This is a genomic window from Nocardioides sp. Z21_20 (assembly GCF_059766585.1).
The window spans coordinates 54,951-100,096 of record NZ_JCBAJX010000012.1 but is presented as its reverse complement, the minus strand read 5'-3'; the positions used below and the strand labels follow the sequence as shown (position 1 = coordinate 100,096).

Here is a 45,146-nt window from a genome sequence, read left to right as displayed (position 1 = left end):
CACCCGGCGCGCGCACCCGCACCGCCCGCGTCCGGCTCCACCCCGCACCCGCACGCCAGGTCACCGTGCGCGCCAGGCTCGCCGCCCGGCAGGTCGCCGCCGCGCGGGACGCGTAGGGACCGTAGAGGCGGGCCGTGGCCGGCACCGTCGTCCCCCGCGCGAGCCCGGTGAGGCGGACCCGGTCGTAGAACGGCTGCCCGGGCCGGACCCGCTTGGCGGAGGTGCGGCTCTGGGCGCTCGGCTGCGCCTCGTAGGCGTTGGTGACCGTCACCGGGGTGACCGCGTTCTCGGCGATCGTCACACTCCCCGGCGCGATGGAGGTCGCGGTGAGGTTGACCCGAGGGTTGTCACCGTTCTGCGGCTCGGTGATCGTGCAGGTGGCCCCGGCAGGCAACCCGGTGACCGCGACGGTCTGGGAACCTGCCCCCGTGCCGGCCGGGATCCGGACCCGGCGCTCGACCGGCGTGCCCCCGTCGGCCGGGGTGCACACGACGCGGATGACCACCGGGTCCTGCAGCCCGGCGCCCGCACCGCTGATCGTCTTGATGACGTCGATGCCTCCGGCGGCGTACGGCGTGATCCGCACCCCAGCGACGACCTCGAGCGTGGTCGTCCGCGCGAGGATCAGCTTCTGGGCGCTCTCCCGATCGGGATCGCTGCCGTCGTAGAGGTAGACGGTGCTCTCCGGGACCGACAGCTCGCGTTCCAGGGCGAAGCCCTGTGGAGTCGCCGAGCTGACCGTGCGGACCCAGAGCCGGGCGCCGGCCGGGACCGTGTCCCCCGCCACCAGCTGCTGGGTGCCCGCGGCGTCGCTGAAGACCTCCACCCCTTCGAGGCGCAACGTCGAGGGCCCATCGGCGGTGACCGTGAACGGGCCCACCAGCTCACCGGTCGCGGGCGCCGACGCGGACTCCGGCGTGATGCTCAGCGCCGGCGGCGTCGGCTCCGTCGCCGGCCCGTTCGCAAGGGCGTCGGCCACGATCGCCGAGGTGAGCCCGAACAGCTGCGACTCCTCGGCGGGGTCGAGCACCAGGTTGTCGCTGAAGAACCAGATCGCGGCCTGCACCGCCGCGGACTTGACGTTGTCGGGGACCCCCGCGGGCAGCGGCTGGGTCGGGTGGTAGTTCTCCAGGATGTAGCTGACGTAGCCGAGGTTGGGCACGTTGGCCTCGGTCCAGTCGCCGCGCTCGTAGTTGACGCCGCTCTGAGTGGAGGTGAACAGGTCGATGCAGTAGGTCTGGGCGATGCCCCCCGCGTCGTCCTGCGCCTCGATGAGCCCCATGTAGGAGATCTCGTTGGGCGTCGATCCGGCGGGCACCGTCTCGGGGTATCCGTTGAGCGGGTTGAAGCCGGCCGGGGCATCGAAGGCGCTGACGCCGCTCTGGCCCAGCGCCCCGGTGATGGGGAGGACCTGCAGCTCGGTGAAGGCGGAGCGGGCCTCGGTCCCCCCACCGAGGATGGGCTCGGCCTGCGCCGGCAGGCCCACGGCGAGAAGCACGCTGGTCAGGGTCAACACGACGGCCACGCGAAGCGCCCTGGCCGGCCAGATCTTCAGGATCGAGTTCACGGACGTGCACCTCCCGAAAGCAGTGGTGTGGGACCTGCTCCCACACCGCTCTGCACCTCCCGCTCAAGAAGCGTCGCACCAGTTTCCATCCCCGGCAAGGGTCGCGCGCTCGGCCGGTGCGCGGTCCACGCGGGAGCGACCCGCTCTCAGGCGGACCTGTCTTCGGGGTGCGCGAACGGCGGCGGTGCTCGAGTCGTCCCTGGACACGAGGCGCCCCGGGCGCCTGGGACTCGAGACCTGCGGCGACGGCCGGCCCGGTGATCCGGGCCGGCCGTCGTCTGGTGCAGACGAGCTCAGAGGTTGATCGGACGCAGCACGCGGTTGATGCCGTGGGCGATCTGCTTGTTGCCCTTGTTGATGTCGAGGGCGAAGACCCGCGGGTTGCGGTCGTCGCGGTCCCGGTCGGCCAGGAACACCTGCGATCCGTAGACCCTCACCTCGACCTTCGAGCCGAGCGCGGTGGTCACCGACTTGTCGTCCAGGGCCACGACCCGGCGCGAGTCCAGGGTCTTGCCCGGCACCACGTGGTAGAGCAGCACGGCCTCGAGGGTGTCGACGTCCGCGGCCTGGGCGATCGCCCGGAAGGTGGCCCGCTCGGTGTTCGGCGCCTCTCCGGTCAGGTCGTGGGCCAGGCGCCGGAAGGCACGGTCGCTCGGGATGAACGCCGTCACCCGGGTCCGGCCCTGGGTGAGCACCTTGACCGCGCTGTCGGGCTTGGCCTCGAGGACGGTGAGCACCGCCTTCTCGACGATGTCGAAGTCCTGCCAGTTGCGGTCGAACCCACTGTCGGCCGCGAGCACCGTGGCCAGGCTGCGGTTGCCGGCCTTGCGTGCCGGCTCGTCCGCGGCCTGCGCGGGGGCGGTGGCCATCGTGGTTCCGGCCAGGGCGGCGGTGACGATGCCGACGAGGCCGAGCTTGACGCTGTGACGCTGGTTCATGGTGCTTTCCCTCCGGTGATGTACCCGACGCGGGCGGGCCGGTGCGCGGCTGCCTGCGTTTCCCTTGTCGAGGAGAGTTCGACACCGGGCCGAGATCGGATGGGGGAATCGGCGAAGTCGTCGTGGACGCGTTCGCGACCACGACTGCCTCACCGGCTCACACCGGCTCTCAGTGAACGGCCTTGAGCCCGATCACGCAGCCGACCAGCCCGAGCATGAGGAGGATCTTCACGCCGCTGACCGCTTCCTCGCCGACCGCCATGCCGTAGGCCACGGTGAGGCTCGCGCCCACGCCCACCCAGACGGCGTACGACGTGCCCACCGGCAGCGTGCGCATCGCGAACGCCAACCCACCCATGCTCAGCGTCAGGGCGACGGCGAACACCACCGAGGGCACCAGCCGCGAGAAGCCTTCGGACTTGCCCAGGGCGACCGCCCAGACCGCTTCCAGGACACCAGAGAGAACCAGGACGAGCCAGGCCATGACGAACTCCTCGAGGCCGTCTTGTCGCGTTCCGGGTACGGCTCCCTCGTCCGGTGAGCCGCTTCGGGGCTCGATTCCCAGCCTCTCACACCGCCCGCGCGGCCGCCCCGCTCACGCCTCGGTCGCCGCAGCCTCCTCCAGGGTGCGCACCACCCGTGCCGGGTTGCCCACGGCCACCACGTTGGCCGGCAGGTCCCGGGTCACGACCGCCCCGGCGCCGACCACGGTGTTCTCCCCGATGCTCACGCCGGGCAGCACGATCGCGCCCCCACCCAGCCAGACGTTGTCGCCGATCACGATCGGCTTCGCGGCCTCCCACTTGTCCCGGCGAGGCCCGGCCTCGACCGGATGGGTCGGCGTCAGCAGCTGGACGTTGGGGCCGATCTGGACGTCCTCGCCGATGGTGATGGGGGCGACGTCGAGGGCCACCAGCCCGAAGTTCGCGAACGTGCGGGCCCCGATGCTGATCCGCGATCCGTAGTCGACGTAGAACGGCGGGCGCACCTCGACGTCCTCTCCCACCGAGCCCAGCAGCTCGGTGAGCAGCGCGCGGCGCAGCGGCGCCTGGCGGGCGGTGGTCGCGTTGTACGCCGCGATCAGGTCGAGTGCCGTGGCGCTCTCCTCGGCGATCTCCGGGTCGTCGGCGAGGTACAGGTCGCCGGCGAGCATCCGCTCGCGCATGGTGCGGGCGTCGGGTTGCGTCGATGCGCTCATGGGCACGAACGTACACACCGTGGCGGGCCTGCGTCAGACGGTGAGCAGCACCTTGGTGGCGGTGCGCTGATCCATCGCCCGGTAGCCCTCGGCCGCCCGGTCGAGGGGAAGCGTGAGGTCGAAGACCCGGCCGGGGTCGATCTCGCGGTCCCAGATCAGCTCGACCAGCTCGGGCAGGAACCGGCGCACCGGCGCCGGCCCACCGTGCAGGTGCACGCCGGCCATGAAGAGCGTGTCGCCGGGCAGCGCCACGCCGTGGGACACGCCGACGAAGCCGACGTGCCCGCCGGGACGCGTGGAGGCGATGGCCTGCATCATCGACTCCTGGGTGCCGACCGCCTCGACGACCGAGTGCGCGCCCAGCCCGCCGGTGAGCTCCTTGATCATCGCGGCGCCGTCGTCGCCGCGCTCCTCGACGATGTCGGTGGCCCCGAACTCGCGCGCCAGCGCCTGACGCTGCGGATGCCGGCTGAACGCGATGACCCGCTCGGCCCCGAGCCGGCTGGCGGCCAGCACGGCGAGCAGTCCGACCGCGCCGTCGCCGACCACCGCCACCGTCTTGCCGGGGCCGGCCTCGGCGGCCGTGGCGGCGAACCAGCCGGTGCCGAGCACGTCGGAGGCCGCCATCAGCGAGGGGATGAGGTCCGGGTCGGGCCGCCCCGGGGTGGCCACCAGGGTCCCGTCCGCAAGCGGGATCCGGGCCAGCTCGGACTGGGTGCCGATCGTGCCCATCAGCACCCGGTTCACGCAGTAGGCCTGGTAGCCGGCGCGGCAGATCTCGCAGGTGTTGTCGCTGGCCCAGAAGGAGCCGACGACGAAGTCGCCGACCTTCACCTCGTCCACCAGGGAGCCGACCTCCTCGACCACGCCGACGTACTCGTGGCCCATCGGCTGGTGGTCCACGGGCTCGGCGCCGCGATAGGGCCACAGGTCGCTGCCGCAGATGCAGCTCGCGGCCAGCCGGATGATCGCGTCGGTCGGCTCGACGATCCGGGGGTCCTCGCGCTGCTCGACCCGCACGTCGCCGGGTCCGTGCATGACGACTTGGCGCATGGCGTGCTCCTCTTCGCTGGCTCTCGGACGCTGAGCGGCCGGCCAGGCGCCGGCCTCGGAGCATCGAGTCAACCCCACAATCGGCCTGCGCGGGAGTCAGGCGTCGACCGTGGCCCCCGGCTTGCCCGCCTCGGCGTAGGAGCGCACGGTCGAGATGTTGAGCGGGAAGTCGATGGGCAGGTCGCGGAACAGCAGCTCCGCCGCGGTCGCAGCCGCCTCGCGCGCCTGCGCCGCGACCTGCTCGGCCAGCGCCTGCGGGGTGTGCACGACGACCTCGTCGTGAAGGAAGAGGACCAGGTGCGGGCGGGTCACGAACGGGCCGGCCCCGCCGAGGCGCCACAGCCGGTTGCGCAGGTCGGCGATCCAGCACAGCGCCCACTCCGCACCGGTGCCCTGCACGACGAAGTTGCGGGTGAACCGGCCGTGCGCGCGCCGGATCCGGGCCTCGCGGTCCGGGTCGCGGCCGGAGCCCTGGTCCCACGCGTCGCCCAGGCGCGGCGACCCGCGGCCCAGCAGCGTGCGCACCTCCTGGCCGCGCTCCCCGGCCCGGGCCGCCTCCTCGACCAGGCCGAAGGCGTCGGGGTAGCGCCGGGTGAGCCCGGCGACCATCCGGCCGCTCTCGCCGCTGGTGGCGCCGTACATCGCGCCGAGCAGCCCGAGCTTGGCGTGCTTGCGGCTGGCGACCGCGCCGTCGTCGACCATCGCCTGGTAGAGGTCGGCGCCGCGGGCGGCGCCCGCGAGCGCGTGGTCGCCGCTCATCCCCGCGAGCACCCGCGGCTCGAGCTGGGCGACGTCGGCGACCACGAACGTCCAGCCGTCGTCGGCCACCGCGGCCGGGCGGACCTGCACCGGGAACGACAGCGCCCCTCCCCCGTTGGAGGACCACCGGCCGGTGGCGGAGCCGGCCGGCTGGTACGACGGCCGGAACCGGCCGCCGCTGACCCACTGGTCGATCCACGCCCAGCCGTTGGTCTGGAACAGGTGCGCCAGCTGCTTGTAGCGCAGCAGCGGCGCGATGGCCGGGTGCTCGAGCGCACGCAGCGAGGAGGCGCGGGTGTCGGTGACCTCCAGGCCGGCCCGGCGCAGCGCCGCCAGCAACTCGGGCCGCGAGTCCGGGTTGAGCCCCGGCGCCTCGAGCGCGCGTCGTACCTGCTCGGCCAGCGCCTCCAACCCGGCCGGCCGGGCACCGCGCGGTGGGCGCGGCCCGAGCAGGTCGGCGAGCAGTCGCTCGTGCACGTCGACGCGCCAGGGCACGCCGGCGTACGACATCTCGGCGGCGACCAGGGCGCCCGCCGACTCCGCGGCGAGCAGCAGAGCGAGCCGGCCGGGCTCGCGCGACGCCGCCACGGCCGCCCGCTGGCGGGCGTCCTCGAGGTCGGCGCGCAGGTGCTCGGCGGTGTCGTCGATCGAGAACAGCGCCGGGTCGGACGGCGCGCTCGGGCCGAGCCGGTCCCAACGCTCGGACTGCTCCCCGTCCAGCAGCCGCGCGTCCACCGCCGGGGCCTGGCGCAGCAGGTGGTGGGCCAGCCGCAGGTCGTGGCAGCGCTGGACCCGCACCCCGGCGGCCAGCAGCGGCGGGTACCACCGGGCGGTGTCGTCCCACACCCAGCGCGGCGCGTCGGCCTCGCGCTCGCGCACGTACGCCGCCAGGTCGGCCACGGCGACCCGGTGCTGCTGGTCGCCGTCGACCACCAGCACCTGCTCCCCAGACAGGCGCGAGAGACAGACCCGGGTCATGGGAGCAGCCTGACACGCGACGCCGACACCGACGCGCGGGCGGGTGTCGCCACGCCCGGGTCTCAGCCTGGCGCAAGATCGAGTAGGTGCTCGCGGCACGCTGCCCCGGTGAGGCGGACGTCGCGCGTAGGCTCCACGCGGCTGCGCTGACGACGTGCAGGCTGACGACGTGCAGGTGATCCGGCGAGGTGATCGATCGATGGCGGTAGTGGACAACGCGGTCTACGTGGACGGCTGCCGCCGTCTGGAGCCGCCCTCGCTGGAGGAGACCTACGAGCTGCTGCGCACCCAGAAGGGCGTGGGTTGGATCGGCCTCTACCGCCCGGACGCCGACGAGATGCGATCGGTCGCGGCCGAGTTCGAGATCCACGACCTCGCGGTCGAGGACACCATCACCGCACACCAGCGGCCCAAGCTCGAGCGCTACGGCGACGTGCTATTCACGGTGCTGCGCCCGGCCCGCTACATCGAGGCCGACGAGCGGGTCGAGTTCGGCGAGCTGCACGTCTTCACCGGCGCCGACTTCGTCGTCACCGTCCGGCACGCCGAGGCGCCGAACCTGGGACGTGTCCGTCGCCGGATGGAGGCCTCGCCCCAGCTGCTCCGGCTCGGCCCGGAGGCAGTGCTCTACGCCATCCTCGACGAGGTGGTGGACGAGTATGTGCCGGTCGTGGAGGGCCTCGAGAACGACATCGACGAGATCGAGGATCAGGTCTTCGAGGGGCACCCGGAGGTCTCGCGGCGCATCTACGAGCTGTTCCGCGAGGTCATCGAGTTCCAGCGGGCCACCAAGCCCCTGCTCACGATCCTCTCCGGCCTGAGCGCCGGCTTCGAGAAGTACCACGTCGATGACGAGCTGCAGCGCTATCTGCGCGACGTACAGGACCACACGATCCGCATCGTGGAGCGCGCGGACGGGTTCCGGGCGCTGCTGCAGAACATCCTCACGGTCAACTCCACGCTCGTGGCCCAGCGCCAGAACGAGGAGACCCAGCGGCTCACGCAGACGAGTCTGCAGCAGAACGAGGAGGTCAAGAAGATCTCCTCGTGGGCTGCCATCCTGTTCGCACCGACCCTGGTCGGCACCGTCTACGGGATGAACTTCGCCACGATGCCGGAGCTGGGGTGGCAGTACGGCTATCCGATGGCCCTGGGCCTGATGCTGCTGATGGGGCTCGGCCTCTACCAGGTGTTCAAGCGGCGCGGGTGGCTGTGAGGCCGGCGCCTGCCCGTGCGGTGGCTCGAACTCATGACCGGCTGCCCTGGCGCGTCAGCGGCGGCTGGAGCTGCTGGGCGGGACCCCGGCGATACAGCAGCGCCGGGCGTCCCCCGTCCCGGGTGGTGCTCTCCCCCGTGGGCTCCAGGAACCCGGGCGCCTTGGTCGCCTTGCGGTGGAAGTTGCGAGGGTCGAGCTCGGCTCCCCAGACGATCTCGTAGACGCGGCGCAGCTCGGCCACCGTGAACTCGGCCGGGCAGAAGGCGGTGGCGAGCGCGGAGTACTCGAGCTTGGCGCGGGCCCGCTCGATCCCGTCGCGCAGGATCTCGGCGTGGTCGAAGGCCAGGTCGTCGGAGAGCTCCTCGACGGGCCGCCAGCGGGCGGCGGCCGCATCGGAGCCTGCGCGGGGCGTGGGCAGGTCCGGCGCGAGCGCCAGATGGGCGACGCTGACCACCCGCATCCGCGGGTCGCGCCCCGGTGCGCCGTAGCTGCGCAGCTGCTCGACGTGGACCACGTCGGGCGCCAGGCCGGTCTCCTCGCTGAGCTCGCGCGCGGCCGCGGTGTCGAGGTCCTCGTCGGGCTTCACGAAACCGCCCGGCAGCGCCCAGCGCCCCCGGAACGGCTCCTCCCCGCGCCGTACGACGAGCGCGCAGAGGCGGTCCTGGCGGATGGTCAGCACCACCAGGTCGACGGTGACCGCGAGGGCCGGGTAGTCGGACGGGTCGTAGGCCATGGGCCGACCCTACCTCCTTCGCGTCAACTTGACGAGAACGAGCCGTGCTGCATATCGTCACCTTGACGATAACAATCCACGACCGAAGGTGACCCCCATGGCCGACATCGCCCGCTACCCGTTCCTTCGCCACCTGCGTGGCACGCCGACCACCTACGTCCAGCACGTGCGCAACGGCCGCACCGTGCACGCCGGAGTCGGCTCCGCGTTCTGGTTCCGCCCGCTCAGCGCGGTTCTCTCGGAGGTTCCGGTCGACGACCGCGAGCTGCCCCTGCTGTTCCACGCCCGGACCGCGGACTTCCAGGACGTCACCGTCCAGGCCACCGTGACCTTCCGGGTCGTCGACCCGACCGTCGTCGCCGGCCGGATCGACTTCTCGATCGACCCCGAGACCGGTCAGTGGCGCAGCACGCCCCTGGACCAGGTGGCGGGGCTGCTGGCGCAGACCGCCCAGCAGTACGCCCTCGACCTCATCGCCGGCGTCGACCTGACCACCGTGCTCAGCGGCGGCGTCACCCCGGTGCTCCAGGCGATCACCGGCGGACTGCACCAGGACGGCCGGCTCGCCGAGACCGGGATCGCGGTGATCGGGGTGCGCGTGGTCGCGATCCGGCCCGAGCCCGAGGTCGAGCGAGCACTGCAGACGCCGACCCGCGAGCAGGTCCAGCAGGACGCGGACAAGGCCACCTTCGAACGCCGCGCGGTCGCGGTCGAGAGGGAGCGCGCGATCGGCGAGAACGAGCTGCAGACGCAGATCGAGCTGGCCCGCCGCGAGGAGCAGCTCGTCGCCCAGCGCGGCACCAACGCCCGCCGCAAGGCGCAGGAGGCGGCTGCCGCCGGTGCGATCGCCACCGACGCCGAGGCCGAGCGCGCCGAGCGCCTGGCCGCGGCCAACGCCGCGGCGACCCGCGTCAACGGCGTGGCCGAGGGCGAGGCGGAGGCCGCCCGGCTCGCGGCGTACCGCGACCTGCCGGAAGGGGTGCTGCTGGCGCTGGCGGTCAAGGACCTGGCGGCCAACCTGCCGCACATCGAGTCGCTGGTGCTCACCCCCGACCTGCTGGCGCCGGTCCTGGCCCGCCTGGGCGCCGGCCCGAAGGAGGCGTGATGGCCGCCCTGGCGCCCCGCGTCGTCCTGGTCCACCGGCGCACCGAGCTCGACGAGCTCACCGCCCGGCACGGCACGCGCGGCCAGGTCGCGTTCTTCCTGAAGAGTCGGGGACGCGACCTCGACGAGCTCGAGCACCGTCAGCGCGCCGACCGGGCCGCGATCGAGACGGTGACCAAGGCGATCCCGGTGGACTGGCGGCGCGGCAGCGTCGAGCGCGCCGACCTCGACCGGTTCCTCTTCGCCCCCGACGACATCGTGGTCGTCGTCGGCCAGGACGGCCTGGTCGCCAACGTGGCCAAGTACCTCGAGGGGCAGCCGGTGATCGGGATCAACCCCGAGCCGGACCGCAACCCCGGCGTGCTGGTGGCGACGGCGCCCGGGGCCGTCGCTCCCCTGCTGCACGGCGAGGGCTGGACCGAGGAGCGCACGATGGTCGAGGCCCGCACCGACGACGGGCAGCGCCTGCTCGCACTCAACGAGATCTACCTGGGCCACCCCAGCCACCAGACGGCGCGCTACCGGCTCACTGCTCCCGACGCCCCGGCCGAGCGCCAGGCGTCCTCCGGACTGATCGTCGCGACCGGCACCGGGTCGACCGGCTGGTGCCGGTCGGCCTGGCTGGAGCGGCACAGCACCCTCGCGCTGCCGGGGCCCAGCTCACCGCGGCTGCTGTGGTTCGTCCGGGAGGCCTGGCCCTCGCCGAGCACCGGCACCGCCCACACCGAGGGCGAGCTGGACGCAGCCGACCCCCGCGGGCTCACCGTCGAGGTCGAGACCGACGGGCTGGTCGCGTTCGGCGACGGGATCGAGGCCGATCGGCTGACCCTCGGCTGGGGACAGAGCGTCCGGATCGGCGTGGCCGAGCGGCGGCTCACGCTAGTGTCCTGACGGCCGCCTCGCGCACCGCAGCGCTCAGCGCCTCCAGCGCCGGGCTCTCCAGGCGCCAGCGCTGCCAGTGCAGCACCACGGTCACCGGCTTCGCCCCGGGCAGCCGGACCAGCTCACCTGCCTCGACGGCGGGCCCGAACTGCGGGTCCGGCACCATGCCCCAGCCCAGGCCGCAGCGCACCGCCTCCAGGAAGTCGGCGCTGCTCGGCACCCGATGCACGACCCGGGGCCGGGTCGCCCGGTGCGCCGCGAGCACCTCGTCCTGCAACTGGTCCTTCTCGTTGAACACCACCATCGGGATCGACGACCAGTCCACGCCTCGCCCCCGGCGGTGACGCTCCAGCAGCTCGCGCGTCGCGCCGGCCCAGTAGCGCAGCCCACCCAGCCGCTCGACCCGGCAGCCCTGCACCGGATCCGGCTCGAGGGTCACCGCTGCCAGCGCCTCACCCCGGCGCAGCAGGTCCAGCGAGAACGACTCGTCCTCGACGTGCAACCTCAGCGCTGTTCCTTCCCGGGCCGACACCGCGGCGAGCACCGGGCGGAACCAGGTCGCCAATGAGTCCGCGTTGACCGCCACCGCCAGCTCGACCACCTCGTCGTCGCCCAGCGCCCCGGCCGCCTCGGCCGCGAGCAGGCGCATCTGGCGGGCCAACCGCACCAGCGGGGCACCGGCGCCGGTCACGTCCGCCGGCGAGGTCCGTCGCACGACCACTCGTCCCGCCGACCGCTCCAGCGCACGGATTCGCTGGCTGACCGCGCTCGGCGTCAGGTGCAGCCGGCGCGCGGCGCCCTCGAACGAGCCTTCCTCCGCGATCACCAACAGGGTCTCGAGCTGGAGCGGGTCGAAGCGCATGCTCCTAGTTAAGCATCGCTTCATCACGTGTAAAATGATTCGCTGGCCTTCAGTGCGGTGTCCGCCGTAGCGTCGACGGCGTGGTCCCCTCCCTGATCGCCGGCTTCCTCACCGGCGGCTCCCTCATCATCGCCATCGGCGCCCAGAACGCCTACGTCCTGCGCCAGGGCATCCTGCGCCACCACGTCGCCGCGGTGGTGGCGGTCTGCGCGCTCTCGGACGCCGTCCTGATCGTGGCCGGCGTCAGCGGCACCGGCGCGATCGTCGACCGGGCGGGCTGGATCATCGACGTCTTCCGCTGGCTCGGCGTCGCCTTCCTGCTCTGGTACGCCGCGGGCTCGATCCGTCGCGCCCTGGGCCCCGGCTCGCTGGACGCCGGCGGCACCAGCGCGGCCCGCGCCGAGCCCCGCCGTACCGTCGTCGGCCGCGCGGTCGCCCTCACCTGGCTCAACCCGCACGTCTACCTGGACACCGTGCTGCTCGTCGGGTCGATCGCCGCCACCCACAGCGGCGCCTCCGGCGGCGCGATCGACGGGCGCTGGTGGTTCGCGCTCGGGGCGGTGCTGGCCAGCCTCGCCTGGTTCACCGGGCTGGGCTTCGGCGCCCGCGGCCTCGCGCCGCTGCTCGCCCGACCGCGCGCGTGGCAGGTGCTCGAGCTGCTCATCGCCGCGACGATGCTCCTCGTCGCGGCGAACCTGGCACGAGGCTGAGGCAGGACAACGAGGCGCAGCCCGGAAGGTGATGGCCCCAGCACATGATCCTCGACACACCGTGCTGGCGGCATGCCCCCCAGGTCACAGGGCACCAAGGGCCAGCGCGCCGATCGGTGCGCCTTTCCGTTGCCTCGTGCTCTCACCGCTTCATTCCTCGAGGCGTCCGCGCCGCGGGCACGAACCCCAGTAAGGACGCGAGAATATGACCGACCAACAGCTCCACGAGCACACCAGCGGCCCGACGACGGACGCGTACCGTCCCCAGCGGAGCCGTCGGATCAGCACCGAGACCAAGTCGTCGTACAAGACGACCGAGCTGATCGCCTACGTCCTGGCCGTGCTGGGCGTGCTCATCGCCTCGGCCGTCGTCGACGCTTCGGACTTCGGCGCCCAGGAGGCCTGGTTCTACGTCACGCTGCTGACCATCGGCTACATGGTCAGCCGTGGACTGGCCAAGTCCGGCAGCCGCGAGCCGTTCGACGACACCGTGCGCTGATCCACACACCTGGCGCGCCGGCACCCTTCGGGCGCCGGCGCGTTCGTGCGCCGGCGGGGCTCATCGCCCATGGTCCGGCAACCTCACAAGCATGAGGGAAGTCATCGATTGCGGACCGCCGCTGTCCGCGACGGGTGCCACAGTCCAACCATGACCACCAGCCGCCAAGTCCAGATCACCTTCGACGCCCACGACCCGCGCGCGCTCTCCACCTTCTGGCGCGACACGCTGGGCTACGTCCACCCCGGGCCGCCCGGGGTCGACCTCCCCGAGGGCGCCGACCCGCTGGCCGCCTGGGAGGAGCTCCTGGCCAGGCTCGGCGTGCCCGAGGACCAGCGCAACACGCGCTCGGCCATCGAGGATCCGTCCGGGCACGGCCCCCGACTGTTCTTCCAGCAGGTGCCCGAGGACAAGGTCGCCAAGAACCGCGTCCACCTCGACGTGCGCGCCGCTCCCGGGCTCGAGGGCGAGGAGCGGATGGCCGCGCTGGAGGGCGAGTGCTCCCGGCTGGTGTCGCTGGGCGCGACCCGGGTGCGCCGTGAGGAGCCGGCACCGCCGATGGGCGCCGGCCATCTGGTGATGACCGATCCCGAGGGCAACGAGTTCTGTCTGGACTGACCGCACGCCTCAGCGGACGTCGCGCCTCGAGACCAGCACGCCGACCTTGTCGATGCGGTGCTCGGGATTGTCGAAGCGGTCCGACCAGTAGTTGCCGACCGCGTGGTCCTCGGCGGTCGCGCACGTGGACAGCGTGATCATCGCCCGGGTCGCCTCGGCGCCGGGTCGGCCCGGGACGGGCGCCGACTGCGCGGCGAGCGAGCGCGGCGAGCGGAACGACGTGGACCGGGTCTGGGTAATCCGGTAGACGAAGAGGTGCTCTCCGGAGCGGACCCGCACCCGGTCCCCCACGCCCACGTCGGGCAGGTCGCGGAACGGCGCCGTGTGCGAGGTGCGGTGTCCGGTGACGATGAAGTTGCCGACCTCGCCGGGCCCGACGCCGCCGCGCCGGCCGCGGGGGGACGCCATCGGCCCGCCGTTCTGGATCCGGGTGCCCGGTCCGTCGTCCGGGCTGCCGACATAGCGGACCACCGGTGTCCAGCCGAGCCCGATCGCCGGGATGCCGAGCAGAGAGCGCCGCGGCTCGGGTGTCGGCTCCGGCACCGGCTCCGGGGCTGAGGCAGGCGGTGTAGGCGCCGACGACGAAGGCGCTGCCGGCGCCGCCCGTGCCCCCTCCGGGGAGGGCCCGGCGCTCGAGCAGCCCGCCAGCAGCCCCGCGGCCGCGAACCCGGCGAGCCCGGCGAGAGCCGCCCCGGGCCTCACGACGCGCCCATCCGGCTGTCGAGGAACCGCACCGTCCGATCCATCGCCGCGAGGAACGCCGGGCCGAAGGCGTGTCCGTCGTCGTACCACTCCAGCTGCGAGCGCACCCCCGCGGCCGAGAGGGCCCGCTGGGTCGCGGTGGCCCAGCGCGGCGGGCAGGTGTCGTCGTAGCGCCCGTGCACCATCAGCACCGGCTCGGTGATCCGGTCGAAGTAGGGCCGCGAGGAGTTCTCCCGCCAGGCGCGTGGGTTCTGCGCCGGGGTTCCGTAGCGGCTGGTCAGCTGCGCGCGGCGCGCGGAGTCGCCGGGGTCCGGGGCGATGAACTGCTCGTAGTTCTCCCCCTCGAGCGAGGAGACCGAGGCCCACAGCGCGGCGGCCTGCACCAGCCCCGGCTCGGCGACCAGCGACTTCAGCACCACCCCGCCGCCCATCGAGCGTCCGAACAGCGCGACCCGCTCATCGTCGACCGGCACCTCGGGTGAGTCGCGCAGCGCCTTGACCGCGTTGATCACGTCGGCGCTGTAGCCCAGCCGCAGCCGTGCCAGCGAACGCCGGTCGTCGTCGGACTCGGCGTGCCCGCGGTAGTCCACGTGCAGGGCGATGTAACCGCGCGAGGCCAGGTAGCCACGCTCGCGGGTCATCCCCTGGCCGCGCTCGTAGACGGCCGGGTCGATGTAGCCGTGCGCCAACACCACCGCCGGGAACTCGCCGGGCCCGGTGGGCACGTTCAGCACCCCCGAGATCGTGTAGGACTCCTCGCCCTGCGGCGTGGTCGAGCGGCTGCGATAGCTCACGTCGTACGACGTGTAGTCGCCGGTGCGCTCACGCACCCGGCCCAGTCGCAGCCGATCTCCCTGGTGCCGCTGCTCGGCCAACCCCGGCACCGAGACGGGCCGGACCTCGGGCGTGGGAGCGGGCGCGCCGGTGCTCGCGCCGGGCTCCGCTGTCGGGTCCACCGCCGACGGGGACGTCTCGGCCTCTCGTGAGCTCGGCTCCGGCTCGTCGGCGGTGCAGCCCGCGAGCAGGACGACGACGGCGACCGCGGCGCCCCAGACCCCTGCACGTGCACGCATTCGAGCAACCTCCACAGGTGGGGCCGGGACGGATGTCCAGCGTAGAACCACGGTCCCCGGATCCGGCGGTTTGCGGCGGACTCAGCGGGGTACCTGCACAGTCCAACAACCGGCGGAGCCCACGGCCTGCTGCCTGAGACCGGGGGGTCGCCGTGGGTGCTGTCCAGGAGTCACTCTTCGTCGACGTCGACGGGCCGGTGCACATCGCCGACTTCGGCGGGCCGGCCGAGGCGCCGGTCGTGCTCTGCGTGCACGGTCTCGCCGGTTCGGCGGCCGGCTGGCGGGCCCTCGCCGACGCGCTGCCGGCGTACCGGGTCCTGGCGGTCGACCTGCCCGGGCACGGCCGCTCCCCCACCACCGGGCGACCGGTCTCGGTCCTCCACGCGGCGGCCGTGCTGGAGGAGGTGATCGCCCAGCTCGACCTGGGCCCGGTCACGCTGGTCGGCCACTCGATGGGCGCCGCGGTCTCGCTGCTCACCGCGGCAGCGGCACCCGAGTCCGTGGAGGGCCTGCTGCTGCTCGCCCCGCCGCTGCCGCGCCAGGGGGTGGGCTTCGTCAGCCCGGCGGTGCTGCCGCACGTGGCGCTGTGCCTGTGGCCCCGGCTCGGCCTGATCGCGCTGCAGCGGCGGAGGGCGCGCCAGACGTTGGAGGAGCACGTGTGGAGCCGGCTGCGGCTCACCTGTGCCTCGATCGAGAAGCTCCCGGAGGTCGCCGGAGCCCTCGCCGAGACGCTGGCCAGCGAGCTGCAGGAGGCCTACGACAACGGCGAGGAGCCGCTCGAGTCGTTCATCCACGCGGCTCGGTCGGTCGGGATCCTGGTCACCGAGGGCAGCCGCTACCGGGACGCGCTCACCCAGGTGCAGGCACCGGTCTGCGTGGTGCACGGGCTCCTGGATCGGGTCGTCAAGCCCTCGGGGCTGCGCCAGCTGCGCTCGCTCCAGCCGGGTTGGCGGGTCCGCCTGCTGTCGGGGGTCGGTCACTCACCCCACCTCGAGGCACCCGCCGAGGTCGCCCAGGCCCTCGAGCGGCTGGTCCCCGACGCGGCGTACACCCGGGTGCCCGCCTAGCCGCGGCGCAGGACCCTGATCGGTGCGGGCTACCCGATGCAGAGGCAGAACGGGTGGCCGGCCGGGTCGAGGAAGACCCGGAACGACTCCCCCGGCTGGTGCTCGTGCCTGGTCGCGCCCAGCTCCAGCACGGCGGCCTCACCGGCGTCCAGGTCATCGACGAGGACGTCGAGGTGCATCTGCTGTGGCGCCTCCTGCTCCGGCCAGCGCGGAGGGCTGTAGTCCTCCACCTTTCTGGAACGACCGGGACAGTCGATGACGATGCTGGGAAGTCGCGCGATGGCCATGCCCTCACACGCTACGCCCAGGAGACAGCGTTGTCCCCGCCCTCCGGGCGCTGGCGGATCGCGCCCGTCAGCCGGTCGACGGCAGCGTGCGCAGCAGGCGGCGCTCGGCGGCGCCGGTCTGCTCGACGAGGCCCCAGAGTGTGGAGGAGGTGGCGCCGTTCGTGGCCGGGAGCTGCGCCGGACCGGCGGCTGCCCCGTCGGCTGCCCCATCGGCTGCCTGGAGCAACGTGGCGGCCCCCGTCAGCGACGCGCGGTCCAGGGTGGCGGTGTTGACGAGAGTGCTGAGGTCACGCAACCCGGAGCGGAGACGATCGAGCTCGGCGAGCTGTCGATCATCGAGGTGGTCGCGATCCGGAACCAGCTCGTCCTGCTTCTGCGCGGCGTCGCGTTGCAGCGCGACGAACTCGGGAACCGATGACGTGGCCCCGTGCCCGGCGGCGCGCAGCACGGCCTCGGTCGCCTCGGTCGCCGACACGACCCGCTCACGCAACGGCGCCGGCCGGAACGCCGGTACGACGATGAAGCCGAGGACCACCCCGACCACCACGGCGCAGGCGGTCAGGACGACGTACTGGACGAGCAGGTCCCCGGCGTCGAGGTGACGGCTGGCGGCGTTGATGCCCACACTGACGACCACCATGAAGGCGCTGCCCAGCGCGGGCCGGGTGGTGATGTACCAGAGTCCGAGGGCAAGCGACACGGCGGCGATCGCGGTGAGGTACCGCTCTGGCACGACCAGCAGGATCACGGCAACGGCAGCCGCCCCGCACACCAGGCCGATGATCTTGGATCTCGCCTTGCCGAGGGTGTCGCGCCAGCTCGCCTGGAGGATCGTGAAGGTGGTCAGGAGCACCGTGGCGACCAGGGGGTCTCCCGGGCCGAGGCTTGCCGTGAGGACCAGCATGACCAGCAGCCCGAAGGCAGTCCGGAGCGCATGCCGCACCTGGATCGAGCGCAGCCGGGCGGACGGGTGCAGGACCGCGTCGCGGAGCTCGTGCCGGCTGCCACGGTCGAGCACGACGGCAGTCGTATCCCGCTTGCGGACCGCCTGCGCCACGGTGTCGAGCGCCGCCGCGGCCTGGCCCAGCGACTCGACGGTGGTGGGGCCCGTCGAGACACCGGCCGTGACGCCGGGGGCGGCGTCGGCGTCGGGGGCGTGCTTGTCGCGCAGCCGGTCGGCGAGGTCCGCCGCCCGGTGGCGGAGGGTTGCGGCCTCCTCCGGGCGAGCAGACCCGGTGACCTCGCCGGCGCGCAGCGCCAGGCGGTATCGCGAGGCTCCCTCGAGGGCGGTGGCCAACCAGCGCTGTCGGCCGTCGCTGAGCCAGGTGTCGATGGCGGTCGCAGTGGCCGCGGCCGCATCGTCGGCGACGAGGACGTCGGCGACCTGGTCGCGGGTCGGCTTGGAGGGATCGGAGATGCCGAGGACGACCCGCAGCAGGAGCGCCACGACGACGCCGGCCACCGCGGCCGCGATCACCTGCCGGTGGTCCGTCGCCCCGTGGGTCGCGTAGGCGTAGGCGTACAGCGTGGTCATCGCGAGGCCCAGGCCGGCATGCTCGAAGCGCGGCCCCAGCCTGGGGAGCAGGGCGGCCACGAAGCAGATCACCACGACGAGCGCGATCGCGGCTGGTCGCCAGACATCGGTCAGTAGCCGCGGGACGATGGCCCCGAGCAGCAGAAGCGGCACCATCAGCGCAGCCGTACGCAGGTCGGCGCGCAGGGGGCCGCCCATGAAGGCGATCAGGGAGAACAGAGCGACCAGGCCGCCGATGATGGCTGCGGGGCCGGCATCGAAGGTGTCGGCGAGCATGATCGCCGGTACGAGCACGATCGCCATCAACAGGATCACCACGGGGCTGCCCCCGGGCCTCCTCGGCCGGGTCGGCTCGTGCGCCGTCGACGTGGCGGCCCCCTTGACTTTGCTCACGTCTCTCCTCCCGAGACCGTGGCCGGGACGCGCCCTCACCACAGGCGAGGCGCGCCCCGGCCTCCCGGTCAGTTGTCGCGGGTCTTGTCGAGCACCTTGAAGCTGGCGTCCAGGTCCACGTCCCACTCGGTGTTGTCGCTGTCGAGGACCTCGACCTCGTAGGCCTGAACTCCGTCGTCGCTGGCCTCCACCCGGATCACCTTCCCGCCGCCGACCGCGCTGAGCGCGGCCCTCTCGGCCGAGGCGAACTCGCTGTCGGTGAGCACCCGGTCGTCGTCACGGCGGTCGCGGTCGTCATCGCGCTCGTCGATCCGGCCTCGGTCGTCGCGGTCGTCGCGGTCTCCACGGTCGTCGCGGTCTCCACGGTCGTCGCGGTCTCCGCGGTCGTCGCGGTCTCCGCGGTCTCCGCGGTCGTCGCGGTCGTCGCGGTCGTCGACGTCCTGGCTGACGACGTCGAGGTTCTCGTCGAGGGTGACGTCGGTCGTGGTGCCGTCGTCGAGGCGGACCTCGACCTCGTAGGCCTCACCGGCGTCGTCGCTCTTCTCGACGTCGATCACGGTGCCACCACCCACGGCCTCCACAGCCGCGGCGCTGACCCGGTCGCGCTCGCTGCCCTCGACCTTCTGGTCGGCGGTCGCGGTCCAGACCGTGGCGCCGACGCCGAGGACGGCGACGGTGGCGATGGTGGGGATGACGACCCGCTTGCGGCGGAGCTTGGCGGTGTCCATGGAGGGCCTCTCTTCGCGTTCTCAGGGGTTGCTGACTTGCTGTACCAAGCGTGCAACGGGGTCGCTGAAGCCCACCTGAACGCGCCTGAACGCGCTTTCAGGTTGCCGTGCCACCGCTGGCCGGCAGCCGTACGACGAAGCGCGCCCCGCCCAGCGGGGACGTCCCGACGCCGACCGACCCGCCGTGCGCGGTGACGATCGCGCGCACGATCGCGAGGCCGAGGCCGCTGCCCCCGGCGTCGCGGGCGCGCGCCTCGTCCAGACGCACGAAACGCTCGAAGACGCGCTCGCGCTGGTCGGGGGCGATGCCGGGCCCGTCGTCGTCGACGACCAGCAGCACCTCGCCGTCCTGCTCCGTGACCGAGAGCGCCAGTCTGGAGCGCGCATGCCGTACGGCGTTGTCGACGAGGTTGCGCACCACCTGCGCCAGCCCGGTGTCGTCACCGCGGACCCGGCCGGCGCCGACGCCGGAGGTGTCGACCGCCAGGTCCGCCCGGACCGCACGCCGGGCCTCGGCCAGGGCCAGGTCGTCGAGGTCGACGTCTTGGGGAGCGCGAGCGGCCGCACCCGAGCCGGTACGCGTGAGCACCAGCAGCTGCTCGATGAGGTGCTGCATGCGCTCGGACTCCTCGAGGACGGCTTCGGCGAGCTCTCCCTCGGGGAGGGCGCCGGGGTGGGCGTGGGCGACCTCGGCGGTCTGGCGGATGCTCGCCAGCGGCGAGCGCAGCTCGTGGGAGGCGTCGGCGACGAACTGCTGCTGGCGGTCATGGGAGTCCTCGAGGCGCCCGAGCATCTGGTTCATGGTCGCCGCCAGCCGGTGGATCTCGTCGCTGGAACGCGGCACGGGCACCCGCAGGTCCAGGCGGTCCCCGGTGATCTGCTCCACCTCGCGGCGGATCCGCTCGACCGGTGCCAGCGCCCGGGTGGCCACCACCCACGTCGTACCGCCCACCAGCAGCAGGACCAGCGGCAGCCCGACGAGCAGCGGCGTGATCAGCGCGTCGGTGGAGTCCTCGACGTCCTCCAACGACACCGCAACGGCTACGTCGTAGTCGCGCTCGCCGTTCGAGGCGTCGTCGGCGACCACGACGTAGCGGTGGTCGGCCCCCGGCAGCCGGATCCCGTCGGCGTCGTCGACCGGCAGCGGCTCCTCGAGGGGCTCGGAGCCGCGCACCACGCGCCCGGACTCGTCGATCACCTGCCAGATGAGCTCGTCCGGCTCGTCCGGCTCGTCCTGCTCATCGCGGTCGTCGCGGTCCTCGCGGTCGTTCGGCGCACCGTCGTCGCCGACCGGCGCGTCCGGCAGCCCGGCCCGCTCGATCTCCTCGACCAGCGCGGAGGCGCGCTGCTCGGCGCTCGACTCCAGCCCGTCGCGCAGCGACTCCCGAACCAGCACCACCAGGGTGAGGGCCGCGATGCCCAGGGCGATCGCCACCACCAGCACGGCCGCCGCGGTCGTGCGCAGCCGCACCGACGCGCGGCTGCCGCGGCGCTCAGCCACCGTCGGTGCCCAGCCGGTAGCCCGCCCCGCGCAGCGTCTGGATCGCCGCCCGGCCGAACGGACGGTCGATCTTGTTGCGCAGGTGGCGGATGTAGACCTCGACGATGTTGGGGTCGCCCTCGAAGTCGAGGTCCCAGACGGCCTCGAGGATCTGTCGCTTCGAGACCACGTCGCCCTTGTGCCGGGCCAGGAACGCGAGCATCGAGAACTCGCGTGCAGTCAGCTCCACCTCGACGTCGCCGCGCCAGACCCGCCGGGCCGCCGGGTCGATCCGGATGTCGCCGACCTCGAGCAGGGTGGGCCGCTCGCGCGCGCCACGGCGGGCCACCGCGCGCAGCCGCGCGACGAGCACCGGGAACGAGAACGGCTTGGTGAGGTAGTCGTCGGCCCCGGTGTCGAGCCCCTCCACCTGGTCCCACTCGCCGTCCTTCGCGGTGAGCATCAGGATCGGGGTCCAGTCCTTCTCCGCGCGCAGCGTCTCGCAGACCTTGTAGCCGTTGATCCCCGGCAGCATCAGGTCGAGCACGATCGCGTCGTAGGTGTTCTCCCGCGCCAGCCACAGACCGTCGGTGCCGTCGTGAGCGACGTCGACCGAGAAGCCCTCGGCCTCCAGGCCCACCTTCAGGGATCGGGCGAGCCGCTTCTCGTCGTCGACGACGAGTACGCGCATGTCTGCCTCCGGGGTCGGGAGCAGCCATTCTTGCGCAGACCGGCTGAACGGCGGCTGAACGCGGCGTACCTCAGCGAGTGTCCGCGGCCCCGCCGGTCGGCGCCGGGGAGGAGGGGGCGTAGGCCAGGTGCACCACCCCGGTCTGGAAGGGCTGGGCCGAGATCAGCCGCAGGTGGCGCTCCGGGCCGCCGTCCTCGAAGAGCCGCAGCCCGGAGCCGGCCGTCGCGGGGTGCAGGAACAGGTGCAGCTCGTCGAGGAGGCCGGCGTCGATCAGCTGGCGCACCACCGACACCGAGCCGCTCAGCACGACCCGGCCGATCTCCGGGTCGCTCTTCAACGCCGCCACCGTCTCGAGCAGGTCCCCCTGGAGCTGCTCGGAGTTGCGCCAGCTGAACTCCAGCGGGCTGCGCGACGCGACGATCTTGCGCACGTCGCCGAGCTGCTTGGCGAACGGCGCGTCCTCGTCCCCCGCCTCCTCGCGGACTGGCCAGGCGCCGGCGAAGCTGTCGTAGGTCACCCGCCCGAACAGCATCACGTCGGCTTCGTGGGTGCCGCCCACCGCCTCGCCCATCTCGTCGTTGAAGTAGGGGAAGTGCCAGTTGCCGATCCCCGGGTCCACGCCTCCGTCCAGGGCGGTGAACATGCTGGCCGTGACGCTCGTCATCGCCGCTCTCCTTCGCTCGGTGGTCCTCCCTGTCGGCTAACGACCCGAGCGACGCGGCGAACTCATCGGGCTACGGTGGGGCGATGACCACCGAGACTCCCAACGCACTGCTCCACGGCGGCCCCGGCGACGGTGAGCCGGCGTACGTCGCGAGGCCCGACGCCACGCTGTCCTACGAGGACGTCGGCGGCGGCTCGGTCACCTACGTCGCCACCGACCGCACCGAGGAGCGCGACGGCGTCACGCTGCGGGTCTACGAGCCCAAGTAGGCATCGGCCGGCGCGGCGCCGCCCTGGACGGCGCCGAAGGCCAGCACCCGGTCGCACACCTCCGCGAGCAGGGGTCCGTCGTGGGAGATCACCAGCACCCCGACCCCCCGGGTCCGCACCGTGTCGGCGACGCCCCGCCACAGGTCCGCCTGGGCCAGCGGGTCCAGGCTGCTCGAGATCTCGTCCAGGACCAGGTAGCGCGGATCCGTGCGCAGCGCCCGGGCCAGGTTGACGCGCTGCAGCTCGCCACCGCTGAGCTCGTGCGGATGCCGTTCGAGCCAGTCCTCCTCCACGAGCCCCTCGACCACCCCGGGCCCTCCCCCGGCCTCGGCGAGCACCTCACCGATCCGCCAGCGCGGGTTCATCGCCCGCTCCGGGTGCTGCTGCACCAGCTGCACCGGCTGCAGCCCGCGGGCCGGCAGCGGCTCCCCGTCCACGCTCACCGCGCCGCGGCCGGGCCGCGCAAGACCCGCCAGGACGCGGGCCAGCGTGGTCTTCCCGCAGCCGCTGGGGCCCTGGATGCCGACCACCTCGCCGGCCCCGACCGACACCTGCGCGTCGCGCAGGACCCACGGGCCGCGCAGGCGGTGCCGCAGCCACAGCCCCTCACCGTGTAGTCCCTCACCGTGCAGCACTGAGCGCTCCCTCGACCAGGAACCCGTTGCCGGGAAGGGCCCGCCACATCGCCCGGGTCCACGGATGCTCCAGCAGCTCTCCGCCGCCGACGAAGCGCTCCGGGTCGACCACGTCCACGGTGCGCCCGGCCACGCAGACCACCACCCGGTCGGCCACCGCGAGGCCGTTGCGCAGGTCGTGGGTGATCAGCACGACGCCCGCCCCGTCATCGGCCACCGCACGCAGCTCGGCGAGGGTCTCGCGCACCTGCGTCTGGGGCAGCCCGGGGGTCGGCTCGTCGGCCACCAGCAGCGCGGGGCGCCCCAGCAGCGCGATCGCGGTGAGCACCCGTCGGGCCATCCCGCCCGACAGCTCGTGCGGTCGGCGCCGCTCCACCTCCGCGCCCAGCCCGCGCGCGGCCAGGGCCGTCCGGGCGTCGCGGCGCGGGTCCGAGGACCCGGCCAGGCGCGCCGCACGCCGTACCTGCGCGCCCACGCTCGCGGTCGGGTCGAGGTGCGACAGGGACTGCGGCAACAGCCCCACCCCGCGTCCGGCCAGCCGGCGGCGGGCCTCGGGGTCGACGGCCTCGCCGCGGATGCGCACCACGCCCTGCTCGACCGCGTTCGCCGGCAGCAGGCCGAGCACGGCATGGGCGAGCAGGCTCTTGCCGGCCCCGCTGGCCCCGACCACGGCGACCAGCTCCCCGGCGCCCACGCGCAGGTCCATCCCGGTGAGCACCTCGACGGTACGGCGCCGCAGCCCGCGCTCGTACTGGACGAACCCGACGCGCAGGTCCTCCACCTCGAGCATCGGCGAGTCACTCCTCACGGACTTCCCCTCACTCATGGCGGCTGTACGGGTCGATGAGGGCGCGGACGGCGTCGCCGACGACGTCGATCCCGCGCACGAGCAGCAGCAGGCAGGCCCCCGGCAGCACCGCCAGCCACCAGTGCCCCGCGGACAGCGAGCGCATCGACTCCGCCAGCAGGACGCCGACCGCGGGCTCGCCGGGGTCGACGCCGAGGCCGAGGAACGACAGCGCCGCCTCGTGCAGGATCGCGTGCGGGAACATCAGCACCACGCCGACCAGCAGGTGCGGCAGCAGGTGCGGCAGGACGTGGCGGCGCGCCACGTGCAGCCGGCCGTGCCCCAGCGCGCGGGAGACCCCGACGTAGTCGGCGCGCACGATCTCGTGGCCCACCGACGCCAGCACCCGGGTCAGCCGCGGCCAGTGCGTCAGGCCGATCGCCAGCACGACCCCGGTGGTGCCCCCGCCGAGGGTGAAGGAGACCAGGATCAGCAGGACCAGGTGCGGCAGCGCCAGGAACAGGTCGACCAGCCAGTCCACGACCGCCCGGCCCCACGCGCCGCCCGCGGTGGCCACGCAGGCCAGCAGCAGCGCGATGGCCCCGGACATCAGGGCCGCCACCGTGCCGACGACCAGGCTCAGCCGCAGCCCGGACAGAACCCGGGCGAACAGGTCGCGGCCCAGCCGGTCGGTGCCGAACCAGTACTCCAGCGAGGGCCCCTGGTTGCGCGAGGCCAGGTGGGTGAGACCGGCCTGGTCGGCGGTGAGCGCGGCCCCGACCAGCACCACCGCCACCACCACGGCGCCGAAGGCGGCGCCGGCCACCAGACGGGTACGGCGAGCGCCGGGCGCCGCCTGCAGCGTCGCCGTGCTCATCGGAGCGCCTCGGCGCGCAGGCGCGGGTCCACGGCCCGGTGGGCGAGGTCGCCCAGCGCGTTGCCGGCGAAGACGAACAACGCGGTGAACAGCGCGATCCCCAGCAGCAGCGGCACGTCCTGGCGCAGCGCGGCCGCCGTGGTCGCCTCACCGAGCCCGGGATAGGTGAAGACCTGCTCGGCCAGCAGGGAGCCGCCGAACAGCTCGCCCACCGAGCTGAACTGCAGCATCAGCGCCGGGCCGGCGGCGTTGCGCAGCACCCGGTGGATGGTCAGCCCCCAGCCGCGCTCGCCCTGGGCGCGCGCGAACCGCACGTAGTCGCTGCGCAGCACCTCCAGGGTCGCCTCACGGGTGTGCAGCAGCACGGGCGAGATGCCGACCACGCTCAGCGTCAGCGCCGGGAGCAGCAGGTGGTGCAGCCGGTCCAGCAGCCCGGCCTCACCGGGCAGCATGCCGACCGGGGCCGCGCAGCACACCGGAGTCCACTGCAGCGACACCGAGAACACGTAGAGCAGCACCAGTGCCACCCAGAACGTCGGCGCCGACGCCAGCAGGTAGGCCACCCAGGTCAGGGCCCGGTCCAGCCGGCTCCCCGACCTCATCCCGGCCAGCAGCCCGAGCGAGAACCCGATCACCCCCGAGAACAGCCAGGCCAGGGCCATCAGGCTCAGGCTGGCCGCGAAGCGGTCGGCGATCACCGCGGTGACCGGCGCGTCGTAGATCTGGGAGTGGCCCAGGTCGCCCTGCAGCAGCCGGCCTCCCCAGTCCGCGAGCCGCTCGATCGGCGGCCGGTCCAGGCCCCAGCGCTCCTCGATCTGGGCGCGCTGCTCGGGTCCCACGGCGGCCACGTCGGCGCCTACGTAGGCGTCGACCGGGTCGACCGGGGAGCCGAGCAGCAGCAGGAAGGAGCCGACCGCCACCGCCGCCAGCAGCGAGAGCAGGCGGACGGCGCGCAGCAGCGCCCGACGGCGGCCTCGTCGTCGCGACGGCGCGCCGTCCTCGCTCAGCAGGTGCGGCGCCACTGCGCGATGCCTGCCGTGATCGGCCAGCCGTGTCCGTGCGGCTCGACCTGGAGCTCGCCCAGGTCCAGGCACTCGTCGACGTAGTAGGTGTGCTCGAGGTTGACCAGCCAGGCCCACGCGGCGTCGCCGGGCGCGGTGAAGCCGTCGCCGGCCTCGTCGAGCTGCGCGGCCCGCCAGTGCTCGGTGGCCGCCTCCTGGTCGGTGGCGCGCATCGCCGCGTCGAGGTGGCCGTCGACCGTCTCGCTGGCGTAGTAGCCGGGGTTGTAGAGCTCCACCCCGGCCCGGCTGGAGTGGTAGAGGTTGTACATCTCGGTCGGGTCGTGGCTGCCCCAGCCGAACATCACCGCGTCGGAGTGCAGCCGCTGGTAGATCTCCTCCCAGCTGGCGCCCTCGGCGCGCACCTCGATCCCCGCCTCGGCCACCATGTCGACGACGCTGAGCGCCAGGCCTTGGCGCAGCGAGTCCCCGGCCGGGTAGAGCAGCGTGAAGCTCGCCGGCACGCCCGCCTTCTCGCGCACCCCGTCGCCGTCGGCGTCGACCCAGCCCGCCTCCTGCAGGATCGCGGCGGCGCCCGCGGCGTCGGCGTCCTCGATGACGGCGTCGGGGTTGGCCCACGGCAGGTGGTCGGCCGGTCCGGCGGCCGGGGCGCCGTACCCCTCCAGGACGCCGTCGACCAGCGCCTCCCGGTCGACCGCGACGTTGACCGCGCGGCGTACCGCGACGTCGGCGGTGACGTCGTTGCCGATCGGCGCGCCGGCCGGCGAGCGGCGTCCGGTGTCGCGGACGGTGGGGAACGCGATCCCGCGGTTGTCCACCGACGGCACCGCCTCGACCCGCATCCCCGGCACCGGGCTCGTCGCCAGCGACGAGGCCACCGAGGCCAGCTCCAGCTCGCCGGAGCGCGCCATCGCCAGGGTCGCGTCCTCGTCGGTGAACACGAAGGTGATCCGTTCGAAGTGCGGCAGGTCGCCGTAGTAGTCGTCGTTGCGCTCGACGACGAGCTGCTGACCGCGCTGCCAGGAGACCAGCCGGAACGGCCCGGAGCCCACCGGGTCGGCGGCGTAGCCCGTGCCGTGGGCGTGCTCGGGCACGATCCCCAGCGACGCCAGCCGGTTCACGAACGCGCTGCGCGGCTCGTCGAGGTGTAGGGCGACCGTGTCGGCGTCGACGACCTCGGCGGTGCGCAGCGCCGTCACGTCGGTGAGGCCGCCCTGCTCGGCGGCGGTGTTGAACGTGTAGGCCACGTCGGCGGCGCTCACCGGCTCCCCGTCGGTGAACACGGCGTCGTCGCGCAGGTCCACGGTCCAGGTCAGCCCGTCCTCGCTGACCCGGTAGTCGGTGGCGAGCTCGGGCACGAGCCCGAGGTCCGCGTCGCGGCGCAGCAGCGTCGACTGGAACAGCGGGGAGCCGTAGCGCCCCCAGCCCAGGGTGGGGTCGAAGCCGTCATCGGGCTCGCCGCCCAGGGCCACCCGGAGCTCGGTGCCGGAGCCCCCCGAGTCGCCCGCCGAGCCCTGCTCGCTGAGCCCACCGCCGCAGGCCGCCAGCGCCGGCGCCGTCGCCACCACCGCGAGCAGGCCGGCCCAGCGTCGGCGCTGGGGGCGCGGGTGGTGACGACGGCGCATGCGTGGCTCCTGGATCAGAATGGGGTCGTAATGACCACATCCAACCAGTGAGCCCTACACGACGTGACGGCGGCCCGTCACAGCCGCCAGCAGGACGACGTGGCCGGGAGGCCGGCCAGGCGTGCCTCGAGGAACCCGTAGACCTCCGCGGCGTTGTTCAGCATCCCGCCCACGTGGCCCGGGCTGGCGTTGGTGCTGAGCCGGACGTTGGCGCCACCGGCGCACCAGTCCTTGGCCAGCTGCTTGCCGACCCGGTAGGGCACCACGTCGTCGAGGAGGCTGTGGGTGAGGAGCACCGGCGCCTTCGGTGCCCGGCGACCGATGCGCTGGTCGTCGATCATCGTGCGGAACGGCTCGCGCGTGATCAGCTCGGCCAGGCTGGAGCCGTCGGCGGTGTAGTCCTCGGAGCTCTTGAACGCCGAGCCGAACAGGTCGAAGACGCAGTCGTCGGCGATCTCGGCGAACATCTCCTTGCCGGCGGCGTTGAGGTAGGGGTCCATGTCGACGTCGTAGCTGGCGGTCTGGCCGGCGATCGCGAACCAGGTGAACAGCGAGAACAGGGTCCCGTCGATCGCCCCGGGCAGTGCGGTCAGGTCCGCGGGCACCGCGCCGGCGACCGCGCCCTTCACCTTGAGCTCCGGGGCGTACGTCGCAGCGAGCTCCGCGGCCGAGGCGCTGCCGGCGCCGCCCTGGGAGTAGCCGTAGAACGCGACCGGGCTGTCGGCTGCCAGTCCGCTGCCGGGCAGCCGCTGCGCCGCGCGGACCGCGTCGAGGACCGCGTGGCCCTGCGACTCCCGATCCATGTAGGTGTGCATGCCCGCGGTGCCGAGACCCTCGTAGTCGGTCATCGCGATCGCGTAGCCGCGCGCGAGCAGGCCGGCCATGAAGACGCCCTCGTACTCGATGCCCTCGCTGAACATCCGGGACGGCGCACAGCTGTCCCCGATGCCCTGGGTGCCGACGGCGTACCCGATGACCGGGCGCTTGCCGGGCCCGACCCAGCGCTTCTTCGGGACGAGCACCGAGCCGGACACCGCGATCGGGTCGCCGGTGCGGTCGGTGGAGCGATAGAGCACCCGGGTGGAGGAGAACGCGACGTCGCTCGCTCCGGCCGGATCGAGCAGGAAGCGCATCGGCTCGCTGCGGACCAGGTCGCCGTTGGCTGCGGGCAGCGTGGCGGGCGCCTGGTAGAAGGCCGGGAGCGGGTCCTCGGCGTGGACGGGTCCTGCTGACATCGGGATGACGACTGCGACCGCGATCGCGGCCACCATCCCCCTGAGATTGATGGTCGGCACTAGGCTCCCTCTCGTTACCTGCGGGTAGGTCGGGGGCAGCAGACCATGTGACGCCCGTCATAGGCAATGGTTGTTCTCAGCACCGATCTCCCACCCGACGCAGCGAGAGGCACCACCCGTGAGCCGTTCGAGGACCATCGCTGCCACCGTGCGCCCGCTCGCCGGGGGGGCCCTGCTGGTCAACGCCGTGCCGCACGGGGTGAAGGGGGTGAGCGGCCAGCGGTTCCCGACGCCGTTCGCGCAGCCGCCGGGGGTGGGGCTGTCCTCGCCGCTGGCGAACGTCGCCTGGAGCACGATGAACCTGGCCGCCGGGAGCCTGCTGCTGCGGGGGCGGACCACGACCACCCGTGACCGACTGACGGCCGCGGCGGCCGCGGGCGCGATGGCGTTCTACCTGGCCCACTACTTCGGATCGCTCGAGGCCGGGCGCTGACCGGTCACGAGCGCCGCCTCCTCCTCGCCGTCGACGCGCCCTCCCTGCTGCACCGCAACCACCACGCGCGCCGGGAGAGCGACCTGCGCGACCGCACCGGCCGCCCGGCCTGGGCGCTGCACGGGATGCTGCGCCAGATCCTCGAGGCGATCGACCAGTTCGCGCCCGACGCCGTCCTCTTCGGCCTCGACGACCGGCGCTCCTCGGTGCGCGAGACGGCCTACCCGGCGTACAAGGCCGGTCGCGCGGCCAAGGACCCCGAGCTGGTCGACCAGCTCGAGCGTGCCGGCGCGCTGCTCGACGCGCTGGGCTTCCACACCCTGACGCCGCCCGGACTGGAGGCCGACGACGTCAACGCCTCGGCCGCCACCTGGGCCGAGCGCGAGGGGTGGAACTGCGTGATCATCACCTCCGACCGCGACTCCTTCGCCCACATCAGCGCGCACACCCAGGTGCTGCGGCTGATCAACGGCGGCATCAACGCCTCGCCCCTGCTCAACCCGGCCCGCATCCAGGCGCTGTACGGCGTGGCGGCCGAGCGCTACCTGGAGTTCGCGGCCCTGCGCGGCGACGCCAGCGACAACCTCCCCGGCGTACCGGGGATCGGCGAGAAGACCGCGCCGCTGCTGCTCTCCCAGCTGGGCTCGATGCAGGCGGTGTGGGCCGACATCGACCACTGCGCGGGCGAGAACCTGGTGGCGGCGCTCGACTCCTACTGCGAGGAGATGGGGCTGCGCCGGATCGGCGCCGGGCTGCTCAAGCGGCTCACCGCCCCGGGCGCCCGGGAGCGCTACGAGTTCAACCTCTCGATGATGTCCGGGCGCACCGACCTGGACCTGGGGCTCACCCCGGACGTGCCCGGCTCCCCCGGACTGCTCCCGCTCCCGCCCGACCGGGTCTCGCGGGTCGTCGGCCACCTCGGCGTCGGTGCGACCACGCAGCTGGCGCTGCGGGTGCTCACCGAGCCGCCGGCGTCGACGCAGTAGCGCTCAGCCCTCCGCGCCCTGGATCGTGCGGTGGTTGCGGATCACCTCGTCGATGATCAGGCTCAGGAACTTCTCCGCGAACCGCGGGTCGAGGCCGGAGCTCTCGGCCAGCGCGCGCAGCCGCTCGATCTGGAACGCCTCGCGCTCCGGGTCGGCCGGCGGCATCTGGGCGCGGGCCTTGAGCTCGCCCACCTGCTGGGTGCACTTGAACCGCTCGGCGAGCAGGTGCACCAGGGCCGCATCGAGGTTGTCGATGCTCCCGCGCAGTCGTCCCAGCTCTTCGGCGGCGTCTTCGTTCGTCACGGCGCCCATGCAACCAGATCCCGCCGCGGCGCCTTACGCCCCCACCACGTCGCGGACGATACGGCGTACCAGCGGGAGCCGGCGACGCACCGGCAGCCGCCCGGCGGCCGCGTCCTCGAAGAGGGAGCCGACGGTCTCGGCGGCGCAGCCGCGGTTGGTGCCGATGCCCCCGACCGGGCCGCGCTTGATCCACCCGGTGACGTAGGTGCCGGGCAGCGGCTGGCCGGTGGCCGGGTCGACGACCCGCCCGGCCTGGTGCGGGATCGTGCCGGTGGCCTCGTCGAAGGGCAGCCCGGGCACGGCGACGCCGCGGTAGCCGATCGAGCGGAGCACCAGCCCGGCCGGGATCTCCGCCGCTCCCCCGGCGCCGGTCGTCTCCTGAAGCCGTACGGCGCTCACGGCGGCGTCGCCGAGCACCTCGACCGGCGTGGCGTGGAAGCGCAGCACCAGCCGGCGTCCGGCCGGCGGCGGGGCCGACCAGTCGACCGGCTCGATCGGCAGCCCCTGCAACCACGAGCCCTTGTCACGCTGGCCCGCAACACCGATCGCGGCGGCCAGGTCGGCGTCGCCGTCCACCACCACGTCGAGTCCGGGCGTCTCGCGCAGCGCGTGCAGCTCCGAGCGGCTGTACGACGCGTGCTCGGGGCCGCGGCGGCCCACCAGCACGACCTCGCGCACCCGGCTGCGGCGCAGCGCGGCCAGCGCGTCGGGCGCGATCGCGCTGCCCACCAGGGTGTCCGGCTCGGCGAGCAGGATCCGGGCGACGTCGAGGGCGACGTTGCCGTTGCCGATCACCACCGCACGCTCCGCGGAGAGGTCGATCGCGGCGTCGGGGACGTCGGGGTGGCCGTTGTACCAGGCCACGAACGTGCGCGCGGCCATCGACCCGGCGAGCTCCTCACCGGGGATGTCCAGCGCGCGGTCGGAGGCCGCACCCACGGCGTAGATCACCGCGTCGTGCTCGGCCAGCAGGTCGGCGTGGCTGACGTCGACGCCGACCTCGGTGCCCAGCCGCATCCGGACCCGCGGGTGGGCGTGGAACGCGGCGAAGCGCTCCCCCATCCGGCGAGTGTCGAGGTGGTCGGGGGCCACGCCGTAGCGCAGCAGACCGCCGGCGTCGGCGAGCCGGTCGACCATGGTGATCTTGCAGCTGGTGCTGAGCAGGGACTGCACGGCGTACCCGGCCGAGGGACCGGTGCCGACCACCGCGACCCGCAGCGGCGCCGAGCCGTTGGGCAGCGACGGCGGGAAGACCGGGCTACCCCACTCGGGGGTGGTGTTGCCCTCGGCGAACCAGGCCGCGTTGATGTCGGCGTAGACCTCCTCAGGCCCGCGCAGCAGGTCGACGGGCTTGATCGCGTCCACTGGGCAGGCGTCCGCGCAGGCGCCGCAGTCGATGCAGACCTTCGGGTCGATGTGCAGCATCTCGGTGCTGCCGAAGGCGCGCTCCTCGGGGGTGGGGCTGATGCAGTTGACCGGGCACACCGACACGCACGAGGCGTCGGCACAGCAGGCCTGCGTGATCGCGAACGCCACCGGCTCAGACCATTCCCACGCGCTTGTAGATGGCCATCGCGGGGCGGGTGAGCAGGCCGACCTCGGCGAGGAAGTGCATCAGGTGCGCGCAGCTCGCGCGCATCATCGTCTTGTGGTGCTCGTTGCTGCGGACCTGCTCCAGGGCGCGCTCGGTGTCGAGTCCGGCCGCGGCGTAGACGTCCTTGTTCACCATGTTCTTGACGATGAAGTAGGCGGCGGCCGCGATCACGGTGGCGCTGAAGTGCCGGCGCGCCGGGCTGACGCCTTCCATGTGCTCGCGGATCTCCTGGCGCGCGAACTTCATGTGCCGCGACTCCTCGACGACGTGGATCTCGCTGGTCTTGCGCACCAGCGGCAGCACGTTCTCGCCGCGCATCCAGTCGCGCTGCATGACGTCGAGGACCTCCTCGGCGACCAGGATGCCGCCGTAGGCGCCCTCACCGAAGGCGGTGGCCTTGAAGACCCGGCCGAGCTCGATGCTGGTGCGGGTCGGGAAGTAGGCGTCAATCCCCATCTTCTCGCAGGCGCGGGCGAACATGATCGAGTGGCGGCACTCGTCGGCGACCTCGGTGAGGGCGAAGCGGAACTCGGGGTTGGCGTAGTTCGTGACGTACTGGTCGCGCAGCACCATCTGCTGCAGGATCATCTCGAACCAGATGCCGGTGCTCATGATCGAGGCGACCTCGTGGCGGGTCAGCGTGACCCGCTGCTGCTCGGTCATCTCGTCCCACAGCTGCGTGCCGTAGAGCGTGCTCCACTCCGGGTTCAGGCCGTAGTGCGACGGGTCGAGGTCGGCGTCCCAGTCCACCTCGGTGGCCGGGTCGTAGGAGAGCTCCTCGGAGGACTCCAGGAGACGCCGGGAGATGTCGTTGACGGATCCGGTCGAGCTGGGGGCCGTGGGCTGCGCGAACGTGGTCATTGAGCCTCCATCGATCGATGCGTAGCGGGTACACGTCGTACCCACAAGTTGCACGGTACGCGACGTACCCCCTAATGACCAGACCCTGTCCACGTAGGATCGCCACATGTCTCGAGACCCTGGTCACTCCTCCGACGCGGTCGTCGACGGTCGCGCACGGCGGTGGTCGGGGCAGCACGAGCGGCGGCGCGCGGAGTTCGTCGAGGCGGCGCTGCTCGCGATCGCCGAGCACGGGCCGGACGTCTCCACTGAGCAGATTGCCCAGCGCGCCGGAGTGGCCCGGACCCGGCTGTACAAGCACTTCGCCGGCGCCCAGGAGCTGAACCAGGCGATCGCGGCCCGCGCCGTCGAGCTGGTCACCGCCGAGCTCGAGCCGGTGTGGAACCCCCAGGGCACGCCCGCGGACATGATCGCCACCGCGGTGGCCACCCACCTGCGCTGGCTCACCGAGCACAGCAACCTCTACCGCTACCTGACCCGGCGCTCGGTGACCGGCGCGGACGGCTCCGACGTGGTCACCGACATCAAGGGCAGCATCGCCCAGCACCTGTCCGACCTCTTCGCCGGCTACCTCACTCTGTTCGAGGTCGACACCAGCCTCGCCGAGCCGCTCGCCTGGGGGCTGGTCGGGTACGTCGACTCCGCGGCGACGCGCTGGGTCGACAATCCGGGCACCACGTCGTTCCAGCAGATGGCCGACTTCCTGGCACGCGGGATCTGGGCGATCCTCGACGACGCGCTGCGCCGCTACGGCCTGACCCTGGACCCGCACGAGCCGCTGACGCTCTGAGGCCGCACGGCGGGACAGTGGCAGCCGAGTCCTACTCCCAGGCGTAGCCCTCGACCGAGACGGGAGTGCCCTCTCGCACCATGACGTCGGCAGTCACGCGAATCTTCTCGCCAGCTGCAACCTGCGCGGGCACCAAGGACGTGTCGGCCCAATCAGCACCGACGACCTTGCCTGCCTTGTCACGCAGCAGAACAGCGGAATCAATGTCCGCCGCGTTCAGATCGCGATTCGCGGTCAGCACCATGGAGACCTCGTACGAACGCACACCCGGGATGTAGGAATCTCCCGCCTTCTTGAACTCGACCTTGCCGACGGACACACCGGCGGGCTCGCCCTCAGAGACGGCCTCGCCTTCGTTGGTCACCTCGACCTCCACCTGGGCAGGAACTCCAGTCAGGTTTGCTCCTCCGGCACCGCCGACGTAGTAGGTCGCCTTGCCCGGCTCGACTGGACCGAGCTCGGCGTCGTACGTCCCCACGATCACGCCGTCCTTGTCGAGCGCCTTCCAGGTGGCGGTGACGCCGGCTCGGGTCGTCTCGCCCGGGTTCTTGAACTCGATGGCGAACCGAGCCAGCGGATCCTCACTGAAGAACGTGTGCACGACCTCAGCGGTCAGGGGCGGCACTTCCTCCTGCTTCTCCGACTTCGCCGTGATCGGGGCGTCGCTCCCGCAAGCACTCAGCCCTGCGGCCAGCCCAGTGATCAGAGCAAGTCCCGCAAGTCGGTTCAGCATGTCGTCTCCTTGTTGCCGTCAGGCCCGGTCGAGCCCGACGGAGCGTAGCGCCACACACGAGCGACATGCCCAGCTAACTCGCGACCAGCTCCGCGAAGTACGACTCAAGGCGGCTGCGCACCTGGACAGCGCGACCGGGCAGCGGTGGAGCCGTCGACCGGTAGGAGTGTCCGGTCGGGGTGATCGTGACGACGCTGTGCCGTGGGCCGGGCCGCGGACGGGCCTGCCAGCCGGGCGCCTGCTTGGCGTGGTTGCACTGCACGCAGAGCCCTTGACCATTGCCCGCGGAGGTAGGGCCGCCGGACTCGACGGCGACGACGTGGTCGCGGTGCCGGATCGGCGCGTCGCACCAGGGGGTGCGGCAGACGCCGTCGTCGCGCACGTCGATGAACCTGCCGAGGCCGTCGGGGAAGTGCCGGGCCCGCGAGTCCAGGCCGACCAGCTCCCCGCTGACCGGGTCCGCGTAGAGCCGCCGCAGCCAGCCCTGCAGGGCCCCGCTGGTGTCGTCGGCGGATTCAGCCACGACCCGGCGCGCCAGCCAGGCCGGCAGCGAGCCCTGGCCGGGGACGTGGGCGGGAGCGTCGTCGACGCCGAGCAGGGCACGGTCCGTCATCACCAGCTCGACGCCCACCGAGACGGCGGACGCACGGGCCTGGCCGGTGAGCCGCTCGACGAACAGGTCGGCCATCATCTGGCTGCGGCTGCGCGGGTCCCCGGCCGCGACGAGCGCGTCGGCGGCCTTGCTGAGCGCGGCGTGGCAGGCGACTCCCTGGACCATCGGGACCAGGCCGGTCACCTGGACCATCGTGTCGGGGGCGGGGCGGATGCTCACCCGCCGATCGGCCTCGGCCCGAGCCCGGCGTCGTACGACGGAGGCGGGGTCGAGGCGGTAGGCCAGCTTCATCGCCTCGGCCTTGATCTGCCGGGTGCCGAGACCCTCCAGACGGGCCGGGTCCGCGCACAGGATCCGGTCCACGGCCTCGCGGTCCTCCACCGCCAGGCAGGCGGTCTCCTGGACCAGGATGGTGGCGCGCCACTCCGAGAGCACGCCGCTGGCGAGCAGCGCGTGCGTGTGCGGCATCTCGTGGACGAGGGCCTTGGCGAAGCCCAGCGCACGCGACCCGCGGTGCGGCGACTCCCGCCGCGCGGCGGCGATCTGCGAGGCCACTCCCCTGCCCTGGTGCGCGGCACGCACTCCGGCCGCGGCCTGCTCGCGGCGCTGGGAGGCGTCGAAGGCGACCTCGATCCGGGCCTGCGCCGCGGCGGCCGCCGCCTTGAGCTCCTCCAAGAGGCGGATCAGGTCGATCCGCTCGGCGTCATCCACGCCCTCCAGAGCCCCCAGAGCGTGGAGCACGGCCCGCAGCCCCTCAGGCCCCGTGGCGGGCCGCAGAGCGGCGCCGGGAGCGTCTGAGGAGGGGGTCGTGCGAGCCATGCTCCATTCTATCGAACGTGTGTTCGATCACACAAGAGCTATTCCACAGGACTTTTGCGGATCTGCGTCGGCTCCCGGCGTCGGCTTCCTCAGGGCCGGCGCAGCAGCGTGACCGAGAAGTTGGAGTCGGCGTCGAAGGGCACCAGGTCCCAGGTCGAGAACCGGCTCTCCACGACCAGCCCGGCGGCCCGCAGGTCCTCGTCGAAGCGCTCGAAGGTGTAGCTGTCCTGACGGCGGAAGCCGATCACCAGCCGCCCGCCCGGTACGACGTGCGCGGCGAGCCTCTCGAGCACGCGGCGCTCGGTGTCGGGGGCGACGAAGAGCAGCACGTTGCCCGCCATCACGACCAGGTCGAAAGGCTCCTCGTCGAGGTCGAGCTCGCTGAGGTCGGCGGTGATCCAGGTCGGCCCGGGGTGGTCCTCCTGCGCGGCGGCGATCAGCTCAGGGTCGACGTCGACGCCGACGACCTGGTGCCCACGCGCATGCAGGGCAGCACCCACCCGACCGGGCCCGCAGCCGGCGTCGAGGATGCGCGAGCCCCGCGGGACGAGCGCGTCGACGAGCCGGGCCTCTCCGTCGAGGTCGGCCCCCTCGGCTGCCATCGTGCGGAAGCGCTCGATGTACCACTGGGCGTGGCCTTCCTTGGTGTCGGTGAACCAGCGAGGTGACGTCATGCCCCCATGGTCCCCTATCGCTGTCTCAGTTCAGGACCCGCATCGTGCCGGGCACCCCGCCGCCGCGCTGGACGTCCTCGACCAGCTCCTGCAGGGCGGTGAGCGCGACGTTCTGGGCCAGCGGCCCGTAGGAGACGCGGGCCACCCCGAGCTCCTGCTGGCGGGCCAGCGGCGGGGTGCCGGGGATGCCGATGGTGGTGAGCCGCTGCGGTCCGAAGGCCTCGACCAGCGTGGCGATCTGGTCCTCGTCGAGGACGGCCGGCACGAACACCAGGGGCGCGCCCGCGTCGAGGAAGGCCCGGCCGCGCTCGACCGCATCGGCGAGGTTGTCGGCGGCGGCGCGCTCGCGCTGCAGGTGGAAGGCGTCGGTGCGCGCGTTGAGCGCGAACTCGACGCCCTCGGCCTCGGCCGCCCGCATGATCGCCTCGACCTGGCCGGCCGCCTCCGCGAGGGGCTTCATCTGGTCCTCGATGTTGGCCCCGACCACCCCGAGACCGATCGCTCGGCGCACCGCCTCGGCCGCGTCGCCGTACCCACCCTCGAGGTCGGCGGTCACCGGCAGCGTGGTCGCCTCGACGATGCGCCCGATCGCCTCGAGCATCAGGTCGAGCGGGATGTGCTCCCCGTCCTCGTAGCCGTAGGAGGCCGCGATCGAGTGGCTCGCGGTGGCCAGCGCCTTGGTGCCCGGCACGTCGCCGACGACCTTGGCGGTGATCGCGTCCCAGACGTTGACCACCGTCAACAGCTCGGGATCGCGGTGCAGCCGCATCATCTCGCGGGCACGGTCCTGGGTGATCTGGTCAGCAGTCACGGGCGCTCCTCGGTCGAGACGACGTGCTCGCGACCTTAGAGCAGGTTACTGATCTGATCCAGGTCGCCTTGGCGGCCTCGTCGCCGACCAATAACAACCGTTCTCGCCGAACATGGCGGCGGCGCACAGCGGTGGGGGTGTTCGTCGCGCACAATAGCGACCATGCTGCAGGCACCAAGCGCGTGATGGGCGGGAATTCGTGGTGATCGACCTCGCGACCGCCCGCAACCGGGGTTCGGTCCCGGCGTGGGCAGGGTGGGTGCTGTGGGTGCTCGCGACGCTCCTGTGCCTGCGCGGCTGCGTGGTGATGGTGCAGGAGATCGACACCGTCCTCCGCACCGATGCCAGCGTGGTCGGCACCTTCGACGACCCGGGAGAGTCGTGCCCGAACCGGGTCGCGTACGTCGTCGCCGGGCGCAGCTACGCCGTCGCCACGGACGCTCGAGGTTGGTGCAGCCGAGAACACGGCGATTCGACGAGCCCGCAGCGCGTCTACTACGACTCTGAGGACCCGGCCGTCGCGATCCTCGCGGACCCGGTGGGCACGACGCCGACCCTGGTCATCAACGGCGCGGGGGGCGTGGCGCTCGGGGCCCTGGCGATCTGGCTGCAGTGGCTCGGGTGGCGCCGGCTAGGACCCCGGCTGTCGCGCAGGCTCCGGGGGCGTCGGCACCGCGTGCCAGACCACGCCCGCCGTTAGGTTCGGCGCATGGGAGACCGCGCCGCCTGGACGAACACGACGCACGACTGGGCGAAGCTCGTCGACCACGACCACCTGCGCCAGATCCGGGCCCAGGCCGGCACCAGTGAACGCATCGGCGTCGAGCACCTGGTCCTCGAGGTCCTGGCGTACGCCGACGACGAAGCGGAGTCCCTCGGCCGCCGCGGGTGCTGCGCGCTCACCTTCCACAGGGACGCCTCGATCTCGGTCGTCGCCGCCCTCAGCACCTGGCTCGAGCACACCAACCACCGCCTCGAAGGCTCGTGGACCCAGCCCTACGAGCGCGGAGTGCCGGTCTCCGAGCTCATCGAGCTGCCGGCCACCGGGCACACCGGCACGACCGTGCGGTTCCTGCCGGACCGGGACCTGGTCACCGACGAGGAGGTGAGTGCGGACCTGTTGGGTGATTTCACCTGGCTTCAGGTGGACGTCACCCGCTGAGCCGAAGGGGAACGCCGCCCCAGCCACGCCAGACTCCGCCGCATGGGCCTGTGCCTCCCGCACCCAGACCGGCTTCACCACCGACCCGGTGCTGCACGACGTGGACGTCCCCCTGACCGAGATCGCGGCGCAGTCGGACGCGGCGAGCGACCACCGGCTGGCAGCTCGAGCGGGGGCGCACCTGTTCCCGCGGGTAGCCCACGCTCACCGGTCCAGCAGATCCCATCCCGGATGGAGCGCCGAGTAGGCCACGAACAGCGCGACGCTCAGGGTCAGCTCCACTCCGGCGGCGAGCATCGTGGCGCCGACCACCCGGAGACCCACCACCCTCCAGCGCGACACCACGAGCAGCGTCAGACCGGCCAGGAACGTCGCGGTCAGGGTGAGCAGCGGGAGGTAGATCGAGCCGTCCACCGCCGAGGTCCAGGCCACCAGCGCCGGCGGCACGAAGACCAGCAGCTGGCCCACCAGGATCAGCCGCCCCCAGGGCAGCGCCACCCACCGGGGTACGTCGGCCACGACATCGCTCACGCAGCGCAGTGTGACAGCCGGACGCTCTCATGCCCAGTGTCGTCGCATCACCGTGCTCACCGCGAACGGGTCGCTGCCCTGCTGTGCGGCCAGGATGCCGGCCCCCTCGGGCGACCCCGTGTAGAGCGCCCCTCCCCCACCGACCCAACGGTCCCAGGCCGCGGCGTACCCCTGGGCGCGGGTCGCGTTCACCCCCAGCGACGTCGGCGCCGCGTGCCAGACCACGCCGTCCGTCCGGACCCGGCCGTACGCCGCGCGCAGCGCGCCGACGAGCCCGGGAGCCCCGGGCGCCACCACCCATCTCGGCAGCACGTAGCGCGGCGTCAGCATCGGCGACACGGCCTCGTCCAGGGCGCTGGCGAAGACGACCGACTCCGTCTCGCTGACCCCGCGCAGCCGACAGCGGTACTCGCCCTCGTGGTCGATCTCCACCTCGACCGCGTCGGCGCCGCGTGCGGTGAGCCCGGCGGCCCGCAGACCGTCGGCCACCGCGCAGGCCACCTGCGCGAGCGCCGGGGGCTCGGCCGCCTGAGCGAGCACCTCGCGCCCGTACCCGGCGAGGGCACGGACGTGGGACAGCGCACCGGCGAGCAGCAGCCCGGCCGCCAGGATCGCGAGGACCAGCGCGGCGGTGCCGCCGGCCAGCGGCGCGGCCACCAGTGCGGCGGCCCCGGCGCCGAGGCACCACGGTGTCGCGCCGTCGGTGAACGCGGGGCGCCGACCGGCGCGGATCTGCAGCCCGCGCTCGTGCACAACGACGGCGGGCACGCCCGCCCGGGCGCCACCGATCCTGGCCCGGTTGCTGGGCAGGATCCGGACCGTCTGGGCGGTCTCGTCGGCGTACGGCTCGCCGACCCGCCAGCGCGCGCGGATGCCGCGCCGGTCCTCGGAGTGGACCACCATCCGGGCGTTGAGCTCGTCGAAGCGCTCGACCGGCGGCGGCGCGAAGGGCGAGAGCTCCGGATCGAGGTGCGCCACGCCGTCGACGACGTCGCCGTCCTGGTCGACGGCGAAGAAGCCCTCGTGCTTGCGGACCAGCCGGTCCCAGTCGTTGGCGCCCTTGGGGTGCTCGGGCGAGACGGTGACCACCGACCAGTTCAGCGCCACCTTGTCGGGGCGCGCGGGGTCGGTGCGCAGCGCGCGACCGCGGGTCTGCACGACCGCCGTCGTGGTGGTCACCGCGGTCAGGTCGACCAGCCCGCTGACCCGGCGGGCGTCCCAGCCCTCGCCGAGCAGCCCGCGGGTCCCGACCAGCACCCGGGCGCCGCCGTCCTCGAAGAACCGGGTCACGTCACCCACCCAGGTGCGGCTGGTCCACGGCCCTTCCAGGCGCGCCACGGCCCCGTCCGGCACCACCTCGAGCCGCTCGGCCAACTCCGGGTCGCGGTGCGCGACGTGGGCGATCAGCGCCGCCAGGGTGTCGGGGGCCCCCGCCACCGTCCGGCCGGTCACCAGCAGCGCGCCGTGCGCCCGGGTGGCCGGGTCCGCCAGCAGCGCCTCCAACACCGCGTGCGCCGAGCCGGACTGCTGGTCGAGCACGCCGTGCAGTCCGGCGGGCAGGGTGGCGCCGGCCCGCTCGTGGTCGCAGAGCACCAGCATCCGCATGTCCGCGCCCAGCTGCGCGTGCTCGTGACCGACGATCTCCACCGCGGCGCGCGTCTTCGACTCCGAGCGGGCCAGCACCCGGTCGACCGGGGAGCGCCCGCGGCGGATGCCCCGGCGCGTCCACTGGTAGCCGACGCCGGGCAGCGCGCGCCGTACCGCCTCCACGACGGCGTCGTCGCGTGGGTCGCCGGTGCGCGAGAGGTGCCGGGTCAGCCAGTCGTCGACCAGCGCCACCCAGTCGTCGGCGGACGGCGGGTGCCGGTGCTCCTCGGTGAGCCTGGCCCCGGTCGGGAGCGCCAGCAGTCCGGCGTGGTGCATCCGCAGGGCGGCGGCGCACAGCACGGGCTCGCGGCGCGCCAGCGCGCTCCAGGACAGCGTCGGGCCCACCGCCGTCACGAAGCGGGCGTCGAGCCACGCCAGGAACGAGATGCTGCCGAAGTCCGGGTCGGTGAGCTCGGTGACCAGCTCGTCGAAGCGGGCGGCCTGCGAGGCCAGCCAGTCCGACTCGGCCGGCGTCGGGGTGGTCAGCCAGACCAGCTCCGCGAACGGCGCCAGGTCCCCCTCGCGGACCACCGCCGGGATGGAGGCCTCGAAGACCGTCTCGCCGAACAGCCGCGCCACCAGGTCGGCCTGCTCGGCGGTGAGGGCCTGGGGCGGTGTGGCGGTGAGCCCGAGCACCTGGGCGTGCGGGAGCTCCTCGAGCAGCTCCCCGAGCAGCCGGCCCCACACCTCGAGCAGGTGGTGACACTCGTCGAGCACCAGCAGGATCGGGCCGGCCGCGCGCAGCGCCTCGACCAGTGCCCGGCCGTTGTCGTGCAGCCGGGACAGCAGCGGGGTCTCGTCGCCGTCGTCGTCGATCTCCGCGTCGGCGTCGAAGACCGCCAGCGACTGATACGTCAGCACCGAGACCTCGGCGGCCAGGTCCCGCTCGGCGCCGGCGTCCAGCCCGTGCGCCCTCGCCTGGGTCAGCCACTGCCCCTGGATCGCGGTGTTGGGGGCCAGCACGACCGCGCGGCCCACCGCGCCCGCGGCGCGGCGCGCGCAGATCGTCTCCAGGCCGACGCGCGTCTTGCCCGCCCCGGGCGGCAGCACCACCCAGGCGCGGGTCCGCCCTTCCTGCCAGGCGAGGTCGAGCGCGTCGAGTGCGAGTCGCTGGTGGCGACGCAGCACCCCCTCAGCCCCAGAAGACCCGGTCGACCACCGCGTGCGCGCGCCGGGTCGTGCGCAGGTAGTCGTTGACCATCTCGTCGTTGCTGCCGGGCGGGTAGCCGAGCAGGTGGGCCAGGGCGGTCCGCTCCCGGTGGTCGCGGGGCAGCTGGTCGGCGGGCTTGCCGCGCGCCAGCGTCAGGGAGTTGCGCACGTCGCTGACCAACCGCCAGGCGGCGGTCAGCTCCTGGGCGTCCTGGTCGGTGACGAGTCCGGCCTCGCGCGCCGCCTCCAGCGCCTCGAGGGTCCGCGGCGTGCGCAGGCCCTCGACCCGCCCGGCGTGCTGGAGCTGGAGCAGCTGGACGGTCCACTCCACGTCGGCCAGGCCGCCGCGCCCGAGCTTGAGGTGGGTGTGCGGGTCCGCGCCGCGCGGCAGCCGCTCGTGGTCGACGCGCGCCTTGATCCGGCGGATCTCGATCACGTCGTCCTCGGCCAGCCCGTCCGCGGGATAGCGCAGCGGGTCGATCAGCGCGGTGAACCGCTCGCGCAGGCCGGGGTCGCCGACCACCGCGTCGGCGCGCAGCAGGGCCTGGAACTCCCACACCTGCGACCACTTCGCGTAGTAGGCGGCGTAGGACGCCAGCGTGCGGACCAGCGGCCCCTGCTTGCCCTCGGGACGCAGGTCGGCGTCGACCTCCAGCGGCGGGTCGGTGGCCGGTACGGCGAGCAGCCGGCGCAGCTCGTTGGCGACCGTCTGGGCGAACGACGCCGCGACCTGGGCGTCGGCGCCGGGGACCGGCTCCTGGACGAACATCACGTCGGCGTCGCTGCCGTAGGACAGCTCGAAGCCGCCGTAGCGCCCCATCGCCACGATCGCGATCCGGGCCGGCGCCTCGCTCAGTCCGCGCTGGGCCAGCACGGAGCGGGTGGCGACCTCGAGCGTGGCCTCCAGCGTGGCGTCGGTGAGCCGGGACAGCCCGATGCCGACGGCGGGCACGTCGGTGAGGTCGAGCAGGTCGCCGACCGCGATCCGGAACAGCTCGCGGCGCCGGATCGCGCGGATCATCCGCACGGCCGTCTCGGGGTCCTCCTGGCGCCGCGCCGAGGAGAGCATCTCCGTGGTCAGCGCCTCGGCGCTGAGCGGGGTCAGGTCCTCGCCGAGCATCCGCACGCCCTGCGGCTCGCGCTCGAGCAGGTCGGTGGCGTAGCGCGAGCTGGCCAGCACCTTGGCCAGCCGCTCGGCGACCGCGCCCTCGTCGCGCAGCAGCCGCAGGTACCAGTGGCTGCTGCCCAGCGTCTCGCTGATCCGGCGGAAGCCGAACAGCCCGGCGTCGGGATCCGGCGCGTCGGCGAACCACTCGAGCATCACCGGCAGCAGCGTGCGCTGGATGGACGCGGTCCGCGAGAGGCCGCTGGTCATCGCCTCGAGATGGCGCAGCGCACCGGGCGGGTCGAGGTAGCCCAGCGCGGAGAGCCGCTTGCCGGCCTCCTCCAGCGACAGCCGCGCCCCCGCGCCGGGGATCCGCGCGACCGCGGTCAGCAGCGGACGGTAGAAGAGCTTCTCGTGCAGCCGGCGCACCTCGCGGCGGTGGTGGCGCCACTTCTCGTCGAGCTCGGCGACGGGGTCCTTGTAGAACCCCAGCGAGCGGCCGAGGCGACGGCGCGCGCCCTCGTCCTCGGGCAGCACGTGGGTACGGCGCAGCTGGTGCAGCTGGATGCGGTGCTCGAGGGTGCGCAGGAACGCGTACGCCTGGTGCAGGGAGTCCCCGTCCTCGCGCCCGACGTAGCCCCCGCGGGTCAGCTGGGCCAGCGCGCTCAGCGTGGCCCCGGAGCGGATCCGGTCGTCGGCGCGGCCGTGCACGAGCTGCAGCAGCTGGACGGCGAACTCGACGTCGCGCAGTCCCCCCGAGCCGAGCTTGAGCTGACGCTCGACCTCGTGGGAGGGGATGTGCGCGAGCACCCGGCGGCGCATCGCCTGGACGTCCTCGACGAACCCCTCGCGCTCGGCGGCCGCCCAGACCATCGGCTCGATCATCTCGACGTACTCGCGGCCCAGGGCGAGGTCGCCGGCCACCGGACGCGCCTTGAGCAGCGCCTGGAACTCCCACGTCTTGGCCCAGCGCTCGTAGTAGCCGCGGTGGCTGGCCATCGTGCGCACCAGCGGCCCGTGCTTGCCCTCGGGGCGCAGGTCGGCGTCGACGGGCCAGATCGTCCCCTCGGCGGTGTGGTCGGAGCAGATCTGCATCAGCTGGGCGGCCAGCTGGGTGGCGGCCTTGAGCGCGGCGTTGTCGTCGGCGCCCTCGACCGGCTCGGCGACGAAGACGACGTCGACGTCGGAGACGTAGTTGAGCTCGTGGCCGCCGCACTTGCCCATCGCGACCACCGCGAGCCGGGTCAGCGACGCGGCCTCGCCGACGCGGGCGCGGGCCACGGCCAGGGCGGCCTCCAGGGTGCCGGCCGCGAGGTCGGAGAGCTCCGCGGCGACGTCGTCGACGCCCACGTGGTGGGCCAGGTCGCGGGCCACCAGGCGCAGCAGGATCCGGCGGTACTCCACCCGCAAGGCGTCCGCGGCGTGCGGGTCGCCCAGCGTCGCCACCGGGGTCGAGGAGGACGGATCGGCGCCGACGGCCTCGAGCAGGGCGGCGCGCACCGCCCAGGCGGCGGGGCGGCACGAGCCCAGCAGCGGGTCGGTCAGCTCGCGCCAGTGCTCGGTGTGGCGCAGCAGGTGCTCGCCGAGCGCCTCGCTGGCGCCGAGCACCGCGAGCAGCCGCATCGCGGTGCCCTCGTCGTCGACGAGCTCCTCGAGCAGCTCGTCCGGGTCCTCGACCTGCTCGCCGAGGTCCAGCAGCCGGCCCAGCGCGAGGTCGGGGTCGGCGCACCAGCCCAGGATCGTGCTCAGCGGGCCGGCGGCCTCGCCGAGCCGGTCGAGTCCGTCGCGGGCACGATCCACGTCGCGGAACCCCAGCCGCAGCAGGTCGCGGCGGCTCCCCTTCCATGGGCTCATCGGGGCGTCACGCCTCCGGCCCTTGCCAGGTCCGCCAGCCGGGCGGCCAGCGGCTGCCAGGCGCTCTCGAGCTCGTCGTGGGCCCGGTCGATGGCGCCCAGCAGGGCGTCGGTGTCGACCCCGCGCTCGAGGTGGTCAGCGCGGTCGCCGTCGGCCCAGGCCGAGACGACCGCGGCGTCCGCCTCCGGGTGCAGCTGGACGCCCCAGGCGGCGGGCCCGAAGCGGGCCGCCTGGATCTCCCCGTGGGTCGTGGCGGCCAGCAGGCTCGCGCCCGGGGGCAGCGCGCTGACCAGGTCGTTGTTCCACTGCACGCCGCGGCGCTCGCTGGCGACCGCGCCGAGCAGCGGGTCCGCGGCGGCCCGGTCCGTCCAGCCGACGTCGAGCAGGCCGGTCTGCTGCCCGCGCGGGTTGCGGGCGACGTCGCCGCCGAGCGCCACCGCGATCAGCTGGTGGCCCAGGCAGATCCCGAGCGTCGGCACGCCGGCGGCCACCGCGTCGCGGATCAGCTGCTTGAGCGGCGCGAGCCACCCGAACCGGTCGTCGTCAAGGGCGGACATGGAGCCGCCCAGCACCAGCACCGCGTCGTACGACGTGACCCGTGACGGCAGCGCGTCGCCGGCGTACGGGCGGCACACCTCGAGGGTGCAGCCGGCCGCCTGGAGCCAGGCGCCGAACCGGGCGGGTGGGCAGGCGGCCTCGTGCTCGACGACCAGGACGAGAGGGGACGGGCTCACCGGGTCAACCTAGATGACCGGCAGCATCCGGTCGCGCTCGAAGACGCTGACCTGGCCGCGGTACTCCTCCCACTCCGCGCGCTTGTTGCGCAGGAAGAAGTCGA

Annotated in this window: 47 protein-coding genes and 1 riboswitch (1 of these 48 only partly in view); of the genes, 13 read left to right on the top strand and 34 right to left on the bottom strand. The window is 73.3% G+C overall.

Going from position 1 to position 45,146, the window contains the following annotated elements; translation table 11 throughout:
- From AC6EH9_RS16645 to AC6EH9_RS16620, 6 genes are all read right to left on the bottom strand, one after another.
- On the bottom strand, positions 1–1,567 hold a 1,567-nt coding region (locus AC6EH9_RS16645), incomplete at its 3' end, for a thioester domain-containing protein (RefSeq protein WP_498424648.1).
- Positions 1,568–1,860: 293 nt separating this feature from the next.
- Positions 1,861–2,505, bottom strand: coding sequence for a fasciclin domain-containing protein (locus tag AC6EH9_RS16640; RefSeq protein WP_498424646.1), 645 nt, complete (start codon positions 2,503–2,505; stop codon positions 1,861–1,863).
- A gap of 169 nt (positions 2,506–2,674) precedes the next feature.
- On the bottom strand, positions 2,675–2,989 hold the full coding sequence (locus tag AC6EH9_RS16635; RefSeq protein WP_498424645.1) for a DMT family transporter: 315 nt from the start codon (positions 2,987–2,989) through the stop codon (positions 2,675–2,677).
- Positions 2,990–2,999: 10 nt separating this feature from the next.
- Positions 3,000–3,064: riboswitch (guanidine-III (ykkC-III) riboswitch) on the bottom strand.
- A gap of 36 nt (positions 3,065–3,100) precedes the next feature.
- Entirely contained in the window at positions 3,101–3,703 is a 603-nt protein-coding gene (locus tag AC6EH9_RS16630; RefSeq protein ID WP_498424643.1) for a sugar O-acetyltransferase, read from the bottom strand.
- 33 nt (positions 3,704–3,736) lie between these two features.
- Complete coding sequence (locus AC6EH9_RS16625) at positions 3,737–4,756, bottom strand: zinc-dependent alcohol dehydrogenase family protein (RefSeq protein ID WP_498424641.1); 1,020 nt, start codon at positions 4,754–4,756, stop codon at positions 3,737–3,739.
- Positions 4,757–4,852: 96 nt separating this feature from the next.
- Positions 4,853–6,493 (bottom strand): bifunctional 3'-5' exonuclease/DNA polymerase, encoded by a 1,641-nt coding sequence (locus AC6EH9_RS16620; RefSeq protein WP_498424640.1) that lies wholly within the window; start codon positions 6,491–6,493, stop codon positions 4,853–4,855.
- A gap of 199 nt (positions 6,494–6,692) precedes the next feature.
- Between AC6EH9_RS16620 and AC6EH9_RS16615 the strand changes: the two genes are divergently transcribed.
- Positions 6,693–7,709, top strand: a complete 1,017-nt coding sequence (locus AC6EH9_RS16615; RefSeq protein WP_498424639.1) for a magnesium and cobalt transport protein CorA — start codon at positions 6,693–6,695, stop codon at positions 7,707–7,709.
- A gap of 31 nt (positions 7,710–7,740) precedes the next feature.
- Here AC6EH9_RS16615 and AC6EH9_RS16610 read toward each other — a convergent pair whose 3' ends face one another.
- Positions 7,741–8,442 carry an NUDIX hydrolase gene (locus AC6EH9_RS16610; RefSeq protein ID WP_498424638.1) on the bottom strand — a complete coding sequence of 234 codons (702 nt, stop codon included), beginning with the start codon at positions 8,440–8,442 and terminating at the stop codon, positions 7,741–7,743.
- 97 nt (positions 8,443–8,539) lie between these two features.
- On the opposite strand from AC6EH9_RS16610, the gene AC6EH9_RS16605 reads away from it, so the two are divergent.
- Together AC6EH9_RS16605 and AC6EH9_RS16600 are read left to right on the top strand one after the other, a co-directional pair.
- Positions 8,540–9,547: an SPFH domain-containing protein gene (locus tag AC6EH9_RS16605; protein ID WP_498424637.1), complete on the top strand. Its 1,008-nt coding sequence runs from the start codon at positions 8,540–8,542 to the stop codon at positions 9,545–9,547.
- Positions 9,547–10,437 (top strand): NAD(+)/NADH kinase, encoded by an 891-nt coding sequence (locus AC6EH9_RS16600; protein WP_498424635.1) that lies wholly within the window; start codon positions 9,547–9,549, stop codon positions 10,435–10,437. The genes AC6EH9_RS16605 and AC6EH9_RS16600 overlap by 1 nt, the downstream gene beginning before the upstream one ends.
- On the opposite strand, the gene AC6EH9_RS16595 is transcribed toward AC6EH9_RS16600, so the two are convergent.
- On the bottom strand, positions 10,421–11,290 hold the full coding sequence (locus AC6EH9_RS16595) for an ArgP/LysG family DNA-binding transcriptional regulator (RefSeq protein WP_498424634.1): 870 nt from the start codon (positions 11,288–11,290) through the stop codon (positions 10,421–10,423). The genes AC6EH9_RS16600 and AC6EH9_RS16595 overlap by 17 nt on opposite strands.
- Positions 11,291–11,370: 80 nt before the next feature.
- On the opposite strand from AC6EH9_RS16595, the gene AC6EH9_RS16590 reads away from it, so the two are divergent.
- The 3 genes from AC6EH9_RS16590 (at position 11,371) to AC6EH9_RS16580 (ending at position 13,117) form a co-directional block, all read left to right on the top strand.
- Positions 11,371–12,000, top strand: coding sequence for a LysE/ArgO family amino acid transporter (locus tag AC6EH9_RS16590; RefSeq protein WP_498424633.1), 630 nt, complete (start codon positions 11,371–11,373; stop codon positions 11,998–12,000).
- A gap of 205 nt (positions 12,001–12,205) precedes the next feature.
- On the top strand, positions 12,206–12,499 hold the full coding sequence (locus AC6EH9_RS16585) for a hypothetical protein (protein WP_498424631.1): 294 nt from the start codon (positions 12,206–12,208) through the stop codon (positions 12,497–12,499).
- A gap of 150 nt (positions 12,500–12,649) precedes the next feature.
- The gene (locus AC6EH9_RS16580) at positions 12,650–13,117 is read left to right on the top strand and encodes a VOC family protein (RefSeq protein ID WP_498424629.1); all 468 of its coding nucleotides are present in this window, start codon (positions 12,650–12,652) and stop codon (positions 13,115–13,117) included.
- Between the two features lie 9 nt (positions 13,118–13,126).
- Here AC6EH9_RS16580 and AC6EH9_RS16575 read toward each other — a convergent pair whose 3' ends face one another.
- Both AC6EH9_RS16575 and AC6EH9_RS16570 read right to left on the bottom strand, forming a co-directional pair.
- Positions 13,127–13,660 (bottom strand): class E sortase, encoded by a 534-nt coding sequence (locus AC6EH9_RS16575; protein WP_498424627.1) that lies wholly within the window; start codon positions 13,658–13,660, stop codon positions 13,127–13,129.
- Positions 13,661–13,815: 155 nt separating this feature from the next.
- Entirely contained in the window at positions 13,816–14,892 is a 1,077-nt protein-coding gene (locus tag AC6EH9_RS16570) for an alpha/beta hydrolase family protein (protein WP_498424625.1), read from the bottom strand.
- A gap of 152 nt (positions 14,893–15,044) precedes the next feature.
- Between AC6EH9_RS16570 and AC6EH9_RS16565 the strand changes: the two genes are divergently transcribed.
- Positions 15,045–15,959: an alpha/beta fold hydrolase gene (locus AC6EH9_RS16565; protein WP_498424623.1), complete on the top strand. Its 915-nt coding sequence runs from the start codon at positions 15,045–15,047 to the stop codon at positions 15,957–15,959.
- A 29-nt stretch (positions 15,960–15,988) separates the two neighbouring features.
- On the opposite strand, the gene AC6EH9_RS16560 is transcribed toward AC6EH9_RS16565, so the two are convergent.
- The 6 genes from AC6EH9_RS16560 to AC6EH9_RS16535 form a co-directional block, all read right to left on the bottom strand.
- On the bottom strand, positions 15,989–16,246 hold the full coding sequence (locus AC6EH9_RS16560) for a VOC family protein (protein ID WP_498424622.1): 258 nt from the start codon (positions 16,244–16,246) through the stop codon (positions 15,989–15,991).
- A gap of 67 nt (positions 16,247–16,313) precedes the next feature.
- Positions 16,314–18,173 (bottom strand): FUSC family protein, encoded by a 1,860-nt coding sequence (locus tag AC6EH9_RS16555; protein ID WP_498424620.1) that lies wholly within the window; start codon positions 18,171–18,173, stop codon positions 16,314–16,316.
- 68 nt (positions 18,174–18,241) lie between these two features.
- A complete protein-coding gene (locus tag AC6EH9_RS16550; RefSeq protein ID WP_498424618.1) occupies positions 18,242–18,901 on the bottom strand; it encodes a PepSY domain-containing protein in 660 nt (219 codons plus the stop codon).
- Between the two features lie 97 nt (positions 18,902–18,998).
- Complete coding sequence (locus AC6EH9_RS16545; RefSeq protein ID WP_498424616.1) at positions 18,999–20,402, bottom strand: sensor histidine kinase; 1,404 nt, start codon at positions 20,400–20,402, stop codon at positions 18,999–19,001.
- Positions 20,395–21,072, bottom strand: coding sequence for a response regulator transcription factor (locus tag AC6EH9_RS16540; RefSeq protein WP_498424614.1), 678 nt, complete (start codon positions 21,070–21,072; stop codon positions 20,395–20,397). Before AC6EH9_RS16540 ends, AC6EH9_RS16545 begins: the two co-directional genes overlap by 8 nt.
- Before the next feature lie 70 nt (positions 21,073–21,142).
- Entirely contained in the window at positions 21,143–21,736 is a 594-nt protein-coding gene (locus tag AC6EH9_RS16535; RefSeq protein ID WP_498424613.1) for a dihydrofolate reductase family protein, read from the bottom strand.
- An 83-nt stretch (positions 21,737–21,819) separates the two neighbouring features.
- Between AC6EH9_RS16535 and AC6EH9_RS16530 the strand changes: the two genes are divergently transcribed.
- On the top strand, positions 21,820–22,005 hold the full coding sequence (locus tag AC6EH9_RS16530; RefSeq protein ID WP_498424612.1) for a hypothetical protein: 186 nt from the start codon (positions 21,820–21,822) through the stop codon (positions 22,003–22,005).
- Here the strand turns inward: AC6EH9_RS16530 and AC6EH9_RS16525 are convergent.
- From AC6EH9_RS16525 to AC6EH9_RS16500, 6 genes are all read right to left on the bottom strand, one after another.
- Positions 21,990–22,640 (bottom strand): ABC transporter ATP-binding protein, encoded by a 651-nt coding sequence (locus AC6EH9_RS16525; RefSeq protein ID WP_498424611.1) that lies wholly within the window; start codon positions 22,638–22,640, stop codon positions 21,990–21,992. The genes AC6EH9_RS16530 and AC6EH9_RS16525 overlap by 16 nt on opposite strands.
- Complete coding sequence (locus AC6EH9_RS16520; protein ID WP_498424609.1) at positions 22,627–23,448, bottom strand: ATP-binding cassette domain-containing protein; 822 nt, start codon at positions 23,446–23,448, stop codon at positions 22,627–22,629. The genes AC6EH9_RS16525 and AC6EH9_RS16520 overlap by 14 nt, the downstream gene beginning before the upstream one ends.
- 10 nt (positions 23,449–23,458) lie before the next feature.
- Positions 23,459–24,304: an ABC transporter permease gene (locus AC6EH9_RS16515; protein WP_498424607.1), complete on the bottom strand. Its 846-nt coding sequence runs from the start codon at positions 24,302–24,304 to the stop codon at positions 23,459–23,461.
- Entirely contained in the window at positions 24,301–25,326 is a 1,026-nt protein-coding gene (locus AC6EH9_RS16510) for an ABC transporter permease (RefSeq protein ID WP_498424606.1), read from the bottom strand. The genes AC6EH9_RS16515 and AC6EH9_RS16510 overlap by 4 nt, the downstream gene beginning before the upstream one ends.
- Positions 25,308–26,948 (bottom strand): ABC transporter substrate-binding protein, encoded by a 1,641-nt coding sequence (locus AC6EH9_RS16505; RefSeq protein ID WP_498424605.1) that lies wholly within the window; start codon positions 26,946–26,948, stop codon positions 25,308–25,310. The genes AC6EH9_RS16510 and AC6EH9_RS16505 overlap by 19 nt, the downstream gene beginning before the upstream one ends.
- A gap of 77 nt (positions 26,949–27,025) precedes the next feature.
- On the bottom strand, positions 27,026–28,219 hold the full coding sequence (locus AC6EH9_RS16500; RefSeq protein ID WP_498424604.1) for a lipase family protein: 1,194 nt from the start codon (positions 28,217–28,219) through the stop codon (positions 27,026–27,028).
- A 142-nt stretch (positions 28,220–28,361) separates the two neighbouring features.
- Between AC6EH9_RS16500 and AC6EH9_RS16495 the strand changes: the two genes are divergently transcribed.
- Entirely contained in the window at positions 28,362–28,676 is a 315-nt protein-coding gene (locus tag AC6EH9_RS16495) for a hypothetical protein (RefSeq protein ID WP_498424603.1), read from the top strand.
- Positions 28,655–29,662 (top strand): 5'-3' exonuclease, encoded by a 1,008-nt coding sequence (locus tag AC6EH9_RS16490; RefSeq protein ID WP_498424653.1) that lies wholly within the window; start codon positions 28,655–28,657, stop codon positions 29,660–29,662. Before AC6EH9_RS16495 ends, AC6EH9_RS16490 begins: the two co-directional genes overlap by 22 nt.
- A gap of 3 nt (positions 29,663–29,665) precedes the next feature.
- On the opposite strand, the gene AC6EH9_RS16485 is transcribed toward AC6EH9_RS16490, so the two are convergent.
- From AC6EH9_RS16485 to AC6EH9_RS16475, 3 genes are read right to left on the bottom strand one after another with little or no spacing between them, the layout of a single operon-like run.
- The gene (locus AC6EH9_RS16485) at positions 29,666–29,965 is read right to left on the bottom strand and encodes a chorismate mutase (protein ID WP_498424601.1); all 300 of its coding nucleotides are present in this window, start codon (positions 29,963–29,965) and stop codon (positions 29,666–29,668) included.
- A 33-nt stretch (positions 29,966–29,998) separates the two neighbouring features.
- Positions 29,999–31,501, bottom strand: a complete 1,503-nt coding sequence (locus AC6EH9_RS16480; protein WP_498424600.1) for an FAD-dependent oxidoreductase — start codon at positions 31,499–31,501, stop codon at positions 29,999–30,001.
- 4 nt (positions 31,502–31,505) lie between these two features.
- Positions 31,506–32,420 (bottom strand): AurF N-oxygenase family protein, encoded by a 915-nt coding sequence (locus AC6EH9_RS16475; RefSeq protein WP_498424599.1) that lies wholly within the window; start codon positions 32,418–32,420, stop codon positions 31,506–31,508.
- A 106-nt stretch (positions 32,421–32,526) separates the two neighbouring features.
- Here AC6EH9_RS16475 and AC6EH9_RS16470 point away from each other — a divergent pair, with 106 nt between their 5' ends.
- Positions 32,527–33,210 carry a TetR/AcrR family transcriptional regulator gene (locus AC6EH9_RS16470; RefSeq protein WP_498424597.1) on the top strand — a complete coding sequence of 228 codons (684 nt, stop codon included), beginning with the start codon at positions 32,527–32,529 and terminating at the stop codon, positions 33,208–33,210.
- A 31-nt stretch (positions 33,211–33,241) separates the two neighbouring features.
- Here AC6EH9_RS16470 and AC6EH9_RS16465 read toward each other — a convergent pair whose 3' ends face one another.
- The 4 genes from AC6EH9_RS16465 to AC6EH9_RS16450 all read right to left on the bottom strand — a co-directional run bounded on the left by AC6EH9_RS16465 (position 33,242) and on the right by AC6EH9_RS16450 (position 36,860).
- Positions 33,242–33,943, bottom strand: coding sequence for a hypothetical protein (locus AC6EH9_RS16465; RefSeq protein ID WP_498424596.1), 702 nt, complete (start codon positions 33,941–33,943; stop codon positions 33,242–33,244).
- A 73-nt stretch (positions 33,944–34,016) separates the two neighbouring features.
- Complete coding sequence (locus AC6EH9_RS16460) at positions 34,017–35,297, bottom strand: HNH endonuclease (RefSeq protein WP_498424594.1); 1,281 nt, start codon at positions 35,295–35,297, stop codon at positions 34,017–34,019.
- 167 nt (positions 35,298–35,464) lie between these two features.
- The gene (locus AC6EH9_RS16455; protein ID WP_498424593.1) at positions 35,465–36,049 is read right to left on the bottom strand and encodes a class I SAM-dependent methyltransferase; all 585 of its coding nucleotides are present in this window, start codon (positions 36,047–36,049) and stop codon (positions 35,465–35,467) included.
- Between the two features lie 25 nt (positions 36,050–36,074).
- The gene (locus AC6EH9_RS16450) at positions 36,075–36,860 is read right to left on the bottom strand and encodes an isocitrate lyase/PEP mutase family protein (RefSeq protein WP_498424591.1); all 786 of its coding nucleotides are present in this window, start codon (positions 36,858–36,860) and stop codon (positions 36,075–36,077) included.
- A gap of 202 nt (positions 36,861–37,062) precedes the next feature.
- On the opposite strand from AC6EH9_RS16450, the gene AC6EH9_RS16445 reads away from it, so the two are divergent.
- Together AC6EH9_RS16445 and AC6EH9_RS16440 are read left to right on the top strand one after the other, a co-directional pair.
- Entirely contained in the window at positions 37,063–37,560 is a 498-nt protein-coding gene (locus AC6EH9_RS16445; protein ID WP_498424590.1) for a hypothetical protein, read from the top strand.
- Positions 37,561–37,569: 9 nt separating this feature from the next.
- Complete coding sequence (locus tag AC6EH9_RS16440; RefSeq protein ID WP_498424588.1) at positions 37,570–38,022, top strand: hypothetical protein; 453 nt, start codon at positions 37,570–37,572, stop codon at positions 38,020–38,022.
- A gap of 204 nt (positions 38,023–38,226) precedes the next feature.
- On the opposite strand, the gene AC6EH9_RS16435 is transcribed toward AC6EH9_RS16440, so the two are convergent.
- The 5 genes in view from AC6EH9_RS16435 to AC6EH9_RS16415 are tightly spaced (at most 27 nt apart) and all read right to left on the bottom strand, a layout consistent with a single transcriptional unit that may run on beyond the window.
- Positions 38,227–38,553, bottom strand: coding sequence for a hypothetical protein (locus AC6EH9_RS16435; protein WP_498424587.1), 327 nt, complete (start codon positions 38,551–38,553; stop codon positions 38,227–38,229).
- A 27-nt stretch (positions 38,554–38,580) separates the two neighbouring features.
- Positions 38,581–41,328, bottom strand: coding sequence for a DEAD/DEAH box helicase (locus AC6EH9_RS16430; protein ID WP_498424585.1), 2,748 nt, complete (start codon positions 41,326–41,328; stop codon positions 38,581–38,583).
- A gap of 4 nt (positions 41,329–41,332) precedes the next feature.
- The gene (locus AC6EH9_RS16425) at positions 41,333–44,308 is read right to left on the bottom strand and encodes a bifunctional [glutamine synthetase] adenylyltransferase/[glutamine synthetase]-adenylyl-L-tyrosine phosphorylase (protein ID WP_498424584.1); all 2,976 of its coding nucleotides are present in this window, start codon (positions 44,306–44,308) and stop codon (positions 41,333–41,335) included.
- Positions 44,305–45,042, bottom strand: a complete 738-nt coding sequence (locus tag AC6EH9_RS16420; RefSeq protein WP_498424582.1) for a type 1 glutamine amidotransferase — start codon at positions 45,040–45,042, stop codon at positions 44,305–44,307. Before AC6EH9_RS16420 ends, AC6EH9_RS16425 begins: the two co-directional genes overlap by 4 nt.
- Positions 45,043–45,051: 9 nt before the next feature.
- A protein-coding gene (locus AC6EH9_RS16415) for a glutamine synthetase family protein (RefSeq protein ID WP_498424580.1) crosses the window boundary here: on the bottom strand, positions 45,052–45,146 show its 3' end. The gene runs 1,246 nt beyond the window's last position; only the last 95 of its 1,341 coding nucleotides appear in the window; its start codon lies off the right edge, out of view — the gene reads right to left on this strand; the stop codon is at positions 45,052–45,054.

Excerpts from the sequence above, each read along its gene's own strand:
- AC6EH9_RS16550 (WP_498424618.1), bottom strand. The coding sequence starts at position 18,901 with ATGGACACCGCCAAGCTCCGCCGCAAGCGGGTCGTCATCCCCACCATC.
- AC6EH9_RS16600 (WP_498424635.1), top strand. The coding sequence starts at position 9,547 with ATGGCCGCCCTGGCGCCCCGCGTCGTCCTGGTCCACCGGCGCACCGAG.
- AC6EH9_RS16620 (WP_498424640.1), bottom strand. The coding sequence starts at position 6,493 with ATGACCCGGGTCTGTCTCTCGCGCCTGTCTGGGGAGCAGGTGCTGGTG.
- AC6EH9_RS16465 (WP_498424596.1), bottom strand. The coding sequence starts at position 33,943 with ATGCTGAACCGACTTGCGGGACTTGCTCTGATCACTGGGCTGGCCGCA.
- AC6EH9_RS16595 (WP_498424634.1), bottom strand. The coding sequence starts at position 11,290 with ATGCGCTTCGACCCGCTCCAGCTCGAGACCCTGTTGGTGATCGCGGAG.
- AC6EH9_RS16440 (WP_498424588.1), top strand. The coding sequence starts at position 37,570 with ATGGGAGACCGCGCCGCCTGGACGAACACGACGCACGACTGGGCGAAG.
- AC6EH9_RS16635 (WP_498424645.1), bottom strand. The coding sequence starts at position 2,989 with ATGGCCTGGCTCGTCCTGGTTCTCTCTGGTGTCCTGGAAGCGGTCTGG.
- AC6EH9_RS16580 (WP_498424629.1), top strand. The coding sequence starts at position 12,650 with ATGACCACCAGCCGCCAAGTCCAGATCACCTTCGACGCCCACGACCCG.
- AC6EH9_RS16455 (WP_498424593.1), bottom strand. The coding sequence starts at position 36,049 with ATGACGTCACCTCGCTGGTTCACCGACACCAAGGAAGGCCACGCCCAG.
- AC6EH9_RS16585 (WP_498424631.1), top strand. The coding sequence starts at position 12,206 with ATGACCGACCAACAGCTCCACGAGCACACCAGCGGCCCGACGACGGAC.
- AC6EH9_RS16570 (WP_498424625.1), bottom strand. The coding sequence starts at position 14,892 with ATGCGTGCACGTGCAGGGGTCTGGGGCGCCGCGGTCGCCGTCGTCGTC.
- AC6EH9_RS16605 (WP_498424637.1), top strand. The coding sequence starts at position 8,540 with ATGGCCGACATCGCCCGCTACCCGTTCCTTCGCCACCTGCGTGGCACG.
- AC6EH9_RS16470 (WP_498424597.1), top strand. The coding sequence starts at position 32,527 with ATGTCTCGAGACCCTGGTCACTCCTCCGACGCGGTCGTCGACGGTCGC.
- AC6EH9_RS16630 (WP_498424643.1), bottom strand. The coding sequence starts at position 3,703 with ATGAGCGCATCGACGCAACCCGACGCCCGCACCATGCGCGAGCGGATG.
- AC6EH9_RS16425 (WP_498424584.1), bottom strand. The coding sequence starts at position 44,308 with ATGAGCCCATGGAAGGGGAGCCGCCGCGACCTGCTGCGGCTGGGGTTC.
- AC6EH9_RS16515 (WP_498424607.1), bottom strand. The coding sequence starts at position 24,304 with ATGAGCACGGCGACGCTGCAGGCGGCGCCCGGCGCTCGCCGTACCCGT.
- AC6EH9_RS16615 (WP_498424639.1), top strand. The coding sequence starts at position 6,693 with ATGGCGGTAGTGGACAACGCGGTCTACGTGGACGGCTGCCGCCGTCTG.
- AC6EH9_RS16505 (WP_498424605.1), bottom strand. The coding sequence starts at position 26,948 with ATGCGCCGTCGTCACCACCCGCGCCCCCAGCGCCGACGCTGGGCCGGC.
- AC6EH9_RS16500 (WP_498424604.1), bottom strand. The coding sequence starts at position 28,219 with ATGGTGGCCGCGATCGCGGTCGCAGTCGTCATCCCGATGTCAGCAGGA.
- AC6EH9_RS16640 (WP_498424646.1), bottom strand. The coding sequence starts at position 2,505 with ATGAACCAGCGTCACAGCGTCAAGCTCGGCCTCGTCGGCATCGTCACC.
- AC6EH9_RS16530 (WP_498424612.1), top strand. The coding sequence starts at position 21,820 with ATGACCACCGAGACTCCCAACGCACTGCTCCACGGCGGCCCCGGCGAC.
- AC6EH9_RS16560 (WP_498424622.1), bottom strand. The coding sequence starts at position 16,246 with ATGGCCATCGCGCGACTTCCCAGCATCGTCATCGACTGTCCCGGTCGT.
- AC6EH9_RS16625 (WP_498424641.1), bottom strand. The coding sequence starts at position 4,756 with ATGCGCCAAGTCGTCATGCACGGACCCGGCGACGTGCGGGTCGAGCAG.
- AC6EH9_RS16475 (WP_498424599.1), bottom strand. The coding sequence starts at position 32,420 with ATGACCACGTTCGCGCAGCCCACGGCCCCCAGCTCGACCGGATCCGTC.
- AC6EH9_RS16540 (WP_498424614.1), bottom strand. The coding sequence starts at position 21,072 with ATGCGCGTACTCGTCGTCGACGACGAGAAGCGGCTCGCCCGATCCCTG.
- AC6EH9_RS16610 (WP_498424638.1), bottom strand. The coding sequence starts at position 8,442 with ATGGCCTACGACCCGTCCGACTACCCGGCCCTCGCGGTCACCGTCGAC.
- AC6EH9_RS16535 (WP_498424613.1), bottom strand. The coding sequence starts at position 21,736 with ATGACGAGCGTCACGGCCAGCATGTTCACCGCCCTGGACGGAGGCGTG.